We start from the raw sequence: 43,019 nt of genomic DNA on the forward strand, positions 1-43,019 counted from the left end.
CCAGCACCGATTCGTACTCACGCGCTGCCTCGACCGAAACCTCTTGCAGCAGTTCGGCGTCCACCGCACCACGCACGTCCACGTACTGCGCCACGTTGATCGGCACCTGCGGATCGAGGAGCTGGGCGTACCAGACCCCGAGCTGCGCGGGTGCGAGCGGGAACCGGGCCGGCGCGGATGATCGCGCCTCGGTATGCAGCGATTCCTGCTTCCGTGCGCTGGGTCCACCCAACTCCGTACCGTGCACCAGAGCCTCCTCGAATGGCGAATTAACGGCTGGCCGAATGCTTTTGGGCAGCACGAATAAGCCTGCGCATCGGGGTCGGAGTCCCGGGCGCCGGCGGCTACCGCATGAGGTGTCGGCGAATCACACGCGCCGCTCGGATGGGGCGGTCGCGTGGTTCGTCAGATGTGCGTGAACTGGAATCGGTGACCGGGGGCCACCGCCGTGCCGTCCGGAGCCGGCTCTTCAGGGCCGGATTTCCGGGACGGGAACGAAATGCCTAGCTAGTGATCTTTCCTCCAACTTGACTGCCGTCACGGATTCGATAACGGCGGTATGTCAGCTACGTCACATGGATGTCATCCACGTATTGCGAACACTAGGCCAGGTCTAAATAAAAAGGAACTAATTGCTCTAAAAAAGCCGGACGAACGTCCAGATACCCCCAGGTGCGACCGGATCCGGGCAGCTTTCCACCCGCGAGCAGCTGACCCTCGCGCATGTGAGCTATCGCACTTTCAGATGGGCAGACTATGAGCCGAAACGTTGCATCTGCGTTGCATCCGCGCCCAGCCGCCGATCCAGCACCCGGATCTTGGCCTCGATCTGGGCGAACAGCGGCGAATCGCGATCGACGGTGGCTCGATAGGCGACCCACGCCGCGGCGTCGTCGCGCCCCTCGGCCGTGGCGGTCCAGCGTCGCAGCGCCGCTGGATCCCGCGAATCCAGCACCGAGGTCCGCAGCCGGACCCGCAGCTCATCGCGCAGATCGACGATGCCCGGCGCGTTCGAGCGCGGCAGCACCGGTCCGGCGTACAACCGCAAGGCCGCGTCCACGTCGCCGGAGTCCAGCGCCGCGCGCAGGAAATCGATATCGGTGGCCACCGGCACCCGCAGCCGGTACGGCCGGGAACCGAACACCTCGGGGCCGACCACCGTGCGCAGCCGGGACATGGCCGCGCGGATGGTGCCGTTGTCCAGGTCGGTGTCGTCGAGCAGCAGGGCGAGATGGTCGGCGCCGAGCCCTTCGGGGTGCTCGGTGAGCAGCAGCAGGATCTCGGCATGACGTTGCGACAGCGGCACCCGCTTACCGGCGATACTCAGCTGCGGCTGGCCGAGACCGAGCACGTCCAGCCCGAGCCGGCCGCGGTCCGGTGCGGCCTCCAGTCGTTCGCGCGCCCCGGCCGGTGCGTGCCGGTCGGCGCGCATGGCCGTCAGCAGCAGATCCATTTCCGCCGCCGTGGCCGCCGCCTTCACCAGGGCCAGGATCTCCGGCCGGGCCACCCGGACACCACCGGCGATCATCAGCACGCCGACGAGCCGGCCGTCCGGATCGTGCACGGGGGCGGCGGCGCCGGTGAGCTGATGCAGGCGGTGCAGGAAATGTTCGGGGCCGTGGATCCAGGCGGCGCGTCCGGTGCGCACGACCATGCCGACGGCATTGGTGCCGATGCGGCGCTCGCTCAGGTCGTCACCGGCGCGCACGCCGATCTCGGCGGCGGCACTGATGCGCTCGGCGTCACCATGCACCGACAGCACCCGGCCGAACTGGTCGGCCACCACCACGATCAGCCCGGTCCGGGCGGCGTCCTCGACGAGCAGCTTGTCGATCAACGGCATCAGGGCGGCCATCGGATGGGCGTCGCGGTAGCGCTGCAGATCGGCGCCGCGCAGCCCGCGGCCGTCGACGACGTCCATCGGATCGATCCCACCGCGAACACTGCGCAACCACGATTCGAGCACCGCGGGGCGCAACAGACCGGCGAGCCGGGACAGCCGTTCACCACCGGCAGCGAGATATCCATGCGCTTGAGCGGCATAAGCTTCCAGTGCACCGAGCTGCGTGCCGGGTTCTACTCCATGCCGCGAGGGGCGACCACCCGCAAGATTGCTGACCATTTGCCTTTCACCTACGACAAACTGTACCGGCGGGTACCGGCAACGACCGGCGGATGATCAGGTTTGTCCGCCAGGTCACATACGTCACGCCCGTCCCGTGAGTGTGAGCCACGTAGCAGCCGCGGCCGCCCGGTCAGCCGGTCAGCAGTTCGGCGGCGCGCTCGCCGATCAGCACCGCCGTCGCCTGCGGTCCGCGGCCCAGCGGCACCGGGGCTATGGACAGGTCGGCCACCGCCAGACCGTCGATGCCGTGCACCCGGCAGCGGGCATCCACCACGGCGCGTTCGTCGGACGCGGCGCCCATCCGGCAGGTGCCCGACAGATGTTGCGAGGTGGCCAGGTGCGCGGTCAGCCATGCGTCGGAGACCGTGTCCGGAATCGGCTCGCCCGGAACCGCCGCCATCGCGTCCAGGATCTGCGCCGACAATCGCACGGCCGCGCGCAGCCGGTCCCGGTCCAGCCGCTGTTCCAGGTAGCGCTGATCGATCCACGGCGGGTCCGCCGGATCGGCCGAGCGCAGCCGCAGCTCACCGCTGCCGTGCGGGCGCATCAAGGCGAGCGCGAACTGGCGGAATCCGGGCCGGAAAGCCATGGTGTACGGCCGCATTTCGATATCGCCCAGCTCGAGCACGTATTCGAGCACCGGGCTGCGGCGCTCGGGCGCGTCGTGCCGGTAGTCGATGCCGATCTCGGGATGGTCGGTGCACCATGCACCGACCGGCAACGCCTGCACCACGGCAATGCCGAGCGCGCGCAGCCGGGCCGGATCGCCGATGCCCGAACGCAGCAGCAGCGCGGCCGATTCGATCGCGCCCGCGCACAGCACGATCCGATCGGCCGCGATGAACTCGGCGACGCCCGCGCGCAGGCATTCCACGCCGATCGCCCTGCTGCCGCGGAACCGGATCCGCAAGGCAGTCGTTTCGGCCGACACGGTGAGGTTTGGCCGGCCGAGCGCGGGCAGCAGATAAGCCTGTGCGCTGCCGACGCGCACGGTCGTGCCGTCGCGGTGCTCGACATTGGCGGGCACCGGGCCGAAGCCGGTGTCCGGCACGTCGGGGGCGTTCAAGTCCGGGATCTCGCCGAACCCGGACGCCGCGGCCGCCGCGACGAACGCCTCGGTGAGCGGGGTCAGGATGGCCGGGCGACGCACCGGGATGGGCCCGTCGGCGCCGTGCCCGGGTTGTGCGCCGAAGTCGTGATCGTGTTCCAGACGGCGCATCGGCGCGAGCAGCTCGTCGTAAGTCCAGCCGTCCGTGCCGATCTCACGGTGCCACGCGGCGAAATCGGCGGCGGGCGCGCGCACGAAATAGCAGCCGTTGACCGAGCCCGACCCGCCGATCACCCGGCCGCGCACGGTGGGGCCGGTGGTGGTCGCGGTCAACTGGATCGGGTAGTGCCACAGCAGCGCCTGATCGCCGAGGGGCAGCACGGTGGCATCGCGCAAGCCGGGCGGAAACGCCTCGGGCGCCGACCACATCGGCCCCGCCTCCAGCACCCGCACCCGATGATCCGGATCGGCGCTCAGCCGGGCGGCGAGCACACAGCCCGCGCTGCCACCGCCGACGATCAGCGTGTCAGCCATCCGGTGCCGCCGACGCTCAGCGCGGCGGTGCGGTGGGCTTGAGCGCTTCGATACTGCGCGCCCGCCACGCGCCCAGCCACAGGCCGGTGCCGTAGGCGAGGTCGTCGATGCGGCGGAAGGCGATGTAGCGCAACGGGTCGAGCCCGCCGGCGTCGCGGTGGGTGAACCAGTCGGCCAGGCCGTCGGCCAGCGCCATCGTCACCGCGATGCGCCGGATCCGGCGCGAGGCCACCATGGCGATCACGGTGACCGGCCAATAGTGCCTGCACATCGCCGAGGCCAGCCTCCAGAGTCCGGCGAAGAATCCGCGGGCCAGGTAGATCGCGGCGATCCGGGTGGGATTGTCGAGTTCGCCGAACACGCGGCGCAATCGGCCCAGCGCGGCCACCAGCGTGAGCACGCCGCCGACGAAACCCCACCGGGTGAGCGTGCCGAACAGCACCGCCGCCAGCATGGTCCACGACGGCACCGACAGCGGCGAGACCATGCCCGCGTGCCGGGCGCCCAGCGGGGCGGCGCCGGTGCCGTAGAACATCTTCCGGTTGAACCAGGCCCGGAACGAGACCCGGTGATCGTGGGCGACGTGCGCGGCCGGCTCGTAGCGCAGCCGCCAGCCGGCCCGCTCCAGCCGCCAGCACAGGTCGACGTCCTCGGCGACGTGCATCGACTCGTCGAACCCGCCCTCGGCCAGCAGCGCTCCGCGCCGCACCAGCAGCGCCGCGCTCGGCACGTACGACACCATCCCGCGCGACTGCACCGCCGATTCGCGCCGGCCCAGATCCAGCGAGGACCGGGTGTGTTCGTAGCGGGCCAGCGCGTTGGACTCCGGGTCCAGCGCGACGATCCGCGGCGCCACCAGCGCGACCTCCGGATCGCTGAAATGGCCGAGCATCACCTCGAGCCAGCCGCTGCGCGGCACCACATCCGAATCCAGGAACGCCACGAACTCGGTTGCCGCCGCCCGCAATCCGGCATTGCGCGCCGCCGCCGGGCCCAGGGCGCGCTCGTGGCGCAGCACGCTGACCTGGCAGCGGCCGTCGGCCACCGGCGGCACCCGCACCGGCTGATCGGAGCCGTCGTCGACGACGATGACGTTGTGCCCGCGCAGCGCGGCCAGCAGCCGGACCAGACCCTCGGCATTGTTGTGCAGCGGCACGATGACGGTGACGTCCTCGGGTGAGGGCAACAGCCGCGGGCGCGGGTTGGCCACCCCGGAATCGAGCAGCCGCCTGGCAACGACGGCGGACTTCGGGCCGTTGACCTCGAGGTACCCGTCGCCGATCATTTCGGCGGCTTCCGGGGCAAGGCGCAGCAACCTCGCGGGTGTTCCTCCGATCAGGATGCGTCCCCCGGAGTATGCGCGTACCCGTGGATCGATCCGCACCCCGAATCCGTCGGGAAGGCGATCATGGCGCATTCCTGGCATGTTAGACGGAGTTCGCTCGGCTGACATCAACAGTCGCGAAACACGCAACCAGTTCCGGAGTATTTCGCGTGGTAGGCCCGGTAACCGACAGGATCTGCGTTGCTGAAGGATCGCTGGGCGAGTCTTCGCTTCGACGGCAACCGAATGGCAATCGCGTACCGCGCGGTCGGCGCGCGAGCCCCGCGGGACCCGCGCACCGATTCCGGCTAACGCCGCGCGGCTACCCCAGCGGGCTTTCGTCACAAGCCCGCGAGGGCCGCCGCGGCGGCGTGGTCAAGGTGAGCGGAACGGGCCCGGATTTGCGGCCACCGGAACGCCGCGGGGCACTGCGCCGCGAATGATCCACCGACGACCGCGGCACCACCCGGCCGGCGTCGGCGAGCGCCGCCGCACCGTAGCCCTGCACGCACTCCGGGTCCGGTCCGTCGGCGGGCAGGCCGGTGAAGAACTTCGCCGCCATGCAGCCACCGCGGCACGCATCGTAATGCGCACACGACGAGCAGGCGCCGCCGCCGGAGAGTTCGCGCAACTGCCCGAACAGCTCCGATTCGCGCCACACGCTCGCGAAACCACCGTCGGACACCACGTTTCCGGCGTGGAAGCGGTCGTGAATCGCGAACGGGCAGGCGTAGACGTCACCCACCGGGTCGACCAGGCACACCACCCGGCCGGCCCCGCACATGTTCAACCCGGGCAGCGCCTCGCCGAAGGCCGAGAGGTGGAAGAACGAGTCGCCGGTGAGCACCCCCTCGCCATTGCGCAGCAGCCATTCGTAGAGCTCGCGCTGCTGTTCGGGCAGCGGGTGCAGCTCGTCCCACACGTCGGCGCCACGGCCGGACGGACGCAACCGCGTCAATCGCAACGTGGCGCCGTAGCGATCGGCGATCTCCCGGAACTGGTCGAGCTGGGCGATATTGTGCCGGGTCGCCACCACCGACAGCTTGGCGTCCTTGAACCCCGCCGCGGCAAGGTTTTCCAGCGCCCGGATGGCCATGTCGTAGGACCCCGGCCCGCGCACCGCGTCGTTGACCGCGGCGTCGGCGCCGTCGAGCGAGATCTGCACGTCCACATAGTCACTGGCGGCCAGCCGCGCGGCGACCTCCGGCGTGATCCGAACACCGTTGGTGGAGAACTTGACTCCGACCTGGTGCGCGGTGGCGTAGTCGACCAGCTCCCAGAAGTCCGGGCGCACCGTCGGTTCGCCGCCGCCGATATTGACGTAGAAGATCTGCATGCGCTGGAACTCGTCGATGAGCGCCTTGCACTGTTCGGTGCTCAGTTCGCGCGGATCGCGCCGCCCCGACGACGACAGGCAGTGCACGCAGGACAGGTTGCACGCGTAGGTGAGTTCCCAGGTCAGGCAGATCGGTGCGGCCAGGCCGGATTCGAAGCGATCCACCAGCCGCACGGCGCGGTCGTCGGCGGTGGCGAAGGTCATCGGCTCTGGCGGCGCGGCCAGCGGTGCGGAATCGGGCGCGCCGACGATCATCTGCGAATCGGCCAGCTGCGCCAGCGCTTTCGCATACGGTGCGGCGGCCGCGTCATCGATGCCCGCGGCCCTCATAGCCGTGCGGACCGACGGCTGAGCGGGCAGTGACCGCACGATCTCGACGATCCTGGGGTTCTTCAGAAACGACAGCTTCCGCGTGCCGAAGTGATACAGCAACGCGCCGAACGGTTCCGGCCGCAGGGCGACTCGCGGATGCAGTTGCCAGCGGGTATCGAGATCGAGCATGGTCACCGCTCCTCTCAGCTCAGTAGACGCCGCACATACCGTCGATGGAGACCTCTTCGATGAGCGATTCCTCCACCAGCGGTGTGTCCTCGGCCGAGCGCTGCGCGACGGCCGCGATCGGGCCGCGGTTGTCGGTGTCGGCGGGTCCGTTGAGCCCCTGATCCGGCATGGCTACCTCCACTCTGTTGGCACTGTGGTCGCGGCCACAGGTGTAGCCGCGCTCACACACCATAACGTCATGAACTGACAAAAAGAAGCCGTTTCGGCTGACGAACCGACAGCGCCGGACCGGAGCCCTCTAAACTTTCCGGTGGCAAGCAGCTGAACAGGACGTGACGGGCCCACGCGCCCGCGGTGGTAGAGGTGGCATGGGAGTCGGGCGAACGCAGGCCAGCGGGGGCGGTAATACCCTCTCCGAATCAGAGATCGTCGAGGCCGCACTGAGAGTGGTCCGCGCCGACGGCGTGGACAAGCTCTCGATGCGCCGACTATCGCGCGAACTGGGCGTTTCGCCGATGGCCCCGTACTACTACGTGGCCGATAAGCGGGAGCTACTCGATCTGGTGGCCACGGCCGCACTGGCGGGTGTGCGCAAGCCGCCGCCGGAGTCGGGCCCGTGGCAGCAGCGGCTGCGTGAACTCATCGACCAGATCGATGAGAAACTACGCAAGCACCCCGGCCTCGGCGATGTGCTGATCGAGCAGATGCTCGGCAAGCAGCTCGACATCATCGCCGCGGTGATGGAGATCCTGTTCGACGCGGGATTCAGCGATCGCAACGTGCTGGCCGCCTACGCGACCATCCACACCTTCCTGTTCGGTCGCAGCCGGGTGAACCCGCGTGACCGGTCGGTGCTGACCGATGTCACGTTGCCCGATGCGGTGGCCCGCGCCACCAAATACATGCCCGACCTGCGCGGCAAGTATTCGTACGACTTCGGCATGGGCGTGCTGATCGCCGGGCTGGAAGCCCAGCTTGTCGAGCAGCCCGATCCCGACGTACGATAAAACTGAAACACGTTCTAGTTTTGCCATCCGGTACCGGATCGGCCGCGCACACGTTCGAGAGGACGCCATGACCACCGTCGAAGTTCCACACGGCTCACGATCGGTCGTGCTGCGGGTAGCCGCGGTCATCGCCGAGACCGCCGACACCTGCTCGCTGGTCTTCGACGTGCCCGAGGAGCTGCGCGAACGCTTCCAGTACCAGCCGGGCCAGTTCCTGACCCTGCGTATCCCCAGCGACCTGACCGGCTCGGTCGCGCGCTGCTATTCGCTGGCCAGCTCGCCCTACACCGACGACCGGCCCAAGGTCACCGTCAAGCGCACCGAAGGCGGCTACGGCTCCAACTGGCTCTGCGACAACATCACCGCGGGCTCCGAGATCGAGGTGCTGCCGCCGTCGGGCGTGTTCACCCCGAAGGACCTGGACGAGGACCTGCTGCTGTTCGGCGCGGGCAGCGGCATCACCCCGGTCATGTCGATCCTGAAATCGGCACTGGCCCGCGGCACCGGCAAGATCGTGCTGGTCTACGCCAACCGCGATCCGGGATCGGTGATCTTCGCCGCCGAACTGCGCGAACTCGCCGACAAGGAGCCGCAGCGGCTGACCGTCATCCACTGGCTGGAACCGCTGCAAGGCCTGCCCACCGCCGACGCACTCGCCGGCCTGGTCCGCCCCTACACCGGCTACCGCGCCTTCATGTGCGGCCCGCGCCCGTTCATGGACCGCGTGCACGACGCGCTGGCCCAACTCGACGTCCCGCGCAACCGCACCCACGCCGAGGTCTTCAACTCCCTCGCCGGTGACCCGTTCGCCGATCAGGCGCCGGTGGAGGTCAGCGACGAGGAAGCCGCCGACGCCGCCACCGTCGAGGTGGAACTCGACGGCGAGGTGCACGAACTACGCTGGCCGCGCAAGCAGACCCTGGTCGACATCATGCTGTCCAAGGGCCTCGACGTCCCCTACTCCTGCCAGGAAGGCGAATGCGGCTCCTGCGCCTGCACCGTCCTGGAAGGCAAAGTCGAAATGGCGAACGCCGAAATCCTCGACCCCGAGGACATCGAAAACGGCTACATCCTCGGCTGCCAGGCGCGGCCGGTCACCGATCATCTGAAGATCCAGTTCTGAGTGCCGGCTACCGCATCGCGCGGTAGCGGGCCCGGCTCTCCGGATCCAGATGTTCGGTGGCGTAACTCAATGCGGTGCGCCCCATCTGCGCCGCATGCCGGTCCAGGAAGTCGGTCAGCAGCTGCCGGTCGACGCGCTTGCCCACCTCGCGCAGCATCCAGCCGAGCGCTTTCTGGATGAGATCGTGCCGGTCGCCGAGTAGCCGCTCGGCGACCGCGAACGTGGTCGACGCGTCGCCGGCCTTGATGAAGGCGAACGTGGACAGCAACGCGACCCGTCGCTCCCACAACGCCTCCGAATCGGCCAGCTCGAGCAGCAGATCGTGCGGTTTGTCGAGCAGCCAGGGCCCGACGATCCGCTCGGCCGAGACGTCGACCAGATCCCAGTTGTTCACCCGGCCGCGTCGCACCGCGTCCAGGTAGAACCGCACCATCTCGGCGCGGGCGGCCTCGTCGAAGGTGCGTGGTTTCGACGCCTTCGCGAAGCGGTTGTTCAGGATGATCAGAGCCGCCAGCCGCTCCTCGTGTACGGGGCTGTCGAGCAGCACGCCGATCTCGGAGAGCGGCAGCGCGGCAAAGCGTTTGGCGACGGAACGGGTGGCGGGAACGCGCACGCCGATGAAGACGTCGCCCTCACCGTACTCGCCCGGCCCGGTTTTGAAGAACCGTTGCAGGTGCACGGCATCGGCCGGGTCGGCGTGTTCGGCGAGCGCGGCCCGCACCTGCTCGGCGGTGGGGTTCTCGGTCATCAGCCGGCCTCCCGGTCGCGGTTGCCGAACGGTCAATCCGTCGCGCCGAGCGCCCGTCCGGGTTCGAAAGCGGCAGCGGCCGCGGGCAGTTCGCCGGGGCGGCCGCTGTTGAACACCTGCACCGTACCGTTGCCGGTGCTCGGCCGGCCCAGGGCATCCATGCGCCGGATCGTCTGCGCGGCAACGGCTTGGGCGCTGTCGAACAGCCGCACGCCGTCCGGCAACGCGGCCACGATGCTGTCCACCACCAGCGGATAGTGGGTGCAGCCGAGAACCACGCCCTCCACATCGTCGGGAGTCTGCTCGGCCGCCGCCTCGATCGCCGCGCGGGCGGCCACCAGATCGCCGGCGTCGATCGCATCGGCCAGGCCGTGGCAGGCCACGCCGGTGACGGTCGCCTCGCCGCCGAAGCGGGCGATGAGGTCGGCTTGATAGCGGCTCGCGGTGGTAGCCGCGGTGGCCCAGACCGCCACCGAGCGGCAGGCGGCCGCGGCGGGTTTGATCGCGGGCACGGTGCCGATCACCGGAATGTCCGGGCCGACGTCCGCGCGGACGTGGTCGAGGGCGGTCACGCTGGCGGTATTGCACGGCAGCACGATCACCTCCGCGCCCATCGTCAACGAGGCGCGCGCTGTCGCGACCACCCGCTCGATCACCCAGTCCTCGGGTTTGGGCCCCCACGGCGCGCCATCGGGATCCAGCTGCAACACCAGATCCACATCCGGCCGCAGCTTGCGCAGCCATGCCGCTGTCGGCAGCGAGCCGAGACCGGAATCGATGAGCGCGACGATCACACCCCTAAAGGTATTAGCCCGCGTCGAGCAGCTCCGCCACCGGGGCACCTGCCGCGATCTTCGCCCTGGTCTTCATCACCTTGGCGGTCATCCCGGCGCCGACCACGCCGGTGAGCGTGCCATCCTGGGCGTAGTAGACCAGGAACTTGCGGCCGTCGTCGGAGACGATGTGTATCTCGTCAGCGGGCCCCGGCGTGCCCAGGGCCTGGATCTTCACGTCGTACTGATCGCTCCAGAAGTAGGGCACCCGCGCCGCGGTCGGCGGTTCGGCGCCCAGCAGCGCGCAGGCCAGCAGTTTCGCCGGCTCACCCGCATTGGTCCAATGCTCGACGCGGGTGCGCGCACCGTCGTCGTGCAGCCAGGCCGCGACATCGCCCACGGCCCACACGCCCGGCGCCGAGGTACGCCCGACCTCGTCGGCGAGCACGCCGCCACCGGCCGACGGTTCGGCCAGCTCGATACCGGATTCGGCCAGCCACTCGGTGACCGGCCGCGATCCGACCCCGATCACCACCAGATCCGCCGCCACCTCGGACCCATCGGTCAGCAGCGCGCCGCGTACCCGGCCGGCGTCGTCGGCCAGCAGCGAATCGACGCCGATACCGCAGCGCAGATCCACGCCTTCGTCCCGGTGCATCCGCGCCACCAGGGCACCGACCTTTTCGCCGAGCACCGAGGCCAGCGGCGTCGGCTGCGGCTCCACCAGCACCACCGGCACACCACAGGCGCGGAAACTGGCGGCCACCTCGCAGCCGATGAAGCCGGCGCCGATGACGAGCGCGGTGGTGGCCTCGCCGACCTCGGCGCGCAGGGCGGTGGCGTCGTCGTGGTCGCGCAGCACGTGCACACCGTCGAGGTCGGGCAGGCCGGGGAGTTTGCGCGGGCGCAGTCCGGTGGCGATGATCAGGTCGCTGTAGTCGAGGACGGAGCCGTCGGCCAGCCGCACCCGGCGGGCCTCGGTGTCGAGCCCGACCGCCTCGTGATTCAGGCGCAGATCGATCTTCTTCTCGGTGAAGAATTCCGCGGGCCGCAGCGTGGTGTCGTCGGTTTCGCCGCGCACGAACTGCTTGGACAGCGGCGGACGATCGTACGGCGGCCGGGATTCGGCGCCGAGCAGGATCAGCTCGCCCTCATACCCCGCGCGGCGCAACTCCTCCGCGGTGCGCAAGCCGGCCAGACCGGCCCCCACGATCACGATCGGCGCAGCAGTCATGCCCGCAATCCCTTCCTCCGGGCCGTGCGTCCGGCCACTCACTGACGACAGTCCACCCTAACGTCCGCTTGGTCGGTGCGGTTGTGAGGGCAGTCACCTTTACCGTGCCATCGATTGCCACGCAATCGTGTCCATTCCTATATCGACCGGGCGGTCAATCAGGTCTATACCGAGGTCAGGACAGATTTTCGGGTCTGTCCGCACCAGCAAATGCAAGGAGGCATTTATGTTCACCGAAAGCCGTGCGCAAGATTTCCTGGCCGTAGTGCTGGGCGTCTTCGCCGCACTCTCACCGCTATGGGTGGAGACCAACGATCGGGCCATGTGGTCGTTGATCGTGCTCGGTGTGCTCATCGCACTGACCGGTCTGGCGCAGATGTACCGAGCTGAGATGGCCTCCGCCGATTACGCGATGGGCCTGTTCGGCGTGCTGATGTTCCTGTCCCCGTGGGTCATGGACTTCAGCGGCTTCAGTGGCGCATCCTGGACCGCATGGGTGGTCGGGGTCGTGACGGTAGTGGTCGCGGTGGCAGCGTTGCCGGCGGTGTCGGGCCGGTTGCACGGTATGGCTCCGCATCACTGACGGATATGACCAGACCCCGTCGAGCCGGGCGTCGCCGCAGCGCGAAAACCGACGGCGACGCCCGTCAACTCATCCTGGACGCGGCCGAGAAGCTGTTCGCCGCACAGGGTTTCGACGGCACCCCGACGGCGGCCATCGCCGCGACCGCCGGTGTGCCCAAGGGGCTGGTTTTCTACTATTTCCCCACCAAGAACTCGATTCTGTCGGCGCTGATGGCCGAACGTGTGCCACCGCAGCCGATCAACGACATCGGCGCCGTCGTCGCACCCGGCGATCCGGTGGCCAGTCTGGTCAATCTCGATGCGGCGCTGAATCTTCGCGACCATCACTCCTCGGTGCTGCGGGTGATCATGTGGCGCGAGGCCGACACCCACCCCGACGTCCGCCGCCAGCTACGTCAGCTGCGCGATCAACTCCTCGACGTCACCGCCCGCGTCCTCCAGGCCAGCGCACCCACCCCGGTCCGCCCCGGCACCCTGCGCGCCTGCGCCGCCGCCTGGGTCTCGGCCATGTTCGCCATAGCCAGCACCGACCGGCTGCACGCCCTCGACGGCGTCCCCCTCCCCTCGGCCGAGGAGATCCTCAACGTGGCCCAGGTGGTCGCGGCGGGCATGACGCAATTGGGTTGACCTCGATCGATGGCTCGCCGAGACGACCGAGGCTGCGTCTCCTCGGCGCCGCCGCGTGGTAGCAATACCTGCCATGCAGGTTATCCAGCGTTTGATAACCGGCGCGCTCGTCGGCGCCTCTGCGGTTCTGCTGGCCGGGACGGCTACCGCCCCGGCGTTACCTCGCTACCCTGCGGCCGACCCGGATCCCTTCTACTCCCAGCCGGCCGACCTTGCCTCCTACCAGCCCGGTGACGTGCTCGCGGTGCGGCGGCTGCCGCCACTGCTGACCTTCCCTGGCACCACGCTGACGCTGGTCAAATTCCGCTCCACGAATTCGCGCGGGCTGCCCATCGCGGCCACCACCACGGTCTTGACCCCGCCGGGTCATCGGCCGGATGGTCCGCTGCTGTCCTACCAGCACATCATCAACGGGCTGGGCCCGCGCTGCGCGATCTCGCGGGTGCTCTACACCGCCGACCCGAATCTGCAGGTGCGCGAGGCGGTCGCGTTGAATGTGCTGCTGCTGCGCGGCTGGAGCATCGCGCTGCCGGATCACCTCGGCCCGACCTTCGCCTACGGTGCGGCCCGGCTCGGCGGGCAGATCACCCTCGACGGAATCCGTGCCGCCCAACGTGTTCCGGAGCTCGCGGTGCAGCACAGCCCGGTCGCGATGGCCGGCTATTCCGGCGGCGGCATGGCCACGGCCTGGGCGGCGGCGCTCGCACCCACCTACGCACCGGAGCTGAAACTGGCCGGCGCCGCGGCAGGCGGGGTGCCGGCGAATCTGGTGCGGATGCTGGAAGCGTTGCAGTTCAACCCGCATCCGGGATTCGGACTGGTGATGGCGGCGGGCATCGGGCTCGAACGCGAATACCCGGACCGGTTCCCGATCAGCGATCACCTCAACCCGACCGGTCTGGCGGCCCGCGACCAGATGGCCAACGGGTGCACCAACGAGATCATCGCCACCGGCGCCGGCCGCAGCGTCCGCGATTACGCCAGCAACACCTCGCTCATGTACGACGCCGACGCCCGCGCGGTCGTCGAAGAGAACAGCCTCGAACTCTTCGACGGCATCCCGAATATGCCCATCTTCGAATGGCATTCACCCACCGACCCGCTCATCCCGATCGACTCCATCGTCGCCACCAACCGGCGCTACTGCGCAGCGGGCGTACCGGTGCAAGCCGAGCTGACGGCGTCACCGGAGCATCTGTCGGCGGCGGTGCTCGGCGTGCCGAGCATGGTGGCGTGGCTGGATGCGCGATTCCGCGGCGAACCGGCACCGAGCAACTGCTGACTGGCCGAAACCGCCGAAAAACATCCACTGCGGTAAGAATGACCCCATGGATGCCGATTACAACGGTCTCGGAGATGGACTTCGCGCGCGCCAGGAGGGTTTTCACCGCACCGAACGGGAGCCGGCCGAACCGGCCGTCGCCATGGCTGCCGGGCTGACGGGAGCGGACACGAACAGCAACGGGGCGATCACCAACGGGTCGCTGCCCACCCGGACGGCCGCGCAGCCCTCCGCTTTCGACTGGTCCCCGGCTCCGTTGCCGCCCATGCCGGAACCGCGGCGCTCGGCCCCCGCGCCGGAACCCGAGCCCACCCAGGGCATCGGACTGACCGGCGTGGACAATGCGGCGAGCACGCCCGCCCCGGCGCCGCCGGCGGCCGAAACCCCCGCTCCCGCAACGCCGGAACCGGAAGAACCCGCCCCGGCACCGGCCCCGCGCCAGCCGATCCCCTCACGCCGCGCGGCCCGCGCCGCCGCCGAAGCCGAGGCCCCCGCCGAACCCGAACTCCCCCTGCCGAACCCCGACGGCGGCGTCGACCTGCACCGCATCATGCGACTACTGCTGGCCAGCGACGAACTCAACGCCCTGGCCACCAAGGCCGAATCCGGCACCCTCTCCCCCGAGGAAGTCGTGCGAACCGCCCGCCGCACCCGCGCCGCCGCGGTCGAGGTGATCTCCGCCTGGTACGGCGGCTCCACCCAGATGGTGAAGTTCGCCCAGGCACTGTTACAGGCCGCCGGCGAATCGGACTGAGAAGTCCTGGCCGCACCGGCCGGCCGTAAAGATCTCGCGAAAGACAAAACGGCGCCGCTCCTTTCGGAGCGGCGCCGTTTCGGCTGGTACGTCAGATCACTTGATGATCTTGGTGACGCGACCGGCGCCGACGGTGCGGCCACCTTCGCGGATCGCGAAGCGCAGGCCCTCGTCCATGGCGACCGGCTGGATCAGCTTGACCGACATCTCGGTGTTGTCACCGGGCATGACCATCTCGGTGCCCTCGGGCAGGGTCACAACGCCCGTCACGTCAGTGGTACGGAAGTAGAACTGCGGACGGTAGTTGTTGAAGAACGGGGTGTGGCGGCCACCCTCGTCCTTGGACAGGATGTAGGCCTGGCCCTCGAACTCGGTGTGCGGGGTGGTGGTGCCCGGCTTCACGACGACCTGGCCGCGCTCCACGTCCTCGCGCTTGATGCCACGAACCAGCAGACCGACGTTGTCGCCCGCCTGGCCCTGGTCGAGCAGCTTGCGGAACATCTCGATACCGGTGACCGTGGTCTTGGTCTTCTCCGGGCGGATGCCGACGATCTCGACTTCCTCGTTCACGTTGATCACGCCACGCTCGACGCGACCGGTGACGACGGTGCCACGACCGGTGATGGTGAAGACGTCCTCGACGGGCATCAGGAACGGCTTGTCGGTCTCACGCACCGGGTCCGGGATGGACTCGTCGACAGCGTTCATGAGCTCGACGACCGAGTCGACCCACTTCTGGTCGCCCTCGAGCGCCTTCAGGCCGGAGACGCGGACGACGGGGGCGTCCTCGTCGAACTCCTGCGAGGCCAGCAGCTCGCGGACCTCCATCTCGACGAGCTCGAGGATCTCCTCGTCGTCGACCATGTCCGACTTGTTCAGCGCGACCAGGATGTAGGGCACGCCGACCTGACGGGCGAGCAGCACGTGCTCGCGGGTCTGCGGCATCGGGCCGTCGGTGGCGGCGACCACGAGGATGGCGCCGTCCATCTGCGCCGCACCGGTGATCATGTTCTTGATGTAGTCGGCGTGACCCGGGGCGTCGACGTGCGCGTAGTGGCGCTTCTCGGTCTGGTACTCGACGTGGGAGATGTTGATCGTGATACCACGAGCCTTCTCCTCAGGCGCCTTGTCGATCTGGTCGAAAGCGAAGCTCTCGTTCAGATCCGGGTACTTGTCAGCCAGCACCTTGGTGATCGCTGCAGTCAGCGTGGTCTTGCCGTGGTCGACGTGACCGATGGTGCCGATGTTGACGTGCGGCTTCGTCCGCTCGAACTTCGCCTTCGCCACTGTGGTGTCCTCCTGGACTTGTTGGTGCGTGCAGTTGCAGCAGTGCGGTTTTTACTTACAGGGGTCGTGCAGACGCCCGGCCGATGGGGCAGGACAGGTGTCCTGCCCCGTCGTACTACTCGCCGGTCGCCTTGGCGATGATCTCCTTCGACACGTTGGCCGGAACCTCCGCGTACGAATCGAACACCATGGAGTAGTTCGCCCGGCCCTGGGTCTTCGACCGCAGGTCACCGATGTAGCCGAACATCTCCGAGAGCGGAACCAGCGCCTTGACGACACGGGCACCACTGCGTTCCTCCATGGCCTGGATCTGGCCACGGCGGGAGTTCAGGTCGCCGATCACATCGCCCATGTAGTCCTCGGGCGTGATGACCTCGACCGCCATGAGCGGTTCGAGGATCACCGGACCGGCCTTCTTGGCCGCTTCCTTCAGGGCCTGCGAGCCGGCGATCTTGAACGCCATCTCCGAGGAGTCGACGTCATGGTACGCGCCGTCGAGCAGAGTCACCTTCAGGTTGACCAGCGGGTAACCGGCGAGCACACCGTACTGCATGGCGTCCTGCGCACCGGCGTCGACCGATGGGATGTACTCGCGCGGCACGCGGCCACCGGTGACCTTGTTCTCGAACTCGTAGGTCGCGCCGTCCTCGCCGACGAACGGCTCGACCGCGATGATGACCTTCGCGAACTGACCGGAGCCACCGGTCTGCTTCTTGTGCGTGAATTCGAGCTTCTCGACCGGACGGGTGATCGTCTCGCGGTAGGCCACCTGCGGCTTACCGACGTTCGCCTCGACCTTGAACTCGCGCTTCATCCGGTCGACGAGGATGTCCAGGTGCAGCTCGCCCATGCCGCCGATGACGGTCTGGCCGGTCTCCTGGTCCAGCTTCACCGAGAAGGTCGGGTCTTCTTCCGACAGCTTCTGGATGGCGGTGCCGAGCTTCTCCTGGTCGGACTTGGTCTTGGGCTCGATGGAGACCTCGATGACCGGGTCCGGGAAGGTCATGGACTCGAGCACGATCTGGTTGTTCGGATCGCACAGGGTGTCACCGGTGGTGGTGTCCTTGAGGCCGATGACCGCGTAGATGTGGCCGGCGGAGACCACGGGAACCGGGTTCTCCTTGTTGGAGTGCATCTGGAACAGCTTGCCCAGGCGCTCCTTCTTGCCCTTGGTCGCGTTGATGACCTGGGCGCCGGAGTCGACCTTGCCGGAGTACACGCGGATGTAGGTCAGCTTGCCGAAGAACGGGTGCACCGCGATCTTGAACGCCAGGGCCGCGAACGGCTCGTCGGCGCTCGGCTTGCGGGAGATGACCTCTTCCTCGTTGCCTGGGACGTGACCCTGCACGGACTCGACGTCCAGCGGCGAGGGCAGGTAGTCCACAACGGCGTCGAGCATGGGCTGCACGCCCTTGTTCTTGAACGCCGAACCACACAGCACGGGGTAGAGCTCGGAGCTGACGGTCATCTTGCGGATGGCGCCCTTGATCTCATCGATCGTGAGCTCTTCGCCACCGAAGAACTTCTCCAGCAGCGCCTCGTCCGACTCGGCGACGGTCTCGAGCAGCTCCTGACGGTACTGCTCGGCCTTCTCCTTCAGGTCGGCCGGGATTTCCTGGACCTCGTACTTCTCACCGAGCTTGGTCTCGCCGGTCCACACCTTGGCGTTCATCTCGACCAGGTCGACGATGCCCTCGAAGGTGTCCTCCGCGCCGATCGGCAGCTGGATGACCAGCGGCTTCGCGCCGAGGCGGTCCTTGATGGTCTGCACGGTGAAGTAGAAGTCCGCACCGAGCTTGTCCATCTTGTTGACGAAGCAGATGCGCGGCACGTCGTACTTGTCGGCCTGACGCCACACCTGCTCGGACTGCGGCTCGACACCTTCCTTGCCGTCGAAGACGGCGACGGCGCCGTCGAGCACGCGCAGCGAACGCTCCACCTCGACGGTGAAGTCCACGTGGCCCGGGGTGTCGATGATGTTGATCTGGTTCTGGTTCCAGAAACACGTCACCGCCGCGGAGGTGATGGTGATGCCGCGTTCCTGTTCCTGTTCCATCCAGTCGGTGGTCGAGGCACCGTCGTGGGTCTCACCGATCTTGTAGTTCACACCGGTGTAGAACAGGATTCGTTCGGTTGTCGTCGTCTTGCCCGCATCGATGTGGGCCATGATGCCGATGTTGCGGACCTTGTTCAGGTCGGTGAGCACGTCCTGTGCCACGGAAATCTTCCCCGCTCTGCTTCGTTAGCGATCAGCTAGTTGGGATTCTCGGGGACGACCGGGGAGGTCGTCTCTATGTCAACGCCGGAAGCGGCACCGAAGTGCCGCCCCGGGCGAATCGACTGGGCATGTTCGGAGCCCTGCGTGGTGACGACCAGCTGCCGCCTCCGGGCTTGACCTCACATGCCGTGATACCTGCCGACCCCACCAGCGATGGGCCGGGCAGACGTCACCAGCGGTAGTGCGCGAACGCCCGGTTGGACTCGGCCATCTTGTGGGTGTCCTCGCGGCGCTTCACCGAGGCGCCGAGGCCGTTGCTGGCGTCGAGCAGCTCGTTGGCCAGACGCTCGACCATGGTCTTCTCCCGACGCGCGCGGGAGAAGTTGACCAGCCAGCGCAGCGCCAGGGTGTTGGCACGGCCGGGACGGACCTCGACCGGCACCTGGTAGGTGGCGCCACCGACGCGACGCGGCTTGACCTCGAGCGACGGCTTGACGTTGTCGAGCGCGCGCTTGAGGGTCACGACCGGATCGGTGCCGGTCTTCTCGCGCGCCTGCTCGAGTGCACCGTAGACGATGCGCTCGGCGGTCGACTTCTTGCCGTCGAGCAGGATCTTGTTGACCAGCTGGGTGACCAGCGGCGACCCGTAGACCGGGTCATTGATCAACGGACGCTTGGGAGCGGGGCCCTTGCGCGGCATATCAGCTCTTCTCCTTCTTGGCGCCGTAGCGGCTGCGGGCCTGCTTGCGGTTCTTCACACCCTGGGTGTCGAGGGAACCGCGGATGATCTTGTAGCGCACACCGGGGAGGTCCTTCACACGACCGCCACGGACGAGCACCATCGAGTGCTCCTGCAGGTTGTGGCCTTCACCCGGGATGTACGCCGTGACCTCGACCGCGCTGGTCAGGCGAACACGCGCGACCTTACGCAGCGCGGAGTTCGGCTTCTTCGGGGTCGTGGTGTACACACGCGTGCACACGCCACGGCGCTGCGGGCTCCCCTTGAGGGCCGCGGTCTTGGTCTTGGCGACCTTGTCACGGCGACCCTTACGGACCAGCTGGTTGATGGTTGGCATAGACCGGCTTTCCTTATTGGTTAATGCGGTGTCGTATACGTGTCATCGAGCATTCACTCGCACGTCCGGCCACGTTTCTCGCGTCCCGAGGTCGGGCGTGTCGCGCGCAGGTCAGGGGCCCAATTCAGGGCACGCTGGAACTGTCAGCCGCTCTCGCTGGCCTACGTTCTGCGCTCGAACTTGCCCGCATGCTTCCGGGCACAGCGATCCACGATACTCGGCGGCCGGAGCATGGGTCAAAGCGGGGTCGATCACGCGGCCGGCCGCGCGGCGCTCACCTGGCCAGATTCAAGGTCAGCTCCACGAGTTTCTTGGCGGCGCCGCACGGATCGGGATGCGCCGAGCCGGGCCGGTAGTTCACCCACCATCCCACGATGCCGGTGTCGGCGGCACTCGCGCTCACACCACAGGAGTCGGGATCGCCGGGCCGCCGTGTCTCGAGCGCGCTGCGGCCCTGCACGGTGATCGTCGTCGTGGTGTAGCCGAGCTTGTCGTTGTTGGTGCGCTCGTTGTTGAGCGAGCCGATCTCGTACCAGTTCAGTGTGACCATGCCGCCGCCGGTCGCGCCGCCCTCCAGATCCCACATGCAGACCGCGCCGTAGAACGACGGCTGCACGAAGCCGGTCTCGTCGACGACCTTCGCGATCTGATCCTGGGAGACCACATCGCATTCGCGCAGCAGCTTGTCGAAATCGGTGTTCACCGTGCTCGCCTCGGCGGCGCCGGCCGGTTGAGCCGACCCCTCCACGGTGCGTCCGCATCCGCCGAGGACCAGGGTCAGGCCGACGGCCGCCGTCACCGCCATCGTCGCGCGCACGCGTGCGCCCCCGCCGCTCATCACCGCTCCCCTCATTGCAGCCTCTGCACGGTCAGCTCGGCCAGCTTGCGCATCTTGTCGCACGGGTTGCCGCCATTGGCCTCGAACAACCCGTAGGACATCGACCATTCGAAGAAGTCGTCGCCGATCTGCACCGCGAGGTCGCAGACCGAGCCGCTCGGCTCCAGCGCCTGGAAGCCGGTCTTGCCCGCCACCTCGATCGACTGCGGGTTGCGGCCCTGGGTGGTGACCCAGGCGCGTTCGCGTTCGATCGGGCTGCCGCGGAAGGAGGCGAAGGTGACGCTGGTGGATCCGCTGCCCGCGGCCTGCCAGTTGCAGCCGGTGGAGTTCTTGAACACCTGCGAGATCTGGGCCATCCCGGCGACCTGACGCACCTCGTCATCGGTGACGTGGCCGCATTCGCCGACGAACGGGCCGAGCGTGGCGACCTTCGGCGGCGGCCGGTGCGGAGCCTGCGGCGAGTCGCCCTCCTCGCTGGAGCCGCACGCCGACAGCAGCAACGTCAGGGCCGCCACCGAGACGAGGACCGACGGGATACGCATGCGATGAACTCTACCGACCGGTCGCGAGTCCGGCCGTCCTACAAATTGCCGCGGGCGTCCTGTTCGCGCTCGATGGCCTGGAACAAGGCCTTGAAATTGCCCTTGCCGAAGCCGAGCGAGCCGTGGCGTTCGATGAGCTCGAAGAACACCGTCGGCCGGTCGGTGAGCGGGCGGCAGAAGATCTGCAGGAGATAGCCGTCCTCGTCGCGGTCGACCAGGATGCCGCGAGATTGCAACTCCCGCACCGGAACTCGAACCCGGCCGATCCGCGCGCGCAGCTCGGGATCCTCGTAGTAGGCATCGGGAGTCGGCAGGAACTCGATACCTTCGCGGCGCAGATTGTCCACGCAGGTGAGGATGTCGGAGGTGGCCAGCGCGATGTGCTGGACGCCGGGGCCGCGATAGAACTCCAGGTACTCATCGATCTGCGAGCGCTTCTTGCCCACGGCGGGCTCGTTGAGCGGGAACTTCACCCGGTGATTGCCGTTGGCCACCACCTTGCTCATCAGCGCCGAATACTCGGTGGCGATATCGTCGCCGACGAATTCGGCCATGTTCGTGAAACCCATGACGCGGTGGTAGAACTCGACCCATTCGTCCATCCGGCCCAGCTCCACATTGCCGACGACGTGGTCGATCGCCTGGAACAACCGGACCGGCGCGCCGGGGCGCGGCTGGTAGGTCGAGCGCCGGGCGACATAGCCGGGCAGGTAGGGGCCGAGGTAGCCGGAACGGTCGACCAGGGTGTGCCTGGTCTCGCCGTAGGTGGCGAGGGCGGCCGAGCGGACGGTGCCGAATTCGTCGCTCTCGTCGTGCGGTTCGACCAGCACGGTGGCGCCGTGGCTGCGCGCCCACTCGATGCACCGGTCCACATCGGGTACTTCGAGGGCGATATCGACGACGCCGTCGCCGTGGCGGTCGTGGTGGGCGATCAGCGGGCTGTCCGGATCGACAGCGCCCTGCACGACGAATCGCACACCACCGCTGCGCAAGACGAACGCCTTGTGATCGCGATTGCCCGTCTCCGGACCGGAATAGGCCTCCAGCCGCATGCCGAACGCCGATTCCAGGAAATGCGCGGTCTGGGTCGCGTTACCGACCACCCACACCAGCGCGTCCCAGCCGATCACCGGGAACGGATCGACACTCACGTCGTGATCGACCAGGCCGACCAGGGTGCGCAGCTCATCGTCGGCCGGTGCACCGGCGCGCCGGGCGTCCGGCAACTGCTCGAGAGTCATGCACCTAGGAAATCGCCGTGCGCGCCGGTAGGCAACCAGCAGGTTTCCGAGTATCCACACTGGCAGATCGGTCTAGTAAGACGCCTCGGATGCTGCGCAGAATGACTAGCATCGAGGCATACCGCAGTGTCCGAACGGAGGCCGCCCATGTCGCGCACGCCGGCGAAACTCGACGAACTCGATCTCGCGATCCTCACCGCGATGCACGAGTACCAGAAGGCGGGGATCCTGGAGCTGTCCCGGCGCACCCGGGTCGCGCGGGCCACGGTGCAGTCGCGGATCGCCCGGATGGAGGAGGCGGGGGTGATCGCCTCCTACGACCCGCAGATCGACGTCACCGCCGCCGGTTTCCAGGTGCAGGCCTTCGTCACGCTGGAGATCGCGCAGGGCGCGCTCGACGCCGTCGCCGCCGAACTCGAGGCGATCCCCGGTGTGCTCGAGGCGTACGCGACCACCGGGTCCGGTGATGTGCTGTGCCGGATCGGTGCGGATTCGCACACCGGGCTGCAAGAGGTGCTGCTCAGCATCGACCGGACGCCGCCGGTGGTGCGTTCACACAGCGTGATCGTGCTGTCGACGGTGGTGGAACGGCGCACGCTGCCACTGCTGCGCACGCTGACGCCGACGGGAACGAGTAAGGCGCCCGCCTATCGCGGGAACCGACCGCGGTCATAACGCCCTCATGGGCGCAGATCGGCACCCACATCCAGGATTTCGAGCCGGGGCACGAGGTCCGGTTCGAGGAAGGCCGCCAAGGCCGATGCCTCGGCTTCGACCTCGGCCTTCTCCCGCGCGGACCAGTCGCGGTTCGGGCTGATCCGCATCCTGGCGGCGGTCTTGTCCGGAAAGACCTTGTACATGCCTGCGACGAAGCCGTCGATCAGGATCGGCGAGGCCAGGAGCCGGGAGGTGTTCGGCGGGCCGTCGGGTGCGATGCGCGAGCGATCCTGGTGGGAGAGCAGGGCGTTGTCGTACCAGCCGAGCAGCCGCACCGGAGCGGGCAGCTCGGGGTCGGCCAGTTCGGCGTCGGCCAGGTCGTAGAGGGTGCGGCCGCGCTCGTCGGTGTAGGTGCGCAGCCGGTCGCCCAGCTGTGCGACCGCCGCCTTCATCCCGGTGAGCTTCGACCAGGTTTGCATATCCATGGTGCTCGCCGGGCCGAAGGCACGCAGGTACCGCACCACCAATTCGGCGACCGGATAGGCCGGGTCGAGCGGCGCGCCCAGCCACGGCTGCACCCGCGACCAGACCGGTCGGCTGTTGTCACGCCACATCCCGCGCGGCGGCGTCTGCAATACCGGCAGCTGATACAGCCAGGTCTGCACCACCGCGCCCGGGTCACGGTCCGGGAACAGTTCGGCGGCCCTGGTGCGCAACTCGGCGGCGGGCATCGGCTCGTCGCCGAGCACTTCTTCCCCGCGCCTGCGCACCTCGTCCGGGTCCAGTCCGACCATGGCGCCGTAATTGAATCCCTTCCGGAACGGGACCTTCTCCAGTTCCGGTTGGATCAGCGGTGCGATGCGCAACGCGTCGGACGCGGTGACCAGGTGAATCGTGCCGCGCATCAAGGTGATCCGGACCAGCGAACGATCTAGCAGCCCGGCCGAGACCGTCGCCGGGTCGAAGTCGGCGAGGCGACTCCACAAGGCGACGAACGGTGGCGGCACATCCTGGGCCTGCAAACCCACCAGGTGATCGCACATCTCGGGCACCGAGAGGTCGGCGCGCTCGAGCAGGTGCTGGCGGGCCAGCAGCGTCCGGTTCAGGACCCGGGTGGTCAGCGTCATGATCCGCTCACAGTAGAGCGTGGTACCGACAATCACCCGCCTCAGCGGACGGTGACGACGACCTTGCCGGTGGCCGTGCGGTTGTCCAGCGAGGCGACCGCGTCGGCGGCCCGCTCCAGCGGGAACAGCACCGGCTGCGGCGCGGTGATCGCGCCCGAGGCCAGCAGCGGCTCCACCTCGGCCCACTGTTCGGCGAGGTAGCCGGGATGGGTCATCACCCATTCACCCCAGGCCGCGCCGACCACCTCGACGTTCTTGAGCAGCAGCCGGTTCACCTTCACGGTGGGGATCTCACCGGCGGTGAAGCCGACCACCAGCAGCCGGCCCGCGGAGGCGAGCGAGCGGATGCTGTCGGTGAAGCGGTCGCCGCCGACGGGGTCGAGCACGATGTCGACCCCGCGCCCGCCGGTCAGTTCCTTCACCGCGGCCAGCCAGCCATCGGTGAGCACCACGTCGGTGGCGCCGTTGGCCCGCGCGACCTCGGCCTTTTCCTCGGTACTCACCACCGCGATCGTCCGGCCCGCACCGAGCGCGGCCGCCATCCGCAGCGTCGAGGTACCGATACCGCCGGCCGCGCCGTGCACGAGCACCGTCTCCCCCGGCGCCAGCCTGCCCCGGTTACGCAGGCAGAAGTGCACGGTCAGATCGTTGAACAGGATACCGGCGCCGGCCTCCAGCGACACGTTGTCGGGTAGCCGGAAAACCATCTCGGCGGGCACCACCGCCACCTCGGCCATGGCATTGCCGAGCAGTGTCAACGCGATCACGCGATCGCCCGCCCGCACATGCGCGCCCTCGGGGGCCTCGCGCACCACACCGGCGATCTCGCCACCGACGACGAACGGCAGCGGCGGCTTCATCTGATACAGCCCGCGCGTCATCAGCACATCGGGAAACGCGACCCCAGCGGCGTGCACATCGATCACCACACTGCCGGGGAACGGCGTGGGCTCCGCGATGTCGACGACCTCGATGGACTCGGGTCCTTCCAGCTTGCTGACCTGGGCTGCGCGCATGTGCCGACCTCTTTCGTCTCCGCGCCGTCGTCATCGGCGACGCCGGATCCCAACATAATCGGCGCGACCGCAACGTGCGTGCCCAACCCGGACACCGCCACGCCGACCCCGTCGGCCGGCACATCGGCGCGCCCGATCCGCTTGTGCGGAGCCCCTGTTCAGCGGCGGTGCCTTTGTTAAGCTCACCCGCAGTGCATCGGGAGGGAAGGGGGACGTCCGTGAGCGAGAACGACGGCAGCACGACCATCCGCGTCGATCCGGAGGTGCTGCGCAGTTTCGCCGGGCAACTCGGCGACGAAGCGGGCAACGTCACCGGACTCGGCACGGCCGAGGACGCGAACATCAGCGGTGCGGTCGGGGCGCTGCCCGGTACCGCTTTCGGCGCCGCCGCGCAGCATGCCGTCGACGCCACCGGCAAGTGCCTACAGCGCATCAGCGACCGGCTCACCACCGTGGCCGACAGCCTGCGCAATACCGCGGGCGCCTATGAACTCACCGAAGCCGACTTCGAGCAGAAGCTGCGCACGATCGGACTGTCGCAGTGACACTCACGATTCCCGACGTCGAACAGTGGAAGCCCGACCAGCTCGGCACCGCCGCCACCAATGCTGCCAACCTGGCCACCCGGCTCGACGGCCTGGCCACCTCCGGACGCACCAGCACCGAGACCTTGCAGTGGAGCGGCCCGGCCGGTACCGCCGCCAAGACCAGGATGGACACCGAGAAGACCAGGGCGGGTGCGGTCAGCGCGGCCCTGCTGGAATTGCAGACGGCACTGAACGTCGAGGTCGGCAACCTCACCGAGACCAAGAACAAAGTGCTGCAACTGCGTGACGCCGCGCAGACGCCCAACGGCGAGATGCCCGGCTTCCAGGTCGCCGCCGACGGCACCGTCAGCGCCCAGGCGCGCATGGACTACCTGCGTAAACACGCCGAGGGCAAGGCAAACGTAGAAGGCGAATGCCTGGCCGAGATGTATCTGGCCGCGGTGCATCAGTGGCATATCGCCAATGCCCTGAAGGCGGCCGCCGACGCCGCCGAACGCGCACGGGTCGCGGTCGAGAACGCGGCCGTCAAGCTGGATCAGGCCTTCGAGACGCTGGGCGATCCGAAGCTCAACGTCGCCCCGCCCACGGTCCCTGCGAGCACCGCTCCGGCCTCGGTCTCGGCGCCGCAGAGCGATAAGAGCGGCAACAGCAGCCCGCTGATGTCGGGCTCCGGCTCCGGGTCCGGCGGCGGGAGTGGAGCCGGCAGCGGCGGCGGTTCGAGCTCGGGTGGCGGTTCGAGTTCGGGTGGCGGCAGCTGGTCGGAGAGCGCACTGGCCTCCGGCGGCCCGCCGAGCAGGATGCCCACCGGCGAGCAGGCGCAATGGATCCAGGAAGCCATCCGGGTACTGCGCGAAAACGGTTACGACGTCTCCGATTCCGATGCCGCGATCATCGCCGCCATCATCGAGAAGGAGTCCGGGGGTGATCCGAACGCGATCAACCTCTGGGACAGCAACGCCGCCGCGGGCATCCCGTCGAAAGGCCTGATGCAGACCATCGACCCCACCTTCAACTCCTACAAGCTGGCAGGCCACGACGACATCTGGAACCCGGTCGACAACATCATCGCCGGCTCCAGGTACGCCATCGAACGCTACGGATCGCTGAGCAATGTGCCCGGCATCGTGGCCATGAGCCAGAACCAGGGCTACGTGGGCTACTAGGCGCGAGGAGGACGCGGCAAGGTTGCTGGAACCCCGGTTCGCGGGCAGGCGGTGCGCCCCGACCCGGCGGCTCGACGCGAGGGTGTGACGCACGCCCCGTAAAGTCTTCTCACAAGAAGCACCGCATGAGAACGCGGCACACCGTGCAGCGCGAGGAGCACAAGTGTCACTCGATCAGCCACTCGCCCCGCTTCCCCAGGAGGGCATGGGCTTTGCCTCGGCGTGGCCCGTACGAGCCGGCGATGTGGATCCCTACAACCGTCTGCGATTCGACGGCGTCGCCCGCTATCTACAGGACATCGCCTGGGAACAGCTGCAACAGACGCTGCTGGAGCGGACCGATCCGAACTGGATCGTCCGGCGCACCGTCATCGACGTCGTCCGGCCGATCATGTGGCCGGACCAGGTCCGGCTGGAGCGCTGGTGCTCGGCCATGTCGACCCGCTGGACGAATATGCGGGTCCGGATCACCAGCGACAACGGCGGTCTCATCGAGACCGAGGGATTCTGGATCAATATCAGCGAGTCCAACAACCGCCCGGCCCGGATCAGCGATGAGGGCCTGGCCTACCTGGCGCAGACCGCGCAGGAACACCGGCTGCGCTGGCGGCCGTGGCTCACCGACGCCACCCCTCCCGAATCGGACACCGACCAGCCGTTCCCGGTCCGCGCCACCGATATCGACCAGTACAACCACGTCAACAACGCCTGCTACTGGCAGGCGGTCGAACAGTTCCTGGTCGACTATCCGAAGCTGGTGGCTGGTCCGCACCGCGCCGTCATCGAATACGTCGCGCCGGTGCTGGCGCGCGAGCACATCACCGTGCGCAGCCGCTACGAGCCCGGTGACGGTGCGGGCGCGCCCACACTGCGGTTATGGTTCGTCGTCGGCGGCACCACCACGACCATCGTTCGGGTCATGCCGCTGCCCAGCTGATCGAGCCGCACCCGGCCGTTGGCCGCTCTCGGCGTACTCCACGGCCGGGTGCGTCTCGGCGCCTCAGCTGTTGGCGGCCTTGAGCAGGTCCGGGCGGGTGGTGAATTTGACCCGCGGACGCCCGGCGGATTTGCCCGCCGTGCGCTCGGCCTGATCGATGGCCCGCCAGCCGTCGCGGTCGACCAGATCCGGCTGACGCTGCTGGACCAGCGCCCGCAGCGCGGCTCGGTCGCCACGCGGGGTGGCCAGCTTGCCCGCGATGAAATCGGCGATCAGGCCCTCGACGGTTTCCTCCGCGTCGACCCGGTTGGAGCCGATCACACCGCGGGGGCCGCGCTTGATCCAGCCGCTGACGTAGACCCCCGGCACCGGTGTGCCGTCCTCGCCGATGACCCGGCCGTGCTCGTTGGGCACCACCGCGCGCCGCTCGTCGAAGGGCAGGCCGGCGACGGGTTCACCGCGGTATCCGATGGAGCGCAGCACCAGCGAGGCAGGCAGACTGCCGGTGCGGTCGGTCGCGCGGGCCACCAACTGCTCGCCCTCGCTGAGCAATTCGTTGTGCACGTACTCCAGCGATTCCACCCGGTCGGTGCCGGTCAGCCCGGTGGGCGAGGCCAGGTAGCGGAAGACGATCCGCTTGTTGCCCGGATCGCTGGAGGCGGCCGCGTACTCCTTGGCCAGGGTGTATTTCAGCGCAAGCGACGGCTCCACGTCCGGATCGTCGAGGATGGCCTGGCCGGCCGGATCCAGTTCCAGCTCCGCCGGATCGATGACGACGTCGACGCCCTTCAGATGCGCGAGCGCCATGAACTCCGGCGAGGAGTAGGCGGCCTGCAGCGGACCGCGCCTGCCGAGCACGACGACCTCGCGGATATTGCTGCGGCGCAGCGCGTCCAGGGCATGGTCGGCGATATCGGTCTTGGCCAGCTCGTCCGGGTCGACGGTGAGCACCCTGGCCACATCGAGGGCGACATTGCCGTTACCGACGATGACCGCTCGCTCACCGGACAGGTCGAACTCCCGGTCGGCGTAATCGGGATGGCCGTTGTACCAGGCCACGAACTCGGTCGCGGAATGGCTGCCGGGCAAATCCTCGCCCGGGACGTTCATGTGCCGGTCCGAGGCCGCGCCGACGGCGTACACCACGGCGTGGTGATGTTCGAGCAGCTCCTCGTGGGTGATGTGCTGACCGACCTCGACGTTCAGATAGAACTGGAGCGTGTCGCGGCGGAACGCCGATTGGAACATATTCGACACGCCCTTGGTGCCCGGGTGGTCCGGGGCCACACCCGCGCGCACCAGACCCCACGGCGTCGGCAGCCGGTCGAACATCTCCACCTCGACGTCGGAGCGACGCAGGAGCTCGTCGGCGGCATAGCAGGCGGCGGGGCCCGCGCCGACGACGGCGACCCGTAGCGTGCCCAGTTCCTTCGGTGGTCTGGTGGGCGCGGCGATCGGATCGAAGTTCGTCTCCAGCGGATGCCGCTGGAAGTAGGCGGCATTGATATCGCGGAATCGGGCCAGCGATGCGGGCAGGTCGTCTTCGGAGAAGATGGCCTCCACCGGGCACGCGTCGACACAGGCTCCGCAGTCGATGCAGGTGTCGGGGTCGATGTAGAGCATCTCGGTCGTCGCGAACTCCGGCTGGTCCGGGGTGGGTCGGATGCAGTCGACCGGGCACTCGGAAACGCAGCTGGCGTCATTGCAACAACGCTGCGTGATTACGTAGGCCATATTGTGCAGATCCTCGAAAACTGTGCGCGGGCTATGACCACCCCGGGTGTGGGTGGCGCAGCGTCACGGTGCGGATCACGGGGTGACCGGAGGGCCGTCGTGCTGTGACGCCGCTTTCAGTTTGCCTCGAGTGTGGCAGGAGTCTCTGCACCGGAGGGCTTACGGTAGTGCCATGGTGCGGACTCTGATCCTCATGCGGCACGGTAAATCGGCTTATCCCGACGGCGTGGAGGACCACGAACGCCCGCTCGCACCGCGTGGGCAGCGGGAAGCGGGGCTGGCCGGACAGTGGCTGCGCGAGACCCAGCCGCCCATCGACGCGGTGCGCTGTTCGACCGCGACCCGCACCCGCGAAACGCTGGCCGCGACCGGCGTCAACGCGCCGGTGGTCTACGAACGCGGCATCTACGAGGCCTCGCCGCAGACCCTCATCGAGCTGGTCCAGCTCAGCGATGACGACGTCGCCACGCTGCTGGTGATCGGCCACGCTCCCGGTATGCCATGGACGGCGTGGGAGCTGGCGAGCAACCGCGACAGCGAGCCCGCGATCGAACTCAGCCGCAAGTTCCCCACCTCGGCGCTGGCGGTCCTGCACTTCGACCGGCCGTGGTCGCAGGTGGATCCGGGCACCGGTGAACTGGTGAGCTTCCACGTGGCGCGCTGAATACGTAGAGACCCCTTGCCGAGCTGCCGAACCGGGCTGTCAGCGCAGCAGCTTGCCGCCGAAGACCACACCGGCCCCGAGCAGCACCAGCAGCACGAAGGCCGCGAACCCGCCGAACAACCACCACACCACACCGAGCGCGAGCGCGAACGGCGCGACGGCGATGGCGGTGATCACCGGGCTTTCCTTGACCGTGGCCCAGGCCGAACGGGCCCGGACGCGGTCGATTTCCTTACCTGGCATGGCTCCAGGGTAGGCCGGAAGCGGCCAACGTGTCGGTGCTCGGTGCGATGCTCGTCACATGGACTGGAAAATCGAACTCGTGGCCATCCCGGTGACCGACGTCGACCGCGCCAAGGACTTCTACACCAAGATCGGTTTCAACGCCGATCACGATCATTCGCCCAGTGAAGACATCCGTTTCGTGCAGCTCACCCCGCCCGGTTCCGGCTGTTCGATCTGCATCGGACGCGGCATCACCGAGGCGGCGCCAGGCAGCGTCGAAGGGATGCAGATGGTGGTGGACAGCGCCGAGCAGGCCTATCAGCAATTGCGCGCGGCCGGAGTGGAGGCCACGCCGGTGAAGGACCTCGGCTGGGGCCTGTTCACCTTCTTCTCCGACCCCGACGGCAACAAATGGGCGGTTCAGGAACTGCCGGATTACGCGGCGGGCCCGCCGAGCTGAGCCTGCCGCTGCCGCGCCCCTCTCGATTCGTGTTTGCTTGGAGTGCACTCCAGGTGACTAACGTCGTCGGCGTTCGGCGAGAGGGGCAGTCAGGTGAGCGAAACCGCACGTCAGGGTGGTGTTGACAGCAGCGAAAGGGAACGGCCGCGCTATTCGATCGGTGAAGTGGCCGAGCGATGCGGGCTGAGCCGGGACACGCTGCGCTGGTATGAGCGCATCGGGCTGATGGATTACATCGGCCGCGACCACACCGGCAAGCGCCGGTTCAGCGACCGTGACCTGGACTGGCTGGAGCTGATCGGCCGGCTGCGCACCACCGGTATGTCGGTGGCGGACATGGTCCGCTACGCCGAGCTCGTGCGTGCCGGCGACGCCACGTTGCCCCAGCGCCTGGAGATGTTCCGCGCCACCCGCGCGGACACCTTGGCCAAGATCGCCGAACTACAGCGGACCGTCGCCGTGCTCGACTACAAGATCGAGCTCTACGAGGGCAGGTCGACGACGGTCCGTCCGATCAGGTCGATCCATTGCGAAGGGACAACCGATGAATGACGCATCGCGCAGCGAGTCCGTGCAGACCGGCACGCTCGCGACAACGACCCTCGGCACCAGCGGCATCGAGGTCGGCACACAGGGCCTGGGTTGCATGGGGATGAGCGAGTTCTACGGCGCGACCGATCTCGCCGAGGCCCGCGCCACGCTGGACCGGGCGCTCGAGCTCGGCGTCACCCTGTTCGACACCGCCGACGTCTACGGTTCCGGCCACAACGAGGAGTTCCTCAGCGATTTCGTCCGGGCCAACCGCGAGCACGTGGTGCTGGCCACCAAGTTCGGCATCATCCGCAAAGCCGATGACCCCGCCTACCGCGGGTTCGACAACTCCCCCGAATACATCCGCGCCTCGGTCGATGCCAGCTTGCGCCGACTCGGTATCGAGGTGATCGATCTGTATTACATGCACCGGCGCGATCCCGAGGTCCCGATCGAAGACACCGTCGGCGCCATGGCCGAATTGGTCCGAGCGGGCAAGGTTCGGTCGCTGGGCCTGTCGGAGGTCACCGGCCCGGAATTGAAGGCCGCCACCGCGATCCATCCGATCGCCGCCGTGCAGTCGGAGTGGTCGTTGTTCTCCCGCGACGTGGAGCAGACCGCCGTTCCCGCCGCCGCCGAGCTCGGTGTCGCGTTCGTGCCGTATTCCCCGCTCGGCCGCGGTTTCCTCACCGGCTCGTTCAGCACCGCGAACGAACTCGGCGAGGGCGATTTCCGCGCCCGGATGCCCCGGTTCACCGGTGACAATGCCGCGCGCAACGCCGCACTGCTTGCGCCCGTGCACGCCATCGCCGAAGCCCGCGGAGTGAGCGCCGCGCAGGTGGCGCTGGCCTGGGTGCATTCCCGGGCAGCGGCGCACGGGCTCTCGGTCGTTCCGATTCCTGGCACCCGTAAGCGCACCCGGCTGGAGGAGAACGTCGCGGCGGCTGGCCTGGAGTTGTCCGCCGACGAGCTGGCGAGCCTGGAACCCATCGCGGGCCGGGTGGCGGGCGACAGGTACGCGGATATGTCGTTCACCTCGGCCGGTCGCGAGTAACCGGCTCATCCAATCCGCAGCCGCGATCGACCCGCTCGCCGCCACCGGTCGGCCGGATCCCGATCGCGGCTGCGCACCGCGACAGCCGGATCGGACTACGGTCCGCTTGTTCCGGATCCGCACGCGCGTCGCGAGGCGGCACGGGCTAGCATCCGATCATGGAGCCCGACATCGCCCAGGAACGCGTGTGGATCGACCGGCAGACGCCCACCGCGTACCGCGCACTGGTCCACCTCGCGACAGCGGTGCGCGCCGCCGGCGCCGACGCCGGGCTCGACCGCCGCCTCCTCGAACTGATCAACGTACGGATTTCCCAGATCAACGGCTGCGCGAGCTGCCTGGACCTGCATCACCGGGCCGCGCTGACCGCCGGCGCGAGCGCGCAGGAACTGGCCATGCTGCCGTCCTGGCGTCGCGGCGACTTCTTCGGCCCGGCCGAACGCGCGGCCCTCGGGCTGGCCGAAGCCACGGCGACGCTCGCCGACGAGGCGAGCATCGATCGTGAGTACGCTGGCGCTCGCCAGCAATTCTCGGAAGACCAGCTCGCGGTCATCGTCTGGGCCGCAACCACGATCAGCGCGTTCAACCGCGTGTCGATACTGAGCAAACACCCGGTGCGCGAGAGGAGAGACGGAGCATGACCGATTCGACGGTGGCGACCGACGTCGTCCACAACGAGAGCAAGCACCGCTACGAGATCTGGTATGGCGGCGAGCTCGCCGGCTTCACCGAGTACGAGGAACGCGGCGACCAGACCGTGTTCACCCACACCGAGATCGATGACGCGTTCGGCGGCAAGGGCCTCGGCACCGTGCTCGCACATCAGGCCATCGAGGACGTGATCGCACGCGAACGCGTGATCCACCCGGTCTGCCCGTTCATCAAGGCCTACCTCGACAAACATGCCGAATACGATGCGCATGTCGTCGGTAAGGGGATCACCCGGTGAGAGCGCTCGGCGAGCCGGCACCGGCGACGTCTGGGCGCCCGCGCAGCGAGAAGCCGAGCGGAGCGCGTGCATGAGCGACCTCGATCCGCATCCGGATGAAGCGCTGTGCGAACCCTCGCCGGGCCCTGGTCCGGTGGCCGAGCAGTACCCGGCGCGTGAGGTGCCGCTCGGCGGCGTGCGCGGCGTGTTCGTCGAGCGGGTGCTGCCGCAGCGCGACCTGCCGACGGTCGGCGCCTGGTGTTTCCTCGATCATTTCGGTTCGCCCACCGTCACCAAGACCGGGGCGCCGCCGGATATCGATCCGCATCCACATATCGGGTTGCAGACGGTCACCTGGCCGTTCGAAGGCAAGATCCGGCATCGCGATTCGGTCGGCTCCGATGTGGAGATCGAGCCCGGTCAGCTGAACCTGATGACGTCGGGACGCGGTATCGCGCATTCGGAGTACGGTGTCGCGGGCGCGCCCGCCGGGCACGGCCTGCAATTGTGGATCGCGCTGCCGGGTTCGGCCGCGGGGATCGAACCGCATTTCGAGCAGCACCGCGAATTGCCGGTCTACGAGGTCGCGGGCCTGCGCGCGACGGTCCTGCTCGGTACCTTGGCCGGGGTCACCTCCCCCGCGATCACCTACACCCCGCTGGTCGGCGCCGATGCTCATATCGACGCGGGCGCGCGGGTGAGGCTGCCGGTTCAGCCCGGGTTCGAGTACGCCGTGCTGGTACTCGAGGGCGAGCTGACCATCGCCGGCACCGACCTCGGCCCCGGGCCGCTGCTGTACCTCGGCACCGAACGCACCGAGCTCACTCTCGCCAGCAGCGCGGGCGCGCATTTCGCGCTCATCGGCGGCGAACCCTTCGGCGAGGATCTGGTGATGTGGTGGAACTTCGTCGGCCGCAGCCACGACGAGATCATGGCCGCTCGCGCGGATTGGGAGAATCGCAACGTCGAGCGGTTCGCCGATATCGCGGGACATCCACCGCAACAACGGATCCCGGCCCCGCCGCTGCCCGGGCTCCGGCTCAAACCGCGCAAGCGACGGTTCGGCGGCCACTGATCATGCGCGGCGACCCGGCACCACTGCGCGGAGCCGGGTCGCGGGAATGGCTGTGGCTCAGGCCGATTCGGCCAGCAGGGCATCCAGGGCCCGGTAGCTCTCGTTGAGTCCGGACTCCATGCCCGACTGGAGCATGCCGTCGCGCTCTTCCCTGGTGTGGAACTGGCTGTCGGTGACCACCTTGGTGCGGCCGTCGCCGAGATCGACGAACGTGGTGGCGTCGATGGCGACATGTGCGGGCATGCCGTCCCATTCGAAGGACTGCACGATCCGCTCCTTCGGGGTGATCTCCCGGAAGCGCCCCTCGAATCCGTGCGATTCACCGTCGGCGTGTTCGACGAAACGCCAGTGCCCACCCTTGCGGAACTCCCAACGCTCGACATCGAGTCGATTGCCACGGCCCCACCAGCGCGACAGCTGCTCGATCCGGCTGTAGGCCTCCCAGACGCGGTCCACCGGCGCGTTGAACACTCGCTCGACATGGATCTCGGTATCCGAGGTCGTCGAGATAACGGCATCGTTCGTGGTTGTACTCATGGGGTTTGCTCCGTTTCCGTTGATTCGAGGAATTCACCGAGACGGTCCATCCGGGCCTCCACCATCCGCCGATAGCCCTGCATCCAGGCCACCTCACGGTCGAAGACGTTCTCGCCGAGCCGGCAGTACCGCACCCGGCCACGCTTCTCCGTGACCACCATCCCCGCTGCTTCGAGCAGGTGGATGTGCTTCTTGATGCCGGTGAGGGTCATCGCGAAGCGCTCCGCCAGCTCGCTGACGGTGGCGGGGCCACGTCCGAGGCGCTCGAGGATGCCCCGTCGGGTGGGGTCCGCAAGCGCTCCGAAGGAGGCGTCTAGGAAGTCATACTGAACCATCTAGTTCAGTGTTGCGGATCGATTCCGCCGGTGTCAATACCCGGGCGGGAAGTTCCGGATCAGGCTCGCTTGTGTGACGCCACGAAAGCACGGCGTAGCACCGCGTTCGGTTCCTGTGCACCGCATGGTCCCGGTATGGTCTTCGCAACCCGAACCGGACATTTCGCCGACGGCGCGAGCGCAAAGGACACGATGAGGCTCACCAGGATTACCGCGACGACACTGCTCACGCTGACCGTCACCGGCGTCAGCGCCGGCCTCGCACCGGCCGAGCCCACCCCGGACAAGGCGAAGCTCGATCTGTCCGGCACCGTCGAGCAGATCGACTACCGGGTCAGCGCCGATCAGGATCGGCGCGCCGCGGTGACCACGATCGACGGCGGCCGCTTCGACCTGGTCGAGGACGACCGCGTCGTCACGCTCACCAATCGCACCGGCCACGTCGTCGCCGCGTTCCCCATGGCCATCCGCCTCGGCGACAAGCAGGTCGACCTGGCCCCACTGATCGAGGACGACGGCACCAGCCTCACCCTCACCCCCGCCCCCTCGGAGACGTCGGCCACCCCGCTGCGCGACATCAACGCCGAGGAACGCTTCTTCGCCGAAGTCGAACGCCACAAGCCCGCCATCATCACCGGCGCGGTCATCGGCGGCGCCATCGGCTTCGTCCTCGGCCTGCCGCTCGGCCTGTTCGTCCTCGACTTCATCACCGTCCCCGTCGGCACCGTCGTCGGCGCCGCCATCGGCGCCTTCGCCGGCCTCGCCCATTCGGGCGGCCAGCCCGCCATCGACGCCGCCGTCGCCTATCTGACCCGCACCCCCTGAAGTTCGTTCACCACCTACCTTGCACTCAGTTTTGAGGAAACTGAGTGTAAGGTCGGGCCATGGAATCAGTTACGCCATGGCCGCCGATTGGCTGGGAGGCGCGGACTTGGGTTCCGTCGGTCCCCTCTGACCTTGTCTCGCGAAGGGTGCGGGAGCGCCACCGCGGCCCCTACGACTCTGCGGTCGTGCCACGCATCGCCGCACAGCAGGTCCACCTGCCCAGCGCGATACTCGCCATCGCCGACGAAGCTTCGATCGAGATCGCGCGCTTCGACGCCGAATCCGGTGCACGACTGGCGCCCTTCGGCGCGATCTTGTTGCGATCGGAATCCACGTCGTCGTCCCGCATCGAAAACCTCACCTCAGGCGCGAAGGCGATCGCACTCGCCGAACTCGGCGCTACCGATCAACGCAATGCCGTAGAGATCGTCGGCAACGTGCACGCCATGCAGACCGCCATCGACCTCAGCGGCCATCTCGATGAGAACCTGGTGCTCGCCATGCATTCGGCATTGATGTCGGCCGTCGATTCGGAATCGGCCGGCCAGTGGCGGACCGAGCAGGTCTGGATCGGCGGAGACAACTACGGCCCGCACGGAGCGACGTTCGTCCCTCCGCACCACGACCACGTTCCAGAGGCGATGGCCGACCTCATGGCCTTCACCCGCCGCGACGACATTCCGATTCTTGCGCACTCAGCCATATCGCACGCACAGTTCGAAACGATCCATCCATTCACCGATGGCAACGGACGTACCGGCCGAGCACTGATCCACTCGATGCTGCGCGCGAAGGAACTCACTCCCAACGTGACGGTCCCGATCGCTGCCGGCCTGCTCACCGATGTCGATGCGTATTTCTCCGCACTGACCGCCTATCGCGCCGGTGACTTGGCGCCGATCGTCACCGCCGTAGCGGAGGCATCATTCGCCGCGATCACCAATGCCCGCCAACTGGTGTCGGAGATCTCCGGCACCAGGCAGCGATGGGAATCGATGATCAGAGTCCGCCCGCAAGCCATGTCCTGGCGGGTCGCCGATCTGGCACTACGCATCCCGGTGTTCGATACGGAGACCCTCGCACGAGAGCTCGGCACCACCGCCTCGAACGCACTGCGAGCCCTCTCCCCGCTCGTCGAGGCCGGCATCCTCACCGAGTTCACCGGTATGCGCCGCAACCGCATGTGGCAGGCCCGGGAGATCCTCGATGCCCTGGACGCATTCGCCACTCGCGCAGGTCGACGAAGCCTTGGCTGAACCGGTTTCGGTTGAAAGAAAGCGTTCGGCCCCCGCACCGTGAACGATGCGAGGGCCGAAAGCTGTTGCCTACCTACCGATTACCGGTAGTCGCTGAAACCGTAGTCGTCCAGCGGGACCGCGGCACCGGTGGTGGTGCCGAAGCCCTCCGGGCTGTAGTAGGTGTCGTCGTAGGACGGCACCGCGTACGCCGCGGCACGGGCCTCTTCGGTGGGCTGAACCTGGATGTTGCGGTAACGGTTGATACCGGTACCGGCGGGGATCAGCTTACCGATGATCACGTTCTCCTTGAGGCCGATGAGCTTGTCGGAGCGGCAGTTGATGGCCGCGTCCGTCAGCACTCGAGTGGTCTCCTGGAACGACGCCGCCGACAGCCACGAATCGGTGGCCAGCGACGCCTTGGTGATACCCATCAGCACCGGGCGACCGGCCGCGGGCTCGCCACCCTCGGACACGACGCGACGGTTGGCCGCCTCGAACTCGGCGCGCTCAGTGAGCGAACCGGGCAGGAACTCGGTGGCACCGGAGTCGATGATCGTCACGCGACGCAGCATCTGACGCACGATGACCTCGATGTGCTTGTCGTGGATCGACACACCCTGCGAGCGGTACACCTCCTGGACCTCGTGGACCAGGTGGATCTGCACCTGACGGGGGCCCATCACGCGCAGCACCTCGTGCGGATCCGCCGCGCCTTCCAGCAGCTGCTGGCCGACCTCGACGTGATCACCATCGGAGAGCAGACGCTCGGTGCCGTCGTCGTGCTTGAACACCCGCAGCCGCTGACGCTTCGAGAGCTTGTCGTAGACAACCTCTTCGCCACCGTCATCGGGGATGATGGTGATCTTGTAGAAGCGGTCGTCGTCCTCGAGCCGCACGCGACCGGAGACCTCGGCGATGGGCGCCTTGCCCTTGGGCACACGAGCCTCGAACAGCTCCTGAACACGCGGCAGACCACCGGTGATGTCATCACCCGCGACACCACCCTGGTGGAAGGTACGCATGGTCAGCTGGGTACCGGGCTCACCGATGGACTGCGCGGCGACGATACCGACGGCCTCACCGATGTCGACCAGCTTGCCGGTCGCCATGGAACGGCCGTAGCAGGTCGCGCAGACGCCGGTGCCGGTGGTGCAGGTCAGCACGGAGCGGACCTTCACCTCGGTGATACCGGCCTCGAGCAGCGCCTCGATGGCCGGGTCGCCCAGGTCGTGACCCTTCGTGATGATGACGTTGCCGTCGGCGTCGATCGCGTCCTGCGCCAAAGTGCGGGCGTAGGTGGAGGTTTCGACGTGCGCGTCGCGAATCAGCGAGCCGTCGGGCTGCCTCTCCGCGATCGGCACCACGATGCCGCGCTCGGTGCCACAGTCGTGCTCGCGCACGATGACGTCCTGCGAGACGTCCACCAGACGACGGGTCAGGTAACCCGAGTCGGCGGTACGCAGCGCGGTGTCGGCCAGACCCTTACGGGCACCGTGGGTGTTGATGAAGTACTCGAGAACGGTCAGGCCCTCACGGAAGGAGGACTTGATCGGCCGCGGAATGAACTCACCCTTCGGGTTGGTCACCAGACCCTTCATACCGGCGAGGGTACGAGTCTGGGTGAAGTTACCCGTTGCGCCCGAATCGACGATCGTGATGATCGGGTTGTCGGCCGGGTAGTGCGCGCGCAGCGCCTTACCGACCTCTTCGGTCGCCTCCTGCCAGATCTTGACCAGGGCGTTGTTGCGCTCCTGGTGATCGAGCGCACCACGCTGGTACTTCTTCTCGATCTGATCCGACTGCGCCTCGTAGCGCTCCATGATCTCGGCCTTCTCCGGCGGAACGAGAACGTCCGACATGGAGACGGTGACACCCGAACGCGTGGCCCAGTAGAAACCGGCGTCCTTGAGCTTGTCGACGGTCTGCGCGACCACGATCATCGGGTAACGCTCGGCGAGATCGTTGATGATCGTCGCCTGCCGCTTCTTCGGCATCTGCTCGTTGATGAACGCGTAGTCCGCGGGCAGCAGCTCGTTGAACAGCACCCGGCCCAGCGTGGTCTTGGTGGTCCACGCATCGCCGCGCCGCCAGCCGTCGGGGAACAGCTCGGCCTCGACGTCCTTGGGCGGACGCTGGTCGGTCAGCCGCACCTTGATCAGCGAACGCACGGTCAGCTCACCACGGTCGACCGCCATCTGCGCCTCGGCCGGCGAGGAGTACACGCCCTGCTCCGGAGCATCCTTGGTGGCGGGCCGGTACTCGCCCTTGGCGCCTTCCTGCAGGCGGGTCAGGTAGTACAGACCGGTCACCATGTCCAGACGCGGCATGGCCAGCGGACGACCCGAGGCCGGCGACAGGATGTTGTTCGACGACAGCATCAGGATGCGCGCCTCGGCCTGCGCCTCCGCCGACAGCGGCAGGTGCACGGCCATCTGGTCACCGTCGAAGTCGGCGTTGAACGCCTCACAGACCAGCGGGTGCAGCTGGATGGCCTTGCCTTCCACCAGCTGCGGCTCGAAGGCCTGGATACCGAGACGGTGCAGGGTGGGCGCACGGTTGAGCAGCACCGGGTGCTCGGCGATGACCTCTTCGAGGACATCCCACACCTGCGGCCGCTGCCGCTCGACCATCCGCTTGGCGGACTTGATGTTCTGCGCATGGTTCAGGTCGACCAGGCGCTTCATCACGAACGGCTTGAACAGCTCGAGCGCCATCAGCTTCGGCAGACCGCACTGGTGCAGCTTGAGCTGCGGGCCGACGACGATGACCGAACGGCCCGAGTAGTCGACGCGCTTACCGAGCAGGTTCTGACGGAAACGACCCTGCTTGCCCTTGAGCAGATCGCTCAGCGACTTCAGCGGGCGGTTACCCGGACCGGTGACCGGGCGACCACGACGGCCGTTGTCGAACAGCGCGTCCACGGACTCCTGCAGCATCCGCTTCTCGTTGTTGACGATGATCTCGGGCGCACCGAGGTCGATCAGTCGCTTGAGGCGGTTGTTGCGGTTGATCACGCGGCGGTACAGGTCGTTCAGGTCGGAGGTGGCGAAACGGCCACCGTCGAGCTGAACCATCGGCCGCAGCTCCGGCGGGATCACCGGAACGGCGTCGAGCACCATGCCCATGGGCGAGTTGCCGTTGGACTGGAACGCCGCGACGACCTTGAGTCGCTTGAGCGCACGCAGCTTCTTCTGGCCCTTACCGCTGCGGATGGTCTCGCGCAGCGATTCTGCCTCGGCCTCGATGTCGAAGTTCTCCATCAGCTTCTGGATGGACTCCGCGCCCATCGCGCCGGTGAAGTACTCGCCGTAGCGGTCGGTCAGCTCGCGGTAGAGGACCTCGTCCACGATGAGCTGCTTGGGGGCCAGCTTGGTGAAGGTGGTCCAGATCTCGTCGAGGCGATCCAGCTCACGCTGGGCGCGGTCGCGGATCTGCTTCATCTCGCGCTCGCCGCCGTCCTTGACCTTGCGGCGGACGTCGGACTTGGCGCCTTCGGCCTCGAGCTCGGCGATATCGGCCTCGAGCTTCTGGGCGCGGGCCTCGAGATCGGCGTCGCGCTGATCGGCGACGGCCTTCTTCTCGACCTCCATCTCGGCCTCGAGGGTCGACAGCTCGTTGTGCCGCAGCTCCTCGTCGACGCTGGTGATGACGTAGGCGGCGAAGTAGATGATCTTTTCCAGATCCTTCGGCGCCAGGTCCAGCAGGTAACCCAGCCGCGAGGGCACACCCTTGAAATACCAGATGTGAGTGACCGGGGCGGCCAGCTCGATGTGGCCCATCCGCTCACGGCGCACCTTGGCGCGGGTGACCTCGACGCCACAGCGCTCACAGATGATGCCCTTGAAGCGGACACGCTTGTACTTACCGCAGTAGCACTCCCAGTCCCGGGTGGGACCGAAGATCTTCTCGCAGAACAAGCCATCCTTCTCCGGCTTGAGCGTGCGGTAGTTGATGGTCTCCGGCTTCTTCACCTCACCGTAGGACCACCGGCGGATGTCTTCGGCAGTGGCAAGGCCGATCCGGAGTTCATCGAAGAAGTTGACGTCTAGCACGTAACTTCCTTTCCCCTGTGCGGGTCGAATTCGAGCAAAAGTTCACTAGTGAGTCGAGCGCGGAGGCCGGATGCCCGAGCAGGGCATCCGGCCGACCGCCTAGTTCGCCAAATCGTCGACGGTGGCCGCTTCGTTCCTGGACAGGTTGATGCCCAGGTTGGCCGCCGCCCGCTCCAGATCCTCATCGTCACCGTCGCGCATCTCGATCGCGGCGCCGTCGGAGGACAGCACCTCGACATTGAGGCACAGCGACTGGAGTTCCTTGAGCAGCACCTTGAACGATTCCGGAATGCCCGGCTCCGGAATGTTCTCGCCCTTGACGATCGCCTCGTAGACCTTCACGCGGCCCACCACGTCGTCGGACTTGATGGTCAGCAGCTCCTGCAGGGTGTAGGCGGCGCCGTAGGCCTGCATGGCCCAGCACTCCATCTCACCGAAGCGCTGACCACCGAACTGCGCCTTACCGCCGAGCGGCTGCTGGGTGATCATCGAGTACGGGCCGGTCGAACGGGCGTGGATCTTGTCGTCGACCAGGTGGTGCAGCTTCAGGATGTACATGTAGCCGACCGCGACCGGGTACGGGAACGGCTCGCCGGAGCGGCCGTCGAACAGGGTCGCCTTGCCGTTCTCGTCGACCATGCGGTCACCGTCACGGTTGGGCAGGGTCGAGGCGAGCAGACCGGTGAGCTCCTCCTCGCGGGCACCGTCGAACACCGGGGTGGCGATGTTCGAGTCGGCCGGCGCGGACAGCATCTCCTCCGGCAGTGCCTTCGCCCAGTCCGGACGGCTGCCGTCGCCTGCCACGTCGACCTGCCAGCCCGCCTTGCCGATCCACCCGAGGTGGGTCTCCAAGATCTGGCCGATGTTCATACGACGCGGCACACCGTGGGTGTTCAGGATGATGTCGACCGGGGTGCCGTCGGGCAGGAACGGCATGTCCTCGGTGGGGAGGATCTTGCCGATGACGCCCTTGTTGCCGTGGCGGCCGGCCAGCTTGTCGCCGTCCTGGATCTTGCGCTTCTGCGCCACGTACACCCGGACCAGCTCGTTCACACCCGGGGGCAGATCGTCGTCGTCATCGCGCGAGAACACGCGGATGCCGATGACCTTGCCGGACTCACCGTGCGGCACCTTCAGCGAGGTGTCGCGGACCTCGCGGGCCTTCTCACCGAAGATGGCGCGCAGCAGCCGCTCCTCCGGGGTCAGCTCGGTCTCACCCTTCGGGGTGACCTTGCCGACCAGGATGTCGCCGTCGCGGACCTCGGCGCCGATGCGCACGATGCCGCGCTCGTCCAGATCGGCCAGCACCTCGTCGGAGACGTTCGGGATGTCCCGGGTGATCTCCTCGGCGCCCAGCTTGGTGTCACGGGCGTCGATCTCGTGCTCTTCGATGTGGATGGAGGTGAGGACGTCGTCTTCCACGAGGCGCTGCGACAGGATGATCGCGTCCTCGTAGTTGTGACCCTCCCACGGCATGATCGCCACGAGCAGGTTCTTGCCCAGCGCCATCTCACCGTTCTCGGTGCAGGGGCCGTCGGCGAGGACCTGGCCGGTCTCGACCCGCTGGCCCTCGTCCACGATCGGCCGCTGGTTGGCGCAGGTGCCCTGGTTGGAGCGGGCGAACTTGCGCATCCGGTAGGACTTGCGGGTGCCGTCGTCGGCCATCACGGTGACGTAGTCGGCGGAGACCTCCTCGACCACACCGGCCTT

The 43,019-nt window shown here is 67.7% G+C and carries 43 protein-coding genes; 19 read left to right on the forward strand and 24 right to left on the reverse strand.

What is annotated here, in order from left to right:
- From RJ05_RS22470 to mftA, 6 genes are all read right to left on the reverse strand, one after another.
- The coding region (locus RJ05_RS22470; RefSeq protein WP_156090847.1) for a hypothetical protein at positions 1–247 on the reverse strand (247 nt) is incomplete at its 3' end.
- 507 nt (positions 248–754) lie between these two features.
- Entirely contained in the window at positions 755–2,122 is a 1,368-nt protein-coding gene (locus RJ05_RS22475) for a GAF domain-containing protein (protein WP_036540376.1), read from the reverse strand.
- A gap of 133 nt (positions 2,123–2,255) precedes the next feature.
- Entirely contained in the window at positions 2,256–3,707 is a 1,452-nt protein-coding gene (gene mftG / locus RJ05_RS22480; RefSeq protein WP_036540378.1) for a mycofactocin dehydrogenase MftG, read from the reverse strand.
- A 16-nt stretch (positions 3,708–3,723) separates the two neighbouring features.
- On the reverse strand, positions 3,724–5,124 hold the full coding sequence (gene mftF, locus RJ05_RS22485; protein WP_036540380.1) for a mycofactocin biosynthesis glycosyltransferase MftF: 1,401 nt from the start codon (positions 5,122–5,124) through the stop codon (positions 3,724–3,726).
- A gap of 229 nt (positions 5,125–5,353) precedes the next feature.
- Entirely contained in the window at positions 5,354–6,868 is a 1,515-nt protein-coding gene (gene mftC / locus RJ05_RS22490) for a mycofactocin radical SAM maturase (protein ID WP_081597484.1), read from the reverse strand.
- A gap of 19 nt (positions 6,869–6,887) precedes the next feature.
- On the reverse strand, positions 6,888–6,986 hold the full coding sequence (gene mftA / locus RJ05_RS22495) for a mycofactocin precursor MftA (RefSeq protein WP_197731646.1): 99 nt from the start codon (positions 6,984–6,986) through the stop codon (positions 6,888–6,890).
- 250 nt (positions 6,987–7,236) lie between these two features.
- Here mftA and mftR2 point away from each other — a divergent pair, with 250 nt between their 5' ends.
- Positions 7,237–7,875: a mycofactocin system transcriptional regulator MftR2 gene (mftR2, locus tag RJ05_RS22500; RefSeq protein WP_051016818.1), complete on the forward strand. Its 639-nt coding sequence runs from the start codon at positions 7,237–7,239 to the stop codon at positions 7,873–7,875.
- 67 nt (positions 7,876–7,942) lie between these two features.
- Complete coding sequence (locus RJ05_RS22505) at positions 7,943–8,998, forward strand: ferredoxin--NADP reductase (RefSeq protein ID WP_036540385.1); 1,056 nt, start codon at positions 7,943–7,945, stop codon at positions 8,996–8,998.
- Positions 8,999–9,005: 7 nt separating this feature from the next.
- Here RJ05_RS22505 and RJ05_RS22510 read toward each other — a convergent pair whose 3' ends face one another.
- Genes RJ05_RS22510 through RJ05_RS22520 form a run of 3 tightly spaced genes read right to left on the reverse strand, consistent with a single transcriptional unit; the run spans position 9,006 to position 11,753 of the window.
- Positions 9,006–9,746 carry a DNA alkylation repair protein gene (locus RJ05_RS22510; protein WP_036540386.1) on the reverse strand — a complete coding sequence of 247 codons (741 nt, stop codon included), beginning with the start codon at positions 9,744–9,746 and terminating at the stop codon, positions 9,006–9,008.
- Positions 9,747–9,778: 32 nt separating this feature from the next.
- Positions 9,779–10,540 (reverse strand): glutamate racemase, encoded by a 762-nt coding sequence (locus tag RJ05_RS22515; protein WP_014353058.1) that lies wholly within the window; start codon positions 10,538–10,540, stop codon positions 9,779–9,781.
- A gap of 13 nt (positions 10,541–10,553) precedes the next feature.
- Positions 10,554–11,753 carry an NAD(P)/FAD-dependent oxidoreductase gene (locus RJ05_RS22520; RefSeq protein ID WP_036540388.1) on the reverse strand — a complete coding sequence of 400 codons (1,200 nt, stop codon included), beginning with the start codon at positions 11,751–11,753 and terminating at the stop codon, positions 10,554–10,556.
- Positions 11,754–11,979: 226 nt separating this feature from the next.
- Between RJ05_RS22520 and RJ05_RS22525 the strand changes: the two genes are divergently transcribed.
- From RJ05_RS22525 to RJ05_RS22540, 4 genes are all read left to right on the forward strand, one after another.
- Complete coding sequence (locus RJ05_RS22525) at positions 11,980–12,336, forward strand: SPW repeat domain-containing protein (RefSeq protein WP_014353056.1); 357 nt, start codon at positions 11,980–11,982, stop codon at positions 12,334–12,336.
- A gap of 5 nt (positions 12,337–12,341) precedes the next feature.
- Positions 12,342–12,965, forward strand: a complete 624-nt coding sequence (locus RJ05_RS22530) for a TetR/AcrR family transcriptional regulator (protein ID WP_036540390.1) — start codon at positions 12,342–12,344, stop codon at positions 12,963–12,965.
- Positions 12,966–13,038: 73 nt separating this feature from the next.
- Entirely contained in the window at positions 13,039–14,247 is a 1,209-nt protein-coding gene (locus tag RJ05_RS22535; protein WP_036540393.1) for a lipase family protein, read from the forward strand.
- A gap of 46 nt (positions 14,248–14,293) precedes the next feature.
- Positions 14,294–15,001 (forward strand): hypothetical protein, encoded by a 708-nt coding sequence (locus tag RJ05_RS22540; RefSeq protein ID WP_036540394.1) that lies wholly within the window; start codon positions 14,294–14,296, stop codon positions 14,999–15,001.
- Positions 15,002–15,097: 96 nt separating this feature from the next.
- Here the strand turns inward: RJ05_RS22540 and tuf are convergent, their stop codons facing one another.
- The 7 genes from tuf to hppD all read right to left on the reverse strand — a co-directional run bounded on the left by tuf (position 15,098) and on the right by hppD (position 22,203).
- Positions 15,098–16,288: an elongation factor Tu gene (gene tuf, locus RJ05_RS22545; protein WP_014353061.1), complete on the reverse strand. Its 1,191-nt coding sequence runs from the start codon at positions 16,286–16,288 to the stop codon at positions 15,098–15,100.
- A 115-nt stretch (positions 16,289–16,403) separates the two neighbouring features.
- Entirely contained in the window at positions 16,404–18,506 is a 2,103-nt protein-coding gene (gene fusA / locus RJ05_RS22550; protein WP_036540397.1) for an elongation factor G, read from the reverse strand.
- A 229-nt stretch (positions 18,507–18,735) separates the two neighbouring features.
- On the reverse strand, positions 18,736–19,206 hold the full coding sequence (rpsG, locus tag RJ05_RS22555) for a 30S ribosomal protein S7 (protein WP_014353063.1): 471 nt from the start codon (positions 19,204–19,206) through the stop codon (positions 18,736–18,738).
- 1 nt (position 19,207) lies between these two features.
- Entirely contained in the window at positions 19,208–19,582 is a 375-nt protein-coding gene (rpsL, locus tag RJ05_RS22560) for a 30S ribosomal protein S12 (protein ID WP_014353064.1), read from the reverse strand.
- Between the two features lie 274 nt (positions 19,583–19,856).
- Positions 19,857–20,420, reverse strand: a complete 564-nt coding sequence (locus RJ05_RS22565; RefSeq protein WP_373365078.1) for a DUF3558 domain-containing protein — start codon at positions 20,418–20,420, stop codon at positions 19,857–19,859.
- Between the two features lie 11 nt (positions 20,421–20,431).
- A complete protein-coding gene (locus RJ05_RS22570; RefSeq protein ID WP_036540401.1) occupies positions 20,432–20,962 on the reverse strand; it encodes a DUF3558 domain-containing protein in 531 nt (176 codons plus the stop codon).
- Positions 20,963–21,000: 38 nt separating this feature from the next.
- Entirely contained in the window at positions 21,001–22,203 is a 1,203-nt protein-coding gene (gene hppD, locus RJ05_RS22575) for a 4-hydroxyphenylpyruvate dioxygenase (protein ID WP_036540402.1), read from the reverse strand.
- Between the two features lie 147 nt (positions 22,204–22,350).
- On the opposite strand from hppD, the gene RJ05_RS22580 reads away from it, so the two are divergent.
- Entirely contained in the window at positions 22,351–22,878 is a 528-nt protein-coding gene (locus RJ05_RS22580) for an Lrp/AsnC family transcriptional regulator (RefSeq protein ID WP_036540405.1), read from the forward strand.
- 5 nt (positions 22,879–22,883) lie between these two features.
- On the opposite strand, the gene RJ05_RS22585 is transcribed toward RJ05_RS22580, so the two are convergent.
- A complete protein-coding gene (locus RJ05_RS22585; RefSeq protein WP_036540407.1) occupies positions 22,884–23,987 on the reverse strand; it encodes a winged helix DNA-binding domain-containing protein in 1,104 nt (367 codons plus the stop codon).
- A gap of 41 nt (positions 23,988–24,028) precedes the next feature.
- Positions 24,029–25,003 carry an NADPH:quinone oxidoreductase family protein gene (locus tag RJ05_RS22590; protein ID WP_036540410.1) on the reverse strand — a complete coding sequence of 325 codons (975 nt, stop codon included), beginning with the start codon at positions 25,001–25,003 and terminating at the stop codon, positions 24,029–24,031.
- Positions 25,004–25,221: 218 nt separating this feature from the next.
- On the opposite strand from RJ05_RS22590, the gene RJ05_RS22595 reads away from it, so the two are divergent.
- From RJ05_RS22595 to RJ05_RS22605, 3 genes are all read left to right on the forward strand, one after another.
- Entirely contained in the window at positions 25,222–25,548 is a 327-nt protein-coding gene (locus RJ05_RS22595; protein WP_036540412.1) for a type VII secretion target, read from the forward strand.
- Entirely contained in the window at positions 25,545–26,714 is a 1,170-nt protein-coding gene (locus tag RJ05_RS32500; protein WP_036540414.1) for a transglycosylase SLT domain-containing protein, read from the forward strand. The genes RJ05_RS22595 and RJ05_RS32500 overlap by 4 nt, the downstream gene beginning before the upstream one ends.
- 163 nt (positions 26,715–26,877) lie before the next feature.
- Entirely contained in the window at positions 26,878–27,651 is a 774-nt protein-coding gene (locus tag RJ05_RS22605; RefSeq protein ID WP_036540416.1) for an acyl-[acyl-carrier-protein] thioesterase, read from the forward strand.
- Positions 27,652–27,714: 63 nt separating this feature from the next.
- Here RJ05_RS22605 and RJ05_RS22610 read toward each other — a convergent pair whose 3' ends face one another.
- Positions 27,715–29,385 (reverse strand): FAD-dependent oxidoreductase, encoded by a 1,671-nt coding sequence (locus RJ05_RS22610; protein ID WP_036540419.1) that lies wholly within the window; start codon positions 29,383–29,385, stop codon positions 27,715–27,717.
- 172 nt (positions 29,386–29,557) lie between these two features.
- Here RJ05_RS22610 and RJ05_RS22615 point away from each other — a divergent pair, with 172 nt between their 5' ends.
- Complete coding sequence (locus RJ05_RS22615) at positions 29,558–30,049, forward strand: SixA phosphatase family protein (protein ID WP_036540421.1); 492 nt, start codon at positions 29,558–29,560, stop codon at positions 30,047–30,049.
- 39 nt (positions 30,050–30,088) lie between these two features.
- Here RJ05_RS22615 and RJ05_RS22620 read toward each other — a convergent pair whose 3' ends face one another.
- A complete protein-coding gene (locus RJ05_RS22620) occupies positions 30,089–30,292 on the reverse strand; it encodes a hypothetical protein (RefSeq protein ID WP_036540424.1) in 204 nt (67 codons plus the stop codon).
- Positions 30,293–30,350: 58 nt separating this feature from the next.
- Between RJ05_RS22620 and RJ05_RS22625 the strand changes: the two genes are divergently transcribed.
- The 6 genes from RJ05_RS22625 (at position 30,351) to RJ05_RS22650 (ending at position 34,322) form a co-directional block, all read left to right on the forward strand.
- Positions 30,351–30,734, forward strand: a complete 384-nt coding sequence (locus RJ05_RS22625; protein ID WP_036540427.1) for a VOC family protein — start codon at positions 30,351–30,353, stop codon at positions 30,732–30,734.
- A 93-nt stretch (positions 30,735–30,827) separates the two neighbouring features.
- Positions 30,828–31,286 carry a MerR family transcriptional regulator gene (locus RJ05_RS22630; RefSeq protein WP_036540430.1) on the forward strand — a complete coding sequence of 153 codons (459 nt, stop codon included), beginning with the start codon at positions 30,828–30,830 and terminating at the stop codon, positions 31,284–31,286.
- A complete protein-coding gene (locus RJ05_RS22635; protein ID WP_036540433.1) occupies positions 31,279–32,319 on the forward strand; it encodes an aldo/keto reductase in 1,041 nt (346 codons plus the stop codon). The genes RJ05_RS22630 and RJ05_RS22635 overlap by 8 nt, the downstream gene beginning before the upstream one ends.
- A 158-nt stretch (positions 32,320–32,477) precedes the next feature.
- The gene (locus RJ05_RS22640; protein WP_036540437.1) at positions 32,478–32,960 is read left to right on the forward strand and encodes a carboxymuconolactone decarboxylase family protein; all 483 of its coding nucleotides are present in this window, start codon (positions 32,478–32,480) and stop codon (positions 32,958–32,960) included.
- A complete protein-coding gene (locus tag RJ05_RS22645; protein ID WP_036540440.1) occupies positions 32,957–33,268 on the forward strand; it encodes a GNAT family N-acetyltransferase in 312 nt (103 codons plus the stop codon). Before RJ05_RS22640 ends, RJ05_RS22645 begins: the two co-directional genes overlap by 4 nt.
- Positions 33,269–33,338: 70 nt before the next feature.
- Positions 33,339–34,322 (forward strand): pirin family protein, encoded by a 984-nt coding sequence (locus RJ05_RS22650; RefSeq protein ID WP_036540443.1) that lies wholly within the window; start codon positions 33,339–33,341, stop codon positions 34,320–34,322.
- 57 nt (positions 34,323–34,379) lie between these two features.
- Here RJ05_RS22650 and RJ05_RS22655 read toward each other — a convergent pair whose 3' ends face one another.
- Positions 34,380–34,859, reverse strand: coding sequence for an SRPBCC family protein (locus RJ05_RS22655; RefSeq protein ID WP_036540445.1), 480 nt, complete (start codon positions 34,857–34,859; stop codon positions 34,380–34,382).
- Positions 34,856–35,194, reverse strand: a complete 339-nt coding sequence (locus tag RJ05_RS22660) for an ArsR/SmtB family transcription factor (protein ID WP_036540447.1) — start codon at positions 35,192–35,194, stop codon at positions 34,856–34,858. The genes RJ05_RS22655 and RJ05_RS22660 overlap by 4 nt, the downstream gene beginning before the upstream one ends.
- Positions 35,195–35,329: 135 nt before the next feature.
- Here RJ05_RS22660 and RJ05_RS22665 point away from each other — a divergent pair, with 135 nt between their 5' ends.
- Both RJ05_RS22665 and RJ05_RS22670 read left to right on the forward strand, forming a co-directional pair.
- Positions 35,330–36,019, forward strand: a complete 690-nt coding sequence (locus tag RJ05_RS22665; RefSeq protein ID WP_234012412.1) for a DUF8020 domain-containing protein — start codon at positions 35,330–35,332, stop codon at positions 36,017–36,019.
- Positions 36,020–36,078: 59 nt separating this feature from the next.
- The gene (locus tag RJ05_RS22670) at positions 36,079–37,275 is read left to right on the forward strand and encodes a Fic family protein (protein ID WP_036540449.1); all 1,197 of its coding nucleotides are present in this window, start codon (positions 36,079–36,081) and stop codon (positions 37,273–37,275) included.
- Positions 37,276–37,355: 80 nt separating this feature from the next.
- Here RJ05_RS22670 and RJ05_RS22675 read toward each other — a convergent pair whose 3' ends face one another.
- Positions 37,356–41,309 carry a DNA-directed RNA polymerase subunit beta' gene (locus tag RJ05_RS22675; RefSeq protein ID WP_036540452.1) on the reverse strand — a complete coding sequence of 1,318 codons (3,954 nt, stop codon included), beginning with the start codon at positions 41,307–41,309 and terminating at the stop codon, positions 37,356–37,358.
- Between the two features lie 99 nt (positions 41,310–41,408).
- A partial coding sequence (locus RJ05_RS22680) for a DNA-directed RNA polymerase subunit beta (protein WP_036540463.1) occupies positions 41,409–43,019 on the reverse strand: 1,611 nt, incomplete at its 5' end.

Source organism: Nocardia cyriacigeorgica NBRC 100375, from assembly GCF_000308555.1.
Taxonomy (GTDB): domain Bacteria; phylum Actinomycetota; class Actinomycetes; order Mycobacteriales; family Mycobacteriaceae; genus Nocardia; species Nocardia cyriacigeorgica.

Coding starts and splice junctions, on each gene's coding strand:
- RJ05_RS22665 (WP_234012412.1), top strand. CDS start 35,330: ATGGTCTTCGCAACCCGAACCGGACATTTCGCCGACGGCGCGAGCGCA.
- mftF (WP_036540380.1), bottom strand. CDS start 5,124: ATGCGCCATGATCGCCTTCCCGACGGATTCGGGGTGCGGATCGATCCA.
- RJ05_RS22525 (WP_014353056.1), top strand. CDS start 11,980: ATGTTCACCGAAAGCCGTGCGCAAGATTTCCTGGCCGTAGTGCTGGGC.
- RJ05_RS22655 (WP_036540445.1), bottom strand. CDS start 34,859: ATGAGTACAACCACGAACGATGCCGTTATCTCGACGACCTCGGATACC.
- rpsL (WP_014353064.1), bottom strand. CDS start 19,582: ATGCCAACCATCAACCAGCTGGTCCGTAAGGGTCGCCGTGACAAGGTC.
- RJ05_RS22510 (WP_036540386.1), bottom strand. CDS start 9,746: ATGACCGAGAACCCCACCGCCGAGCAGGTGCGGGCCGCGCTCGCCGAA.
- RJ05_RS22650 (WP_036540443.1), top strand. CDS start 33,339: ATGAGCGACCTCGATCCGCATCCGGATGAAGCGCTGTGCGAACCCTCG.
- RJ05_RS22610 (WP_036540419.1), bottom strand. CDS start 29,385: ATGGCCTACGTAATCACGCAGCGTTGTTGCAATGACGCCAGCTGCGTT.
- RJ05_RS22635 (WP_036540433.1), top strand. CDS start 31,279: ATGAATGACGCATCGCGCAGCGAGTCCGTGCAGACCGGCACGCTCGCG.
- RJ05_RS22660 (WP_036540447.1), bottom strand. CDS start 35,194: ATGGTTCAGTATGACTTCCTAGACGCCTCCTTCGGAGCGCTTGCGGAC.
- RJ05_RS22585 (WP_036540407.1), bottom strand. CDS start 23,987: ATGACGCTGACCACCCGGGTCCTGAACCGGACGCTGCTGGCCCGCCAG.
- RJ05_RS22625 (WP_036540427.1), top strand. CDS start 30,351: ATGGACTGGAAAATCGAACTCGTGGCCATCCCGGTGACCGACGTCGAC.
- RJ05_RS22475 (WP_036540376.1), bottom strand. CDS start 2,122: ATGGTCAGCAATCTTGCGGGTGGTCGCCCCTCGCGGCATGGAGTAGAA.
- mftC (WP_081597484.1), bottom strand. CDS start 6,868: ATGCTCGATCTCGATACCCGCTGGCAACTGCATCCGCGAGTCGCCCTG.
- RJ05_RS22535 (WP_036540393.1), top strand. CDS start 13,039: ATGCAGGTTATCCAGCGTTTGATAACCGGCGCGCTCGTCGGCGCCTCT.
- RJ05_RS22590 (WP_036540410.1), bottom strand. CDS start 25,003: ATGCGCGCAGCCCAGGTCAGCAAGCTGGAAGGACCCGAGTCCATCGAG.
- RJ05_RS22620 (WP_036540424.1), bottom strand. CDS start 30,292: ATGCCAGGTAAGGAAATCGACCGCGTCCGGGCCCGTTCGGCCTGGGCC.
- RJ05_RS22570 (WP_036540401.1), bottom strand. CDS start 20,962: ATGCGTATCCCGTCGGTCCTCGTCTCGGTGGCGGCCCTGACGTTGCTG.
- RJ05_RS22670 (WP_036540449.1), top strand. CDS start 36,079: ATGGAATCAGTTACGCCATGGCCGCCGATTGGCTGGGAGGCGCGGACT.
- RJ05_RS22565 (WP_373365078.1), bottom strand. CDS start 20,420: ATGAGCGGCGGGGGCGCACGCGTGCGCGCGACGATGGCGGTGACGGCG.
- RJ05_RS22640 (WP_036540437.1), top strand. CDS start 32,478: ATGGAGCCCGACATCGCCCAGGAACGCGTGTGGATCGACCGGCAGACG.
- RJ05_RS22520 (WP_036540388.1), bottom strand. CDS start 11,753: ATGACTGCTGCGCCGATCGTGATCGTGGGGGCCGGTCTGGCCGGCTTG.
- rpsG (WP_014353063.1), bottom strand. CDS start 19,206: ATGCCGCGCAAGGGCCCCGCTCCCAAGCGTCCGTTGATCAATGACCCG.
- RJ05_RS22530 (WP_036540390.1), top strand. CDS start 12,342: ATGACCAGACCCCGTCGAGCCGGGCGTCGCCGCAGCGCGAAAACCGAC.
- mftG (WP_036540378.1), bottom strand. CDS start 3,707: ATGGCTGACACGCTGATCGTCGGCGGTGGCAGCGCGGGCTGTGTGCTC.
- hppD (WP_036540402.1), bottom strand. CDS start 22,203: ATGACTCTCGAGCAGTTGCCGGACGCCCGGCGCGCCGGTGCACCGGCC.
- mftR2 (WP_051016818.1), top strand. CDS start 7,237: ATGGGAGTCGGGCGAACGCAGGCCAGCGGGGGCGGTAATACCCTCTCC.
- RJ05_RS22580 (WP_036540405.1), top strand. CDS start 22,351: ATGTCGCGCACGCCGGCGAAACTCGACGAACTCGATCTCGCGATCCTC.
- RJ05_RS22615 (WP_036540421.1), top strand. CDS start 29,558: ATGGTGCGGACTCTGATCCTCATGCGGCACGGTAAATCGGCTTATCCC.
- RJ05_RS22505 (WP_036540385.1), top strand. CDS start 7,943: ATGACCACCGTCGAAGTTCCACACGGCTCACGATCGGTCGTGCTGCGG.
- RJ05_RS22645 (WP_036540440.1), top strand. CDS start 32,957: ATGACCGATTCGACGGTGGCGACCGACGTCGTCCACAACGAGAGCAAG.
- RJ05_RS22540 (WP_036540394.1), top strand. CDS start 14,294: ATGGATGCCGATTACAACGGTCTCGGAGATGGACTTCGCGCGCGCCAG.